General features: G+C 71.0%; 55 protein-coding genes (2 of these 55 running past the window's edge). 35 read left to right on the forward strand and 20 right to left on the reverse strand.

The genetic code is table 11. The features are described 5' to 3' along the window. Positions 1-1178: the 5' portion of a glycosyltransferase family 4 protein gene (locus tag AC0IY0_RS18690; protein WP_147939264.1), read on the reverse strand. The gene continues 91 nt to the left of window position 1, outside the view; only the first 1178 of its 1269 coding nucleotides appear in the window; its start codon is at positions 1176-1178; its stop codon lies beyond the left edge, outside the window. 112 nt (positions 1179-1290) lie between these two features. Between AC0IY0_RS18690 and AC0IY0_RS18695 the strand changes: the two genes are divergently transcribed. The 7 genes from AC0IY0_RS18695 to AC0IY0_RS18725 all read left to right on the forward strand — a co-directional run bounded on the left by AC0IY0_RS18695 (position 1291) and on the right by AC0IY0_RS18725 (position 8895). Beyond that, entirely contained in the window at positions 1291-2544 is a 1254-nt protein-coding gene (locus tag AC0IY0_RS18695) for a glycosyltransferase (protein ID WP_471764945.1), read from the forward strand. Positions 2545-2894: 350 nt separating this feature from the next. Next, positions 2895-3251: a phasin gene (locus tag AC0IY0_RS18700; RefSeq protein WP_147909070.1), complete on the forward strand. Its 357-nt coding sequence runs from the start codon at positions 2895-2897 to the stop codon at positions 3249-3251. A 219-nt stretch (positions 3252-3470) separates the two neighbouring features. Further along, on the forward strand, positions 3471-3959 hold the full coding sequence (locus AC0IY0_RS18705) for a hypothetical protein (RefSeq protein ID WP_471764947.1): 489 nt from the start codon (positions 3471-3473) through the stop codon (positions 3957-3959). A gap of 213 nt (positions 3960-4172) precedes the next feature. Next, the gene (locus tag AC0IY0_RS18710; RefSeq protein WP_471764979.1) at positions 4173-4367 is read left to right on the forward strand and encodes a hypothetical protein; all 195 of its coding nucleotides are present in this window, start codon (positions 4173-4175) and stop codon (positions 4365-4367) included. Between the two features lie 31 nt (positions 4368-4398). Next, positions 4399-4878, forward strand: coding sequence for a PIN domain-containing protein (locus AC0IY0_RS18715; RefSeq protein WP_471764981.1), 480 nt, complete (start codon positions 4399-4401; stop codon positions 4876-4878). Between the two features lie 149 nt (positions 4879-5027). Then, positions 5028-6308, forward strand: coding sequence for an N-acetylmuramoyl-L-alanine amidase (locus AC0IY0_RS18720; RefSeq protein ID WP_419828689.1), 1281 nt, complete (start codon positions 5028-5030; stop codon positions 6306-6308). 169 nt (positions 6309-6477) lie between these two features. Beyond that, positions 6478-8895 (forward strand): penicillin-binding protein 1A, encoded by a 2418-nt coding sequence (locus tag AC0IY0_RS18725; protein ID WP_147909487.1) that lies wholly within the window; start codon positions 6478-6480, stop codon positions 8893-8895. 338 nt (positions 8896-9233) lie between these two features. On the opposite strand, the gene purQ is transcribed toward AC0IY0_RS18725, so the two are convergent. The 5 genes from purQ to AC0IY0_RS18750 form a co-directional block, all read right to left on the reverse strand. Further along, positions 9234-9914, reverse strand: a complete 681-nt coding sequence (gene purQ, locus AC0IY0_RS18730; protein WP_419828688.1) for a phosphoribosylformylglycinamidine synthase subunit PurQ — start codon at positions 9912-9914, stop codon at positions 9234-9236. After that, a complete protein-coding gene (gene purS / locus AC0IY0_RS18735) occupies positions 9914-10153 on the reverse strand; it encodes a phosphoribosylformylglycinamidine synthase subunit PurS (protein WP_147939271.1) in 240 nt (79 codons plus the stop codon). Before purS ends, purQ begins: the two co-directional genes overlap by 1 nt. Before the next feature lie 135 nt (positions 10154-10288). Beyond that, positions 10289-10522, reverse strand: coding sequence for a hypothetical protein (locus AC0IY0_RS18740; protein ID WP_147854731.1), 234 nt, complete (start codon positions 10520-10522; stop codon positions 10289-10291). Positions 10523-10642: 120 nt separating this feature from the next. Next, positions 10643-11242 carry an ActR/PrrA/RegA family redox response regulator transcription factor gene (locus AC0IY0_RS18745; RefSeq protein WP_147854732.1) on the reverse strand — a complete coding sequence of 200 codons (600 nt, stop codon included), beginning with the start codon at positions 11240-11242 and terminating at the stop codon, positions 10643-10645. A 58-nt stretch (positions 11243-11300) separates the two neighbouring features. After that, on the reverse strand, positions 11301-12686 hold the full coding sequence (locus AC0IY0_RS18750; protein WP_147909484.1) for an ActS/PrrB/RegB family redox-sensitive histidine kinase: 1386 nt from the start codon (positions 12684-12686) through the stop codon (positions 11301-11303). Between the two features lie 215 nt (positions 12687-12901). Here AC0IY0_RS18750 and AC0IY0_RS18755 point away from each other — a divergent pair, with 215 nt between their 5' ends. The 12 genes from AC0IY0_RS18755 (at position 12902) to sorB (ending at position 26181) form a co-directional block, all read left to right on the forward strand. Beyond that, the gene (locus tag AC0IY0_RS18755) at positions 12902-14194 is read left to right on the forward strand and encodes a polyhydroxyalkanoate depolymerase (protein ID WP_471764949.1); all 1293 of its coding nucleotides are present in this window, start codon (positions 12902-12904) and stop codon (positions 14192-14194) included. Positions 14195-14675: 481 nt separating this feature from the next. Then, positions 14676-16262, forward strand: a complete 1587-nt coding sequence (locus AC0IY0_RS18760; RefSeq protein ID WP_147939273.1) for an ABC transporter substrate-binding protein — start codon at positions 14676-14678, stop codon at positions 16260-16262. Positions 16263-16278: 16 nt separating this feature from the next. Then, complete coding sequence (locus AC0IY0_RS18765; protein ID WP_147909481.1) at positions 16279-17220, forward strand: ABC transporter permease; 942 nt, start codon at positions 16279-16281, stop codon at positions 17218-17220. After that, positions 17217-18191 carry an ABC transporter permease gene (locus AC0IY0_RS18770; RefSeq protein WP_419828686.1) on the forward strand — a complete coding sequence of 325 codons (975 nt, stop codon included), beginning with the start codon at positions 17217-17219 and terminating at the stop codon, positions 18189-18191. Before AC0IY0_RS18765 ends, AC0IY0_RS18770 begins: the two co-directional genes overlap by 4 nt. Before the next feature lie 11 nt (positions 18192-18202). Further along, positions 18203-19201, forward strand: a complete 999-nt coding sequence (locus AC0IY0_RS18775; protein ID WP_147909480.1) for an ABC transporter ATP-binding protein — start codon at positions 18203-18205, stop codon at positions 19199-19201. Beyond that, positions 19198-20217, forward strand: coding sequence for an ABC transporter ATP-binding protein (locus AC0IY0_RS18780; protein WP_471764951.1), 1020 nt, complete (start codon positions 19198-19200; stop codon positions 20215-20217). Before AC0IY0_RS18775 ends, AC0IY0_RS18780 begins: the two co-directional genes overlap by 4 nt. A 19-nt stretch (positions 20218-20236) precedes the next feature. Next, positions 20237-21376 (forward strand): amidohydrolase/deacetylase family metallohydrolase, encoded by a 1140-nt coding sequence (locus tag AC0IY0_RS18785; protein WP_471764953.1) that lies wholly within the window; start codon positions 20237-20239, stop codon positions 21374-21376. A gap of 324 nt (positions 21377-21700) precedes the next feature. After that, complete coding sequence (locus tag AC0IY0_RS18790; RefSeq protein WP_471764955.1) at positions 21701-22471, forward strand: ABC transporter ATP-binding protein; 771 nt, start codon at positions 21701-21703, stop codon at positions 22469-22471. Beyond that, a complete protein-coding gene (locus AC0IY0_RS18795; protein WP_147909477.1) occupies positions 22464-23384 on the forward strand; it encodes an ABC transporter permease in 921 nt (306 codons plus the stop codon). Before AC0IY0_RS18790 ends, AC0IY0_RS18795 begins: the two co-directional genes overlap by 8 nt. A 97-nt stretch (positions 23385-23481) precedes the next feature. Next, positions 23482-24474 carry an Ldh family oxidoreductase gene (locus AC0IY0_RS18800; protein ID WP_147909476.1) on the forward strand — a complete coding sequence of 331 codons (993 nt, stop codon included), beginning with the start codon at positions 23482-23484 and terminating at the stop codon, positions 24472-24474. A 166-nt stretch (positions 24475-24640) separates the two neighbouring features. Beyond that, positions 24641-25843, forward strand: coding sequence for a SorA family sulfite dehydrogenase catalytic subunit (gene sorA, locus AC0IY0_RS18805; RefSeq protein ID WP_471764983.1), 1203 nt, complete (start codon positions 24641-24643; stop codon positions 25841-25843). 11 nt (positions 25844-25854) lie between these two features. Further along, positions 25855-26181 (forward strand): SorB family sulfite dehydrogenase c-type cytochrome subunit, encoded by a 327-nt coding sequence (sorB, locus tag AC0IY0_RS18810; RefSeq protein ID WP_147939277.1) that lies wholly within the window; start codon positions 25855-25857, stop codon positions 26179-26181. Between the two features lie 14 nt (positions 26182-26195). Here sorB and AC0IY0_RS18815 read toward each other — a convergent pair whose 3' ends face one another. Further along, positions 26196-26405, reverse strand: coding sequence for a hypothetical protein (locus AC0IY0_RS18815; RefSeq protein ID WP_246692094.1), 210 nt, complete (start codon positions 26403-26405; stop codon positions 26196-26198). A gap of 224 nt (positions 26406-26629) precedes the next feature. Here AC0IY0_RS18815 and AC0IY0_RS18820 point away from each other — a divergent pair, with 224 nt between their 5' ends. Both AC0IY0_RS18820 and AC0IY0_RS18825 read left to right on the forward strand, forming a co-directional pair. After that, the gene (locus tag AC0IY0_RS18820) at positions 26630-27679 is read left to right on the forward strand and encodes a YeiH family protein (protein ID WP_147939283.1); all 1050 of its coding nucleotides are present in this window, start codon (positions 26630-26632) and stop codon (positions 27677-27679) included. Positions 27680-27931: 252 nt separating this feature from the next. Then, positions 27932-28381: a Ros/MucR family transcriptional regulator gene (locus AC0IY0_RS18825; protein WP_147909473.1), complete on the forward strand. Its 450-nt coding sequence runs from the start codon at positions 27932-27934 to the stop codon at positions 28379-28381. Positions 28382-28979: 598 nt separating this feature from the next. On the opposite strand, the gene AC0IY0_RS18830 is transcribed toward AC0IY0_RS18825, so the two are convergent. The 5 genes from AC0IY0_RS18830 to AC0IY0_RS18850 all read right to left on the reverse strand — a co-directional run bounded on the left by AC0IY0_RS18830 (position 28980) and on the right by AC0IY0_RS18850 (position 35518). Then, positions 28980-30584, reverse strand: a complete 1605-nt coding sequence (locus AC0IY0_RS18830) for an ABC transporter ATP-binding protein (protein ID WP_147939278.1) — start codon at positions 30582-30584, stop codon at positions 28980-28982. Positions 30585-30587: 3 nt separating this feature from the next. Continuing rightward, positions 30588-32009 (reverse strand): M20 family metallopeptidase, encoded by a 1422-nt coding sequence (locus tag AC0IY0_RS18835; RefSeq protein ID WP_147909471.1) that lies wholly within the window; start codon positions 32007-32009, stop codon positions 30588-30590. Between the two features lie 94 nt (positions 32010-32103). Further along, positions 32104-33045: an ABC transporter permease gene (locus AC0IY0_RS18840; RefSeq protein WP_419828684.1), complete on the reverse strand. Its 942-nt coding sequence runs from the start codon at positions 33043-33045 to the stop codon at positions 32104-32106. A 13-nt stretch (positions 33046-33058) separates the two neighbouring features. After that, a complete protein-coding gene (locus AC0IY0_RS18845; RefSeq protein ID WP_147909217.1) occupies positions 33059-33976 on the reverse strand; it encodes an ABC transporter permease in 918 nt (305 codons plus the stop codon). A 9-nt stretch (positions 33977-33985) separates the two neighbouring features. Next, positions 33986-35518: an ABC transporter substrate-binding protein gene (locus AC0IY0_RS18850; protein ID WP_419829970.1), complete on the reverse strand. Its 1533-nt coding sequence runs from the start codon at positions 35516-35518 to the stop codon at positions 33986-33988. 176 nt (positions 35519-35694) lie between these two features. Here AC0IY0_RS18850 and AC0IY0_RS18855 point away from each other — a divergent pair, with 176 nt between their 5' ends. Then, positions 35695-36600, forward strand: coding sequence for a LysR family transcriptional regulator (locus AC0IY0_RS18855; protein ID WP_147909218.1), 906 nt, complete (start codon positions 35695-35697; stop codon positions 36598-36600). A gap of 111 nt (positions 36601-36711) precedes the next feature. On the opposite strand, the gene AC0IY0_RS18860 is transcribed toward AC0IY0_RS18855, so the two are convergent. Further along, complete coding sequence (locus AC0IY0_RS18860; RefSeq protein ID WP_147909219.1) at positions 36712-37467, reverse strand: CDP-diacylglycerol diphosphatase; 756 nt, start codon at positions 37465-37467, stop codon at positions 36712-36714. Positions 37468-37577: 110 nt separating this feature from the next. Here AC0IY0_RS18860 and AC0IY0_RS18865 point away from each other — a divergent pair, with 110 nt between their 5' ends. Then, the gene (locus AC0IY0_RS18865) at positions 37578-38609 is read left to right on the forward strand and encodes a DUF2891 domain-containing protein (RefSeq protein ID WP_471764958.1); all 1032 of its coding nucleotides are present in this window, start codon (positions 37578-37580) and stop codon (positions 38607-38609) included. 291 nt (positions 38610-38900) lie between these two features. Here AC0IY0_RS18865 and AC0IY0_RS18870 read toward each other — a convergent pair whose 3' ends face one another. Beyond that, complete coding sequence (locus AC0IY0_RS18870; RefSeq protein WP_147909240.1) at positions 38901-40952, reverse strand: hybrid sensor histidine kinase/response regulator; 2052 nt, start codon at positions 40950-40952, stop codon at positions 38901-38903. 380 nt (positions 40953-41332) lie between these two features. Between AC0IY0_RS18870 and AC0IY0_RS18875 the strand changes: the two genes are divergently transcribed. From AC0IY0_RS18875 to AC0IY0_RS18885, 3 genes are all read left to right on the forward strand, one after another. Next, positions 41333-42481: an acyl-CoA dehydrogenase family protein gene (locus AC0IY0_RS18875; RefSeq protein ID WP_471764959.1), complete on the forward strand. Its 1149-nt coding sequence runs from the start codon at positions 41333-41335 to the stop codon at positions 42479-42481. A gap of 130 nt (positions 42482-42611) precedes the next feature. Beyond that, positions 42612-45920 carry a DEAD/DEAH box helicase gene (locus AC0IY0_RS18880; RefSeq protein ID WP_471764961.1) on the forward strand — a complete coding sequence of 1103 codons (3309 nt, stop codon included), beginning with the start codon at positions 42612-42614 and terminating at the stop codon, positions 45918-45920. A gap of 409 nt (positions 45921-46329) precedes the next feature. Next, positions 46330-46764, forward strand: coding sequence for a GlcG/HbpS family heme-binding protein (locus AC0IY0_RS18885; RefSeq protein WP_147856263.1), 435 nt, complete (start codon positions 46330-46332; stop codon positions 46762-46764). Between the two features lie 7 nt (positions 46765-46771). Here AC0IY0_RS18885 and AC0IY0_RS18890 read toward each other — a convergent pair whose 3' ends face one another. Continuing rightward, a complete protein-coding gene (locus AC0IY0_RS18890) occupies positions 46772-47341 on the reverse strand; it encodes a PAS domain-containing protein (protein WP_147909221.1) in 570 nt (189 codons plus the stop codon). A gap of 361 nt (positions 47342-47702) precedes the next feature. Between AC0IY0_RS18890 and AC0IY0_RS18895 the strand changes: the two genes are divergently transcribed. The 3 genes from AC0IY0_RS18895 to AC0IY0_RS18905 all read left to right on the forward strand — a co-directional run bounded on the left by AC0IY0_RS18895 (position 47703) and on the right by AC0IY0_RS18905 (position 49605). Continuing rightward, positions 47703-47888, forward strand: a complete 186-nt coding sequence (locus AC0IY0_RS18895) for a hypothetical protein (protein ID WP_147856265.1) — start codon at positions 47703-47705, stop codon at positions 47886-47888. Positions 47889-48018: 130 nt separating this feature from the next. Further along, complete coding sequence (locus AC0IY0_RS18900) at positions 48019-49278, forward strand: allantoate amidohydrolase (protein WP_471764963.1); 1260 nt, start codon at positions 48019-48021, stop codon at positions 49276-49278. 15 nt (positions 49279-49293) lie between these two features. Next, entirely contained in the window at positions 49294-49605 is a 312-nt protein-coding gene (locus AC0IY0_RS18905; protein WP_147909223.1) for a hypothetical protein, read from the forward strand. A gap of 32 nt (positions 49606-49637) precedes the next feature. On the opposite strand, the gene AC0IY0_RS18910 is transcribed toward AC0IY0_RS18905, so the two are convergent. Then, positions 49638-49889, reverse strand: a complete 252-nt coding sequence (locus AC0IY0_RS18910; protein ID WP_147856268.1) for a hypothetical protein — start codon at positions 49887-49889, stop codon at positions 49638-49640. Between the two features lie 159 nt (positions 49890-50048). Here AC0IY0_RS18910 and AC0IY0_RS18915 point away from each other — a divergent pair, with 159 nt between their 5' ends. From AC0IY0_RS18915 to AC0IY0_RS18925, 3 genes are all read left to right on the forward strand, one after another. Next, positions 50049-50777 carry a spermidine synthase gene (locus tag AC0IY0_RS18915; protein ID WP_471764965.1) on the forward strand — a complete coding sequence of 243 codons (729 nt, stop codon included), beginning with the start codon at positions 50049-50051 and terminating at the stop codon, positions 50775-50777. Positions 50778-50833: 56 nt separating this feature from the next. Next, positions 50834-51049, forward strand: a complete 216-nt coding sequence (locus tag AC0IY0_RS18920; RefSeq protein WP_378995658.1) for a hypothetical protein — start codon at positions 50834-50836, stop codon at positions 51047-51049. A 329-nt stretch (positions 51050-51378) separates the two neighbouring features. Continuing rightward, on the forward strand, positions 51379-51897 hold the full coding sequence (locus tag AC0IY0_RS18925) for a hypothetical protein (RefSeq protein WP_471764966.1): 519 nt from the start codon (positions 51379-51381) through the stop codon (positions 51895-51897). A 12-nt stretch (positions 51898-51909) separates the two neighbouring features. Here AC0IY0_RS18925 and AC0IY0_RS18930 read toward each other — a convergent pair whose 3' ends face one another. Together AC0IY0_RS18930 and AC0IY0_RS18935 are read right to left on the reverse strand one after the other, a co-directional pair. After that, positions 51910-52272, reverse strand: a complete 363-nt coding sequence (locus AC0IY0_RS18930; protein WP_471764968.1) for a cupredoxin domain-containing protein — start codon at positions 52270-52272, stop codon at positions 51910-51912. Between the two features lie 176 nt (positions 52273-52448). After that, the gene (locus AC0IY0_RS18935) at positions 52449-53414 is read right to left on the reverse strand and encodes a LysR family transcriptional regulator (protein ID WP_147940410.1); all 966 of its coding nucleotides are present in this window, start codon (positions 53412-53414) and stop codon (positions 52449-52451) included. Between the two features lie 99 nt (positions 53415-53513). On the opposite strand from AC0IY0_RS18935, the gene AC0IY0_RS18940 reads away from it, so the two are divergent. Genes AC0IY0_RS18940 through AC0IY0_RS18950 form a run of 3 tightly spaced genes read left to right on the forward strand, consistent with a single transcriptional unit; the run spans position 53514 to position 55385 of the window. Next, positions 53514-54158 (forward strand): YceI family protein, encoded by a 645-nt coding sequence (locus AC0IY0_RS18940; protein ID WP_187193483.1) that lies wholly within the window; start codon positions 53514-53516, stop codon positions 54156-54158. A gap of 28 nt (positions 54159-54186) precedes the next feature. Further along, a complete protein-coding gene (locus AC0IY0_RS18945) occupies positions 54187-54795 on the forward strand; it encodes a cytochrome b (protein WP_147909228.1) in 609 nt (202 codons plus the stop codon). Beyond that, on the forward strand, positions 54792-55385 hold the full coding sequence (locus AC0IY0_RS18950) for a YceI family protein (RefSeq protein WP_471764969.1): 594 nt from the start codon (positions 54792-54794) through the stop codon (positions 55383-55385). The genes AC0IY0_RS18945 and AC0IY0_RS18950 overlap by 4 nt, the downstream gene beginning before the upstream one ends. A gap of 16 nt (positions 55386-55401) precedes the next feature. On the opposite strand, the gene AC0IY0_RS18955 is transcribed toward AC0IY0_RS18950, so the two are convergent. Further along, positions 55402-55986: a GNAT family N-acetyltransferase gene (locus AC0IY0_RS18955; RefSeq protein WP_147909230.1), complete on the reverse strand. Its 585-nt coding sequence runs from the start codon at positions 55984-55986 to the stop codon at positions 55402-55404. Continuing rightward, positions 55986-56406: the 3' end of an Orn/Lys/Arg family decarboxylase gene (locus AC0IY0_RS18960; RefSeq protein ID WP_471764970.1), read on the reverse strand. It continues 1925 nt past the right edge of the window; 421 of the gene's 2346 nt are visible here — the last part of the coding sequence; its start codon lies off the right edge, out of view; it ends in the stop codon at positions 55986-55988. The genes AC0IY0_RS18955 and AC0IY0_RS18960 overlap by 1 nt, the downstream gene beginning before the upstream one ends.

The raw sequence follows: 56406 nt of genomic DNA on the forward strand, positions 1-56406 counted from the left end.
AGCCGGTCCAGATGGACGTCCGGGGTCAGCGGCGCGGTCCAGTAGCGGCCATGCGCGGCCCGGCCCATCCGGGCGGCGAGGTCGTCGTCGGACAGGCGGCGCAGGTGGGCGGCCAGCGCGTCGGGATCGCCCGAGCGGAACCAGAAGCCGGTCTCCCCGTCGACCACCGCTTCCCGGCCCGCGCAGGCATCGCTGACGACCACCGGCGTGCCGCAGGCCAGGGCCTCGTAGACGGTGAGCGGCTGGCCCTCGTACCAGACGCTCGGGAAGACCAGCGCCCGCGCCTGCCGCATCAGCGCCTGCACGGCGGCGGGGTCGCGCCAGCCCAGCATCACCGCCTCGGGATAGCGGGCGGCGAGGTCGGCCCGCTCGGAGCCGTCGCCGACGAACACCGCCCGCACCCCGGCCCGCCGGGCGGCCTCCGCGAAGATCGGCGCGCCCTTCTCGGTGGAGATCCGGCCGACGAACAGGAAGTCCCCCGGCGGCCCCGCCTGGACCGGCGCCTGGTCCACGGCGATCGGGTTGTCGACCCGGTGGAACCGGGTGCCGGCGGGCAGCAGCGGCCGGACCACGCTCTCCTGCAGGTCGCTGATCGTGATCACGTGGGCGAACAGCTCGGGCAACCGGGCGACATGCGCGAGCCCGGCATGGCGGACCATCCGGGCGACCTTGCGCGGGTAGCTGCGGGCGTCGCAGTTCGCCAGGATGCAGGAGGCCGACATCGGCACCCGGTGGCAGATCTTCTGCTCCGGATAGGCGTAGAACCCCCCGGTCGGGCAGACCAGGAAGAACTCGTGCATCGTGTAGAGGCAGGGCAGCCCGGAGGCCCGCAGGGCCGGGCCGATGGCGGGCGACAGTGCCTTGGCGAAGGCGTGGACATGGACCAGCGTGTCGCGCGGATCGCAGGCGGCGAGCTCGGCCGCCAGCGCCCGGGCCGCCGCCCCGTTCCAGATCGCCTGGGCCGCGAAGGCCAATTTGCTCCGCGCCGTGGTGACGTCGTCCTGATCCAGGCAGACCACCCGGATTCCGGCGCGCTCCAGCCGCGGATCGACCGGCCCCACGGCCGCGAACAGGCTGACGCGGAAGCCCCGGGCGGCGAGACCGAGGGCGGATTCGATCGCGACCTTGGCTTGGCCGCCGTTGATCGCGGCGTGATCGGCGACGAGGACGACGTGCACGTCAGGAACTCTGCCGCTCTCTTTTCGGGGCGTAAGTCTGTAACGACCCGCGGTTGATCCTCCGTAAACCGGCCTGGACTTATCATCGCCGCAGGTCCTGCCGAGACAATTCATGCATGTCGTGATCCTCGCCGAGTTCGCGACCGCCAGCGGCGGGGCGGAGAAGGTCGCCCTGGAATCCGCCCGCGGGCTCGCCGAGGCCGGCTTGGCGGTGACCTACATCCAGGCGATCCGGGGACCGGTCGATCCCCTGCTGGACCATCCGGGCATTGACCGGATCGAGCTCGGCCTGCCCGACATCTGGACCCTGGGCGGCGTCCGGGCGGCGGCCACCGGGATCTGGCATGCGGCCGCGGCGCGCGCCCTGGAGGCGGCGTTCCGGCACCTGCCGGCGGCGCCGGATTGCCTCCACCTGCATCAGTGGACCCGCAGCCTGTCGCCGGCGATCTTCCCGGTCCTGTCCCGGCTCGGCGTGCCGGTGGTCGTCACCCTGCACGATTACGCCATGGCCTGCCCGAACGGGGTCTATTACCGGTTCGACCGGGCCGAGCCCTGCGGGCTGGCGCCGCTCTCGCCAGCGTGCCTCGCCGCGCCCTGCGACCCCCGCAGCCGGGTTCACAAGCTCGTGCGCGTCGCCCGCGCGGGGGCGCTCCGGCAGGCGCTGCACGGGCGTCCGCTCCACGTCGTCCACGTCTGCGACGCCAGCCGGCGGCGGCTCGGCGACCTGCTCGGCGGCTACGCGCTCACCCATCACCGCATCGACAACCCGGTCCGGGTCGCGGACGGGCCGCCGGCCGACCCCGCCCGGGGCGACGCCATCGCGTATGTCGGCCGCCTGACCCGGGAGAAGGGGGCCGACCTCGTGGCGGACGCCGCCCGGGCGGCGGGGCTGACCGCCCTGTTCGTCGGCGGCGGCCCCCTGGAGGCGGAACTGCGCGCCCGGCCCGGCGTCGAGGTGGTCGGATGGCAGGCGCCCGATGCCGTCTGGGCCCTGCTGCGCGGACGCGCCCGGGCCCTCGCCGCCCCGTCGCGCTGGTACGAGACCGGGCCGCTCACCGTCTACGAGGCCCTGGCGGCCGGCATCCCGGTGGTCGCCTCCGACCGGTCCGGGGCTGCCGAGAAGGTCCGGGACGGGCGGACCGGCTTCGTGGTCGCCCCCGAGATCGGTCCCCTGACGGCGGCGTTCTCGGCCCTGCGGGACGATACCCGCGCCCGGACCCTCGGGGACAACGCCCGGGCCCGGTTCCGGGCCGAGCCGATGACCCTCGCAACCCACGCCGCCGCGCTGCGCGCGCTCTATGCCGGCCTCGTGGGAAGCGGCGCGGGTGCGCTGCACCATGCCGGTGGAGCCGCACGGTCCGCCTAGCGGCCGGCCGTGCCGGATCGACGACCCCTCGATCAGTCTCTGCCCCGGGCGCTGCGGCTATAGACAGCGGACAGCTTTGATATAGAGAGGCATCGCGCCGAGACGATCATGACGAAACGCTCGGTAACGAACGGCGGAGCCGCCGAGCTTTGTCATTGACCGACGCGTTGCCGGCGCAGCGATCCGAACACTGCCGTTTGGCCGCCAGTCTGCACTTTATCGACGTTTCCGTCCCGGCCCGGAACCGCAGATCGGCAGTTGACTTCTTGTTGCAGTGCAACATATAGAAGCGCGTCACCGCGGACGCAGATCGGCGTCCCACCCCGAGACAGCGTGTGCTGGAGACTTCGATGCAGACCCCGAACTTCGAGATCCCGACTGAGATGCGCGACTTCGCCGAGAAAAGTGTCGACCAGGCGCGCAACGCCGTCGGGACCCTGATGTCGAACGCCATGAAGGCGGCCGAGCAGGCCCAGGTCTCGGGCCAGACCCTCCAGTCGACCATGACGGCGGCGGTCTCGAAGGGTTTCGAGCACGCGCAGAACAACGCCAACGCGACCTTCGACTTCGCCCAGAAGTTGGCCCGCACCAAGGACCTGCGCGAGGCGTTCGAGCTGCAGTCCGAGTTCGTCCGCAGCCAGTTCGCCGCCCTTCAGGCCCAGGCCAAGGATTTCGGCGCCCTCGCGCAGCAGAACGTCGCCCGCTAAAGCGCTTGCCGCCGGAGTGGATACCGGTTCGGCGTAAGCGAGCGCGTTGCTCTCAGACACGGCTCCGTCCGCTCCGGCGGACGGAGCGCGGCGGTGCCAGGTCCGACAGGGCGGGCACCGCTGGATCGTCCAGACCCGAGCCCATCAGACCCAGGCGGTCCTCCCCTCCCGGCCGGCGCTCCGTCAGGGGGCCCGACGCAAACGAGGAGACGATCCGCCATGGGCAAGCCGCGTCGACCCAGGAGGCCCCGCTTCACCTGGAACCCGCAGCTCGGCGTCGAGCCGGGTACGGCCGCACCTGCGACCGATACGGCCATCCCGGCGGATGCCGTGTCTAAGGCCACGGAGACCGGTGTCTCTCCGAGCCGGGAGGCCGCCGAGCCGAGCGCGCCGGCCGCGTTGCCGGCGGCCGCCTTCGTCCCGCCCGTCACGGTCGAGCCCGCTCCGACCGGCGCGGTCGCCGCGGAGCCTCCGGCCAAGGGCACGTCCTATCGTCCAGGGAGCGACGGCATCGGCACGACGATCGCTCAGTACATGCAGGGCGAGGGCGAGGCCGCACTGGCGCATATCCGCGCGCTGTCGCAAGCCGGCTCACCGACCGAGCTGATCCGCCTCCAGATGGGCGAGGTCCAGCGCGCCGCCGACGCCTCCCTGACCTGCTGGAGCGCCGTGTTCCGCCAGGCGAGCCGCCTCGTCGCGTTCCGCTGACGGCACGGGTGCGGGCTTGATGCGATCAGGCCGGCGACAGCGTCGATACGAGGCGCTCGCTCACACCGAACCGAGATCGCTTGGGCGGCGACCGCTCCGGCCCCGCCCACCTCGCCGAAGGACCTGAATGGACATGATGTCCAATCCGTCCCTTCCCGAGGTAAGGTCCTGCGAGCCTGGCAGGCAGCCGACGCCAAGCAGGACTTCGGTCGGCTGGTCGATGCGGCCAAGGACGGCCCCCAGTTGCTGCTCCGGCATGCCGAGCCCGTGGGGGTCGTGCCGTCGATGGAGCATCACGAGCGCCTGGGGACCCAAGCCGACGCCGCGTTCGCGGACTTCCTGCTCGCGTCGCCGCTCGAAGAGGCGGATTTCGACAAGGACGTCGGCCTGAGCCTGTCCGGTGACTGAGCCGCCGGCCGGCTGGATCGTGGACACGAACGTGATCTCGCGACCGTCCGCGACGAAGGACGATCCGGATCCGCCGGCCTCGCGCTGGATCCGGCGCAACGCCCATCCGATCCGGATCAGCGCCGTGACCATCGCGGAGATTCGCCGTGGGCTCGCGTTGGAGACCTTGCGGATCGAGCGCTTGAAAGACCCGCGGGCCCGACGACGCGACCAAGCCGTCCTCGACATCAAGGCGGACTGGTACGGACATTTGCGATCCCGCTTCGCCGACCGCAGCGTTTCGATCGACGCCGACGTGGCCGAACGCTGGGCCGACGTCTCGGTCCGGTTTCCCTCCATCCGTGATGGGGACAAGGCGATCCTGGCTTCGGCGCTCGTCCATCGCTACGGGATTGCGACGCGCAATCGTTCGGACTTCAAGGCCTCGTCGGTGCCGCTGGTGGATCCGTTCGACCCGGCTACGTGGTGGGACGACGATCCGGGGCCGACCGACCCCCATCCTGGCCATTGATCGATGTCACCCCGTGATCCGGCGCTGAACCCAGGACCGCCACATTCGGGTTGTCCATCGCGGCAACCCGCCAGGTCGCACCCGCAACCATCGATTAACCACGATCATCCTATGCCTGGGTGGAGGGCACGGGAGATGAATCCGGACCGATGCCGAGCTGTGCGCACCTGATCCGTTCCGCCTTGTACCGCCTCTGCCTCGCCGCGACGCTGGCGGCGACGCCGGTCGTGGCCCAGAACGGCGACAAGCCGACCAATCCGCCCACCGGGCCGGCGCCCGCGGTCGCCATCGGGGCGGATCTCGCCAGCCAGGCCGGCACCACGCGGCTCACCCTGACGCTGTCGCGGGCCGTGGAGGCGCGCGGCTTCGTGATGGAGCGGCCCGACCGGGCGGTGATCGATCTGCCCGAGGTCAACTTCCAGCTCGATTCCGGGGCCGGGCGCCGCCGCGAGGGCGTGGTCCAATCGTTCCGCTACGGGTTGTTCGCCCCCGGCCGCTCCCGGGTCGTGATCGATCTGGCCGCCCCGGCCGCGATCGGGCGGATCGAGACCGTGACCCGGGCCCGGGACGGTGCGGTGCTGCTGACGATCCCGCTCCAGCGGGTCGAGCGCGAGGCCTTCCGCAAGGCCGCCGCCGCCAGCGATCCGGCCCCCGCCCAGGCACGCAGCGCCCCGCCCGAGCCCGCCGACCAGCGCCCGCTGATCATGGTCGATGCCGGGCATGGTGGCACCGATCCCGGGGCGATCGCGGTGGGCGGGGTGTTCGAGAAGGACATCGTGTTCGGCTTCGCGCAGGCGCTGGTCGGGAAGCTCGAAGCCGGGGGCCGCTACCGGGTCCGGATGACCCGCGACCGGGACGTGTTCGTGCCGCTCGCCGAACGCGTGCGCATCGCCCGCGAGGCCAAGGCCGACCTGTTCGTGTCGATCCACGCGGATTCGATTTCGGCGGCCCCGCAGGTGCGGGGCGCCACGATCTACACCAACGCCGAGAAGGCCACCGACATCGAATCCGCCAAGCTCGCCGAGCGCGAGAACCGGGCCGACGCGGCGGCCGGCGCCGACGCCGCCGAGGCGCCCCCGGACATCGCCGACATCCTGCAGGAGCTGACCCTGCGCGAGACCCGCGGCTTCTCGTCGGGCTTCGCCCGCACGCTGATGGGCCAGCTCGCCCCGGTCATGGAGATGAGCGCCAAGCCCCACCGGGAGGCGCGCTTCATGGTGCTGCGCTCCCCGGACGTTCCGAGCGTGCTGGTGGAACTCGGCTATCTGTCGAGCAAGCGCGACCTGGAGATGCTGCAATCGCCCGAGTGGCGGGCGGGCGTCACCGGCTCCATGGCCAAGGCGATCGACCAGTTCTTCGGCAACCGCGCGACGCTCAGGCCCGCGCTGATCACGCGACGGTCGGCCGCCGTCGCCCCAGTTTTACCATAGAGTAAGTGTCGATACGGGACGTCCGAACGCCCCGTCGCACCGCCGTTGAACCGGTAATCCGAGGGGGCTTCACGGGAGCGTCCGGGAGCCGACCGCGTCGAGAATCGACGCCCGTGCCGGATGAGCCGAACCCGGCAGGCGGCCGGGCCAGCGACGAGCGGAACACCGGATGCGTCTGATCCTTCGTTTCTTCGGGATCCTGTTCAGCGCCGCCGCGGTGCTGTTCGTGGTCGGCGCCGCGGCCGGCGGGTACTTCTATTGGAAGTACAGCCAGGACCTGCCCGACCACGCCGCGCTCGCCAATTACGAGCCGCCGGTGATGACCCGCATTCACGCGTCGGACGGCTCGCTGCTCGCCGAGTATGCCCGCGAGCGCCGGCTGTACCTGCCGATCCAGGCGATGCCGAAGATCGTGGTCGCGGCCTTCCTGTCGGCCGAGGACAAGAACTTCTACAAGCACGGCGGCATCGATCCCGAGGGGATCGTGCGCGCGTTCCTGACCAACGCCAAGTCGGGCAAGCGCCAGGGCGCCTCGACCATCACCCAGCAGGTCGCCAAGAATTTCCTGCTGTCGTCCGAGCAGACCTACGACCGCAAGATCCGCGAGGCGCTGCTCGCCCTGCGGATCGAGGCGGCCTACTCCAAGGACAAGATCCTTGAGCTGTATCTGAACGAGATCTTTTTGGGCACCATCGTGCCCGGCCGCAACCTGCACGGCGTGGCGGCGGCCGCGCTGGATTACTTCGGCAAGTCGGTCCACGAATTGACCATCAACGAGGCCGCCTACCTCGCCGCGCTGCCGAAGGGCCCGAACAACTACCACCCCTACCGCAAGACCCAGGCGGCCCTGGACCGCCGCAACGAGATCATCCGCCTGATGGCGGAGAACAGCTACATCACCAAGGAAGAGGCGGATTCCGCCAAGAAGATGCCGCTCGGGGTCAACCCGCGGGTCGCCTTCCCGAACGCCGCCAACGCCAACTACTTCACCGAGGAGGTCCGGCGCGAGATCTCCGAGCGCTACGGCGAGAAGAAGCTCTACGAGGGCGGCCTCTCGGTGCGCGCCACCCTCGACCCGAAGATGCAGGCCTGGGCCCGCAAGGCCCTGGTCGACGGCCTGGTGCGCTACGACCAGGCCCATGGCTGGCGCGGCGCCGTCACCAAGGTCGACCTGACCGGACGCGACTGGGGCATGGCTGCCGCCGAGGTGCCGGCGCTCGGCGATGTGGCGCCGTGGCGGCTCGCCGTGGTGCTCGGCAACGGCGGCGGCGGCGTGCAGGTCGGCCTCCAGCCCCGGCGCGAGGCTTCGGGCCAGGTCGGCAAGGACCGCGAGACCGGCGTGATCACCCCGGACGGCATGCGCTGGGCCGGCCGCCCCAACCTCCAGCCCGGCGACATGGTCTATGTCGAGGCGATCGACGGCGGCCGCGGGCAGTACCGCCTGCGCCAGAAGCCCGAGGTGTCCGGCGCCATCGTGGCGATGGACCCGAATACCGGCCGCGTCCACGCAATGGTCGGCGGCTTCTCGTACGACGAATCCGAGTTCAACCGGGCCACCCAGGCGATGCGCCAGCCCGGCTCCTCGTTCAAGCCGATCGTCTACTCGGCGGCGCTCGACAACGGCTACACGCCCGCCTCGATCGTGCAGGACACGCCGATCACCATCGAGGGCGGCCCCGGCCAGGAAGCCTGGACGCCCTCGAACTACGACGGCAAGTCCGGCGGCCCGCACACCCTGCGGTACGGGATCGAGCATTCGAAGAACCTGATGACGGTCCGGCTCGCCAAGGATGTCGGCATGCCGCTCATCGCCGAGTACGCCCGCCGCTTCGGCGTCTACGACGACCTGCTGCCGGTTCTGCCGATGTCGCTCGGCGCCGGCGAGACCACGGTCATGCGCATGGTCACGGCCTACTCGATGCTCGCCAATGGCGGGCGCCGCATCCGGCCGACCCTGATCGACCGCATCCAGGACCGCATCGGCGAGACCATCTACCGGCACGACAACCGCAAGTGCATCGGCTGCGACGCCGAGAAATGGTCGGGCCAGGACGAGCCGAAGCTGGTGGACGATTCCGAGCAGGTGCTCGACCCGCTCACCGCCTACCAGATGGTCTCGATCATGGAGGGCGTCGTCCAGCGCGGCACCGCGACCCTGCTGAAGCAGATCGGCAAGCCGCTCGCCGGCAAGACCGGCACCACCAACGACGCCAAGGACGCGTGGTTCGTGGGCTTCTCGCCGGATCTCGCGGTCGGCATCTATATCGGCTTCGACAAGCCGCGCTCGCTCGGTGACCGTGCCACCGGCGGCGGCTTGGCGGCCCCGATCGCCCTCGAGTTCCTGAAGGTCGCCCTCAAGGACAAGCCGCCGACCCCGTTCCGCGTGCCCCCGGGGATCAAGCTGATCCGCGTGAACCTCGGCTCCGGCACCCGCGCCGGCTCGGGGGAGGGCGCCGGCACGATCCTGGAGGCCTTCAAGCCGGGCACCGCGCCGCCCGATTCCTACGTCGCCCCGGCCCAGAGCGCTGCCCCCGCTTCGGTCCCGGCGGATCCCGACCGGGCCGCCCAGGCCGGCGGGCTCTACTGAGAGCCGGAAGCGGGATCTGACCCACCGTGTCATTCCGGGGTGCCGCAGGCGAACCCGGAATCCATAACCGCCGACGGTGCGAGGTCTTGATCTGTCGGCGGTTATGGATCCCGGGTTCCGCCCTGTGGCCCCGGGATCCCAAACTCGGGTGCGGTGCCGGCTGCTGATCCCTCCAAGACAGAAAAAAGCCGCCCGGTTGGGGGCGGCTTGGGAGAGTCATCAGGGAGGCATCAAACAGAGCGGACGGAACCGTCCAACTCGATATCCAGAACTCTGGATGTCTCTTTATGCCCCGTGAACCTTAATCGCCGGTTAAAGATCGGTCTTGCGCCCGAAACTCAGGCGGCGAGACTGTCGAAGAGACCGCGTCCGTCGGTGCCGCCGATCAGGCCTTCGACGAAGTTCTCCGGGTGCGGCATCATCCCGAGGACGTTGCCGCCCTCCGAGTAGACGCCCGCGATGGCGTTGAGGGAGCCGTTGCGGTTGGCCTCGACCGTGATCGTGCCGGCGGCGTCGCAGTACCGGAAGGCCACGCGGCCCTCGCCCTCGATCCGCGCCAGTGTGTCGGGGTCGGCGAAGTAATTGCCCTCGCCATGCGCGACGCAGACGTCGATGACCTGCCCCTGTTTGTAGGCGCTGGTGAAGCGCGTGTCGGTGCGCTCGACCCGCAGCGTCTGGCGGTGGCAGATGAAGCGCCGGTTGACGTTGCGCATCAGGACCCCCGGCAGGAGGCCGGACTCGCACAGGATCTGGAAGCCGTTGCAGATGCCGAGCACGAGGCCGCCCCGGGCCGCATGCGCCCGCACCGCGTCCATGGCGGCCGCGCGTCCCGCGATCGCGCCGCAGCGCAGGTAGTCGCCGTACGAGAAGCCGCCCGGCAGGACGGCGAGGTCGGTCCCGGCCGGCAGATCCGGATCGGCGTGCCAGACCATGCTGACCCGTGCGCCCGACAGGCGCAGCGCCCGGGCGACGTCGCTCTCGCGATTCGAACCCGGAAAGACGACGACCGCAGCGTGCATCAGAGGATCTCGATCGCGTAGTTCTCGACGACGGTGTTGGCGAGCAGCTTCTCGCAGGCCGTCCGCAGGGTGGCCTCGGCGGCCGCGCCGTCGGCGGCGGAGACCTCGAGGTCGAACACCTTGCCCTGCCGGACGCTGTCGACGCCTTCGACGCCCAGCGACCGGAGCGCGGCCTCGATCGCCTTGCCCTGCGGGTCCAGCACACCGGTCTTCAGGGTGACGATGATACGGGCTTTCATGGATCTTCCGGTCTCACGCGCAGCCGAAAACGTGGGCGCGACCCGCGGCGTCGTTACACGGGCGGCCATCGCGCGTTCCCTAGCAGGAAGGCCGCCGGCCTGTCGAACGCCGTGTCGGACGGACGGACGGGGCGGCTAGCGGGGCGTGGCCCGGGTGCGGATCGGCTCGATGCTGGTCGCCCGGCGCCAGAGCTGGAGCATGATCCAGGCGGCGAACAGGCTGAACAGACCCATCAGCACGTGGCCGACCCGGTCGCCCAGGTCGAACAGGCCGGCGAGCGCCCAGCCGGCCGCGATGGCGACGGCGAACACCTCGGTGCCGACGAGGACCATCATGCTCACGATGGTGATGGCGTTGCGCCCGTTCACGAGACCCGTCTCCCGGTCGATTGCGAGGCCCCGAAACGAAATGATCCCGGGACCCACGCAGCTAGCCCAGAGGCGAGGGGCTATGCAACCGCGGGAGCCGGGATCGTCCGGTCCCTGACGTCAGCGCGGCGCGCGCTTGGCCAGGATCCGCTGCAGGGTCCGGCGGTGCATGTTCAGGCGCCGGGCGGTCTCGCTGACGTTGCGGCTGCACAGTTCGTAGACCCGCTGGATGTGCTCCCAGCGGACACGGTCCGCCGACATCGGGTTCTCGGGCGGGTCGGCCCGCTCGCCGGGCTGCGCCATCAGCGTGCCGTGGATCTCGTCGGCGTCGGCGGGCTTGGCGAGGTAGTCGAACGCGCCGAGCTTCACCGCCGTGACGGCGGTCGCGATGTTGCCGTAGCCGGTCAGGATCACGCCCCGCGCCTCGGGGCGGCGCTCCTTGAGGCGGGCGATCACGTCGAGGCCGTTGCCGTCGCCGAGCCGCATGTCGATCACCGCGAAGGCGGGGGGGCGAGCCTCGACCGCCGAGACGCCGTCGGCCACGCTATCGGCGACCTGGACGTGGTAGCCGCGGCTTTCCATGGCCCGGGCGAGCCGCGTCGAGAACGGCTTGTCGTCGTCCACGATCAGCAGGCTGCGATCGGTGAAGGCGGCGAGGGGATCGGCTTCGTTGATCACGGCAGGATCGATCGCTGTCGTGGTCCCGGGCTGCGTCAGCATCCGGTACTCCTTTCGGGTTTTCGTGAGGGCGTTATTCGGTCAGTTCTTGGTCTGATCCTCATATAGGGACGACATCGCCCGGGGGCAGGGGCGCGTGGATATTGAGTTCCGGCGAATGACGCGGGGCTGCCCCCCGCTCGAAGATGTGGCGGGCCCAGGAGACGCGCACGATCGCCCCATGGGCCTCAGGTGCCGAGACGTTCATCAGCGCGATCTGGGCGCCCGAGCGCTCGATCAGGGTCTTGGCGATGAACAAACCGAGGCCGAGGCCGGCCCCGACGGTCCCGCCGGTCTGCGCGCGGTCGGCGCTGCGGGTGGTTACGTAGGGCTCGCCCGCCCGCAGCAGGACCTCGCTGGAAAAACCCGGACCGTCATCGCGGATCTCGATCCAGACGCGCTCCTGGGTCCAGCGGCCTTCCACGGTGACGCGCGAATCGGCGAAGTCGACCGCATTGTCGAGGATGTTGGCCAAGCCGAACATCACCCCGGGGTTGCGGCGGCAGGCGGGCTCCGGGCCTTCGCCCAGGCTGGAGATGTCGAGCACGGCGCCAAGCGCGCGCTGGGGCGCCACCAGCTCCTCGACGAGATGGCTGAACGTCACCGTCTCCAGGAAGCCGACGCCGTCGCCGTCGAGGGACGTGAGCTTGCCCAGGATGCCTCGGCAGCGGTCGACCTGCTCGCGCAGCAGGTTCAAATCCTCGGCCACCGCCGGCGAGGCGGTCGGCCCGAGCTGGCGGATCAGCTCCTTGGTCACCAGCATGATCGTCCCGAGGGGCGTGCCCAATTCGTGGGCAGCCGCCGCCGCGAGACCGTCGAGCTGCGACAGGTGCTGCTCCCGGGCCAGCACAAGTTCGGTGGCCGCCAGGGCCTGGGCGAGGAGCCGCGTCTCCTCGGCGACCCGCCACGCGTAGACGCCCGTGAAGGCGGTCCCGAGCAGGATCGCGGTCCAGACCCCCGAGACGTACAGGAACGGCAACTCGATCCGCCCGTCCGAGAACCAGGGCAGGGGCCGGTGCACCAGGGCGAGCAGCGTCGCCAGCCCCACGGCGAGCAGGCCGAGCGCCAGGGTCCGCTCCGGCGGCAGCGCCGTCGCGGAGATCAGCACGGGGGCGAGGAACAGCAGCGAGAACGGGTTCTGCAGGCCGCCGGTGAGGAACAGCAGCGCTGCGAGCTGCACGATGTCGAAGGCCAGCAGCAGGGCCGCGGAATCGTCGCTCAGCCGGTAGCTCGCCGGGAAGCGGATGCGCAGGGCCAGGTTCAGCCAGGACGAGGTGGCGATCACCAGGAAGCACCAGCCGAACGGCAGCGCCAGGCCCAGGCCGAACTGCGCCCCGACCACGGCGGCGCTTTGGCCGGTGATGGCGAGCCAGCGCAGGCGGACGAAGGTGTCCAGCCGGAGGTGCCGGGCGTTGCGGACGAGGCCGTTGAGATTGCTGTCGGGCATGCGTGCATCGATGCAGCGCCGGGTGAATCCTCACCGACGCAGAGCTTGGGCAGACGTGCGGCCCCGTCGAGCCGACGGGGTCGTGACGGGCAAGTCGCCCCGGGGCGCGGATGTTCCGCGATCGTTCAGGGTGGAACCTTAGGCTGTCACCGCGGGTTGCGTCAGGCTTTTCGCCCGCCGGCGCTCCGCCGGCAGTCCCGGGACGCGAGGTGGCGATGCTTCTGGCTTACGCGATGTTCGAGGGCGCCCGCGCCATGATGGCGCCGGCCCGGCTCGCCGCCGACCTGACCCGCCACGCGCTCCAGATGCCCGGCAATCCCCTGGCCTACGGACCCTATGCCCGGGCGGTCAGCGCGGGCTGCGAGATGTTCGAGCGCGCCACCCGCCGCTACGGCAAGCCGGCCTTCGGGTTCACCGAGACGCTGATCGACGGCGCAGCGGTCCCGGTCAGCGAGCGGGTCGTCTGGGAGCGGCCGTTCTGCCGGCTGGTGGCGTTCGAGCGGGCCTTCCTGACCCCGCCCGCCGAGCCGGAGCCGAAGCTGCTCATCGTCGCGCCGATGTCGGGGCACTACGCCACGCTGCTGCGCGGCACCGTGGAGGCGATGCTGCCGAACCACCGGGTCTACATCACCGACTGGAACGATGCCCGGATGGTGCCGCTCGCGGCGGGGCGCTTCGATCTCGACACCTACATCGACTACCTGCAGGAGATGTTCGCGCTGCTCGGGCCGGACCTGCACATCATGGCGGTGTGCCAGCCGGCGGTGCCGGTCCTGGCCGCGGTGGCGCTGATGGAGAGCAAGGACGGCCAAGGGGAGGGCGACCCGGCGGTGCCGGCTTCCATGACCCTGATGGGCGGCCCGATCGACACCCGCCGCTCGCCCACGGCGGTGAACTGCCTCGCCCAGGAGCGCGGCCAGACCTGGTTCGAGCGCAACACGATCAGCCTGGTGCCGCCGATCTTCCCGGGGGCCTGGCGCCGGGTCTATCCCGGCTTCCTGCAGCTATCGGGCTTCATGGCGATGAACCTCGACCGCCACGTCACCGCCCATTCGGACATGTTCGACCATCTGGTGAAGGGCGACGGCGACTCGGCCGAGAAGCACCGGGACTTCTACGACGAGTACCTCGCGGTGATGGACCTGACCGCGGAATACTACCTGCAGACCGTTCAGACGGTCTTCGTCGACCATGACCTGCCGACGGGCCGGATGCGTCACCGCGGCACCCCGGTCGATCTCGGGGCGATCCGCCGCTGCGCCATCCTGGCGGTGGAGGGCGAGAACGACGACATCTCCGGGGTCGGCCAGACCAAGGCGGCCCTCGACCTGACGCCGAACCTGCCCGAATCCCGCAAGGCGTACCATCTCCAGGCTGGCGTCGGGCATTACGGGGTGTTCAACGGCTCCCGCTACCGCACCGTCATCGCACCGCGGATCGCCGCCTTCATCCGCGCCCAGCAGGCGGAAGCCCGGACGCGCGGATCGCATCTGCGCCAGGTGGGCTGACGAAAGGTCCGGTGTCGAAAGGTCCGAGACCGTTCGCGGGTCCAGGGCGGAGCCGGTTTCCCAGGGCCTCCGCCGGAAGGCGGCGAGCCCACTGAAATCCCGCTTCCGATCCCGCGATCCCGCCGTGCATGGCCGGCGCGCGCTGCATTTTGAATTCTCTTCCACCCACGGTGGCGCGAGGCTTGCGAGGTCGCCGGCGTGAGCACGATGACCGCCGATCCTCCACCGCCCCTCCGCGTCCCCGGCCGGACTCCATCCAGCCGGATGAGGCCGTGCGCGAACAGGATGCGGATAACTGGAATTCGATCCCCCAAAACCGTCTTGCGGTAGCAGGGAACTGGCGCATGTTGCTGATCGTGTGAAAATCCAGCCTCCCCCGGCCGCGATACACGGCCGGGTCCTTCCGTCGACCGATTCACAGACGCACCCGGAGTGCGGGCCGGTGGCCGGGATCGAGATCCCGCCGGCCAGGGAGATCACGATGGACCGCAGGACGTTCCTCAAGGGCTCGGCCGCACTCGGGCTGGCCGCCCCGCAGGTCGCGATGCCGGCCGTGGCGCAGGGCGCCAAGGTGCTGCGCTTCGTGCCCCAGGCGAACCTCGCCAATTTCGATCCGATCTGGGGCACGCAATACGTGGTGCGCAATGCCGGCACCCTCGTGTGGGACATGCTGTACGGCGTCGACGCCCAGCTGAAGCCGCAGCGCCAGATGGTCGAATCCGAGGAGGTCTCGGGCGACCAGCTGACCTGGACCTTCCGGCTGCGGCCCGGCCAGACCTTCCACGACGGCGAGCCGGTGCTGGCCAAGGACGTGGTGGCGAGCCTCGGACGCTGGATGGCCCGGGACCCGATCGGCCTGATGATCCGGGGTATCCAGGACGACCTCGCCGCGGTCGACGACCGGACGTTCCGCTGGCGACTCAAGAAGCCGTTCCCGAAGCTCCTCTACGCGCTCGGCAAGACCAACGCCCCGATGGCCCTGATCATGCCGGAGCGGATCGCCAAGACCGACCCGTTCACGCAGATCACCGAGTATGTCGGCTCCGGCCCGATGACCTTCGTGCGCAACGAATGGGTGCCGGGCGCGCGCGCCGTGTTCCAGAAATTCGGCGGCTACAAGCCCCGCGAGGAGCCGAATTCGTGGCTGGCGGGCGGCAAGCACATCCTGGTCGACCGGGTCGAGTGGGTGATCATGCCGGACGCGGCCACCGCGTCGGCGGCCCTGCAGAACGGCGAGGTCGACTGGTGGGAGAACCCCATCTCCGACCTCGTGCCGCTCCTGCGCAAGAACGCCAACCTCAACGTCGACATCGCCGACCCGCTGGGCAATGTCGGGTCGTTCCGGATGAACCACCTGCATCCGCCCTTCGACAACCCGAAGATCCGCCAGGCCGTCATGACCGCCATGAGCCAGGAGGATTACATGCGGGCGATCGTCGGCGACGACGACACCTTATGGAAGACGCTGCCGGGCTTCTTCACGCCGGGCACGCCGCTCTACACCGAGGCGGGCGGGGGCAGCGTCGGAAAGGGCGACATCAAGCTCGGCCAGAAGCTGCTGAAGGAAGCCGGCTACAAGGGCGAGCCCGTCGTCTGCGTGGTGGCGCAGGACCAGGGGATCACCAAGGCGCAGGGCGACATCACCGCCGACCTGCTGAAGCAGATGGGCTTCAACGTCGACTTCGTCGCCACCGACTGGGGCACCACCGGCACCCGCCGGGCGTCCAAGGCGCCGCCGTCCCAGGGCGGCTGGAACATGTTCCACACCTGGCACGCGGGCGCCGACTGCATCAATCCGGCGGGCTATCCCGCGGTCCGGGCCAGCGGCGACAAGGCCTGGTTCGGCTGGCCCAACGTCCCGCCCGTGGAGGCCGCCATCGCCGAGTGGTTCGACGCGGCCGACCCGGCCGCCGAAAAGGCCGCCATCGACAAGGTCAACGCCGCCGCCTGCGAGGGCGTGGTCTACGTGCCGACCGGGTTCTTCCTCGGCTACCAGGCCTGGCGCAAGAACGTCTCCGGCATCGTGAAGGGGCCGATCCCGTTCACCTGGGGCGTGTCGAAGGCCTGAGGCCAGGAGGCGTCCCATGCTCGGCTATATCGGCAGGCGCATCCTGGCCACCATCCCGGTGATGGCGGTGGTCGGCTTGTTCGTCTTCAGCCTCCTCTACTTCGCCCCCGGCGATCCGGCCGCGATCATCGCGGGCGATCAGGCGACACCGGACGACGTCGCGCGCATCCGCGCCTCGCTCGGCCTCGACCGGCCGTTCCTGGTCCGGTTCGGCGAATGGTCCTGGCAGATCCTGCACGGGGACCTCGGCACCTCGATCTTCACCAACCTGCCGGTCACCACGATGATTGGGCAGCGGGTGCAGCCGACCGTCTCGCTGATGCTCGTCACCCTGATCCTGGCCGTCGTGGTCGCGGTGCCGCTCGGCGTCGTGGCGGCCTGGAAGGCCGGCAGCCTGATCGACCGCCTGGTCATGGGGCTCGCCGTGATGGGCTTCTCGGTGCCGGTCTTCGTGGTCGGCTACGTGCTGGCCTACGTGTTCGCCCTCGAACTCGGCTGGCTGCCGGTGCAGGGCTACACGCCGATTGAGCAGGGCCTGTGGCCGTGGTTCGCGAACCTGATCCTGCCCGCGGTGACGCTGGGCCTCGTCTACATTGCGCTGATCGCCCGGGTGACGCGGGCGACCATGCTGGACGTGCTGCAGCAGGATTACGTGCGCACCGCCCGGGCCAAGGGGCTGGCGCAGGGGCCGGTGCTGTTCATCCACGCCCTCAAGAACGCCGCGGTGCCGATCGTCACCGTGATCGGCATCGGCATCGCGCTGCTGATCGGCGGCGCCGTCGTCACCGAGACGGTGTTCGCGATTCCCGGCCTCGGCCGCCTCACGGTCGATGCGATCCTGCGGCGCGATTACCCGGTCATCCAGGGCGTCGTCCTGCTGTTCAGCTTCGTCTACGTGCTGGTGAACCTCGCCATCGACCTGTTCTACACCTTGCTCGACCCGAGGATCCGCTATTGACCGCGACCGTCGCGCCTCTCTCCGGTCCGTCGCGCGCCGCGGACCCGTCGCTCAAGGGCCCGCCGCACAAGGGGCCGCCCCCCGCGGGGCTCGCCGTCGCCACGCCGCTGCCGGACGTGATCCCGGCCCGCAAGCGCCGGGGCCGGGTCTGGACCTATGTGCGCCGCAACCCGACCATCGTGGCCGGCGGGGGCCTGCTCCTCGTCGTGTTCCTGATGGCGGTGCTCGCGCCCTATCTCGGCACCGTCGATCCCACCGCCCTGGCGCCGGCCAAGCGCACCCGCGTGCCCTCGGCCCAATACTGGTTCGGCACCGACATGCTCGGTCGGGACATCTATTCGCGGGTGGTCTACGGAGCCCGGGTCTCGCTGCTGGTCGGCTTTTCCGTGGCGCTCCTCGCCTCGGTGGCGGGGCTCGCGGTCGGACTCGTCTCCGGGATGGTGCGCTGGCTCGACGGCATCGTCATGCGGATCGTGGACGGCATGATGTCGATCCCGCCGATACTGCTGGCCATCACCCTGATGGCGCTCACCCGCGGCTCGGTCCAGAACGTGATCGTGGCGATCACCATCGCGGAGATCCCCCGGGTCGCCCGGTTGGTCCGGGGCGTCGTGCTGTCCTTGCGCGAGCAGCCCTATGTCGAGGCCGCCGTAACCACGGGCACGCGCATGCCGGCGATCATCTGGCGCCACATCCTGCCCAACACCCTGGCGCCCATGACCGTGCAGGCGACGTACATCTGCGCCTCCGCGATGATCACCGAGGCGATCCTGTCGTTCATCGGCGCGGGCGTGCCGCCGTCGACGCCGTCCTGGGGCAACATCATGGCCGAGGGCCGGGCCCTCTGGCAGGTGAAGTTCTACATCATCCTGTTCCCGGCGATCTTCCTGTCCATGACGGTGCTCGCGGTGAACCTCGTCGGCGACGGCCTGCGCGACGCCCTCGACCCCCGCATGGCCAAAGACGCGTGAGGACCAGCAGCGTGAGCGGCACCCCCCTCCTGTCGATCGAGAGCCTGCAGGTCCACTTCCGCACCCCCGACGGGGTGAACCGGGCGGTGGACGGCGTGTCCTTCGCCATCCAGGCGGGTGAGACCCTGGCGATCGTCGGCGAATCCGGCTGCGGCAAGTCGGTGACCGCGATGTCGATCCTGCGCCTCCTGCCCGAGCCGCCGGCCAGCATCGCCGGCGCCATCCGGTTCGAGGGGACGAATCTCCTCGACCTGCCGACCCGCGCGATGCGCAAGATCCGCGGCAACGACATCAGCGTCATCTTCCAGGAGCCGATGACCAGCCTGAACCCGGTGCTGACGGTGGGCCGCCAGATCGGCGAGACCCTGCGGCTGCACCAGGGCCTGAGCCGGCGCGAGGCCGAGGCCCGGGCCGTGGAGATGCTGACGCTGGTCGGCATCCCCGAGCCCGGGCGCCGGGTGCGGGAATACCCGCACCAGCTCTCGGGCGGCATGCGCCAGCGGGTGATGATCGCCATCGCGCTCGCCTGCTCGCCCAAGCTCCTGATCGCCGACGAGCCGACCACGGCGCTCGACGTGACCATCCAGGCCCAGATCCTCGACCTGATGCGCGACCTGAAGCATCGCGTCGGCGCCGCGATCATGCTGATCACCCACGATCTCGGCGTGGTCGCCGAAGTCGCCGACCGGGTGGTGGTGATGTATGCCGGCCGGAAGGTCGAGGAGGCCTCGGTCCGTGACCTGTTCCGGGCGCCGCGCCATCCCTACACCCGCGGCCTGATGGGGGCCGTGCCCAAGCTCGGCGCTGTCGAGCACGGCGCCACCGAGCGGCTCGCCGAGATTCCCGGCATGGTCCCGAGCCTGAAGCAGCGGATCGAGGGCTGCGTCTTCGCCGGACGCTGCCCGGACGTGACCGACCTGTGCCGCGCCTACGCCCCGGCCCTGGAGCCGAAGGCCCCCGCGCATCTCGCCGCCTGTCACTACGCGCCCAAGGACGCCCTCGCGGCATGAGCGTCACCCCCGCGCCCACATCCCGCACCCTGCTGGAGGTCAATGACCTCAAGAAACACTTTTCCCTCGGCGGCGGCCTGTTCGGCCGGTCGACCCGGGTGCTCAAGGCGGTGGACGGCCTGTCCTTCACGGTGGACCGGGGCGAGACCCTGTCGCTGGTCGGCGAATCCGGCTGCGGCAAGTCCACGGTCGCCAAGGCGCTGATGCGCCTCTACACGCCGACCGCCGGGCAGGTGGTGCTGGCCGGCCGCCGCATCGACGACCTCTCGGCCGGCACCCTGCGGCCCGTGCGCCGGCGGATGCAGATGGTGTTCCAGGACCCGTTCTCGTCGCTCAACCCGCGGATGCGGGTGCGGGCGATCCTGGCCGAGCCGATCCGCAATTTCGGGCTGGCCAAGGGCTCGGCCGACATCGAGGCGAAGCTCGCGGCCCTGATGGAGCGGGTCGGCCTGCCGCGCGAGGCGTTGGGGCGCTGGCCCCACGAATTCTCCGGCGGCCAGCGCCAGCGCATCGGCATCGCCCGGGCGCTCGCCGCCGAGCCGGACCTGATCATCTGCGACGAGGCGGTCTCGGCGCTCGACGTCTCGGTGAAGGCCCAGATCGTCAACCTGCTGCGCGACCTGCAGCGCGAGCTCGACCTCGCGATGCTGTTCATCTCGCACGACCTCGCCATAGTGGAGCACATGACCCACCGGGTGGCGGTGATGTATCTCGGCAAGATCGTCGAGATCGGCCCGCGGCGGGCGCTGTTCCTGGCCCCGAAGCACCCCTACACCCAGGCCCTGCTCTCGGCGGTGCCGATCCCCGAGCCCGGGGCCGGGCGCACCCGCATCGTGCTCAAGGGCGACGTCCCAAGCCCGATCAATCCGCCCGCCGGCTGCCGCTTCCACACCCGCTGCCCGCAGGCCTTCGAACGCTGCCGGGTTGAGGAGCCCCGCCTCGATCCGGTGGGCGCCGGCCACCTGGCCGCCTGCCACCTCAACGACGACGCGTCCGCACCGGCGGTCGCGGCCTGACACGATCCCGGAGACAGCCGTGCCGCACGACCTCATCCTCAAGGGTGCGCGGATCATCGACCCGTCCCAGAACCACGACGGGATCGGCGACGTCGCCTTCGCGCAGGGCCGGGTCTCGGGCTTCGGCCGCGATCTGGTCGCGGGCCCGGGCACGCAGGTGCGCGCGATGGCGGGCGCGATCGTCACGCCCGGGCTGATCGACCTGCACACCCACGTCTACTGGGGCGGTACCTCGCTGGGCATCGACGCCGACGCGTTCTGCCGGACCTCCGGGGTGACGACCTCGGTCGATACCGGCAGTGCCGGGCCCGGCAACTTTTCCGGATTTCGCACCCACGTCATCGACCGCTCGGAGGCGCGGATCCTGGCCTACCTGCACGTCTCCTTCGCCGGCATCTTCGGCTTCTCGAAGACCATCATGGTCGGCGAGAGCGAGGATCCGCGGCTGATGGCGCCCCGCGAGGCCGTGGAGGTGGTCGAGGCCAACCGGGACGTCATCGTCGGCATCAAGGTCCGGGTCGGGCGCCACGCCTCCGGCGACCAGGGCACCGCGCCCCTCGACATCGCCCTGCAGGTCGCGGAGGAGACCGGCCTGCCGCTGATGGCCCATATCGACGAGCCGCCGCCGAGCTACGAGGCGGTGCTGGCCATGCTGCGCCCCGGCGACGTGCTGACCCACGCCTTCCGGCCGTTCCCGAATTCCCCGATCACCGCCCAGGGCGCCGTGAAGCCCGCCCTGCGGGAGGCCCGGGCGCGCGGCGTGCTGTTCGATATCGGCCACGGCAAAGGCTCGTTCGCGTTCAAGACCGCCCGGGCCATGCTGGCGGGGGGCTTCCTGCCGGACACGATCTCGTCCGACGTGCACCAGCTCTGCATCGACGGGCCGGCCTTCGATCAGGTCACCACCATGTCCAAGATGCTCTGCCTCGGCATGAGTCTGCGCGACGTCGTCGCCGCCTCCACGGTCAACGCCGCGGTGGCGCTCAAGCGCATGGAATACGGGACCCTGAAGGTCGGGGCGCTCGGCGATGCCACCGTGCTGTCGGTGCAGGACGGGGCGTTCGACTACGTGGACACGCGGGGCGAGCACATGACTGGCGCCCAGCGGATCGTGTCGGAGGGCGTGGTGCTGCGGGGTCGATGGTGGCACCCGGTTTGAGATGGGGACGATGCGGTTTTCCGCCGAAGGGCTCGCAGGCCGCCGTCCTTGGGAGCGGAGGACCATCGATCGAGCGCGCCTGGGAACCGTACGAAACAGAACCTCCAGCGCCGCGTCCGAACCGGCATAAGCGGCCGATTCCACACCCGCGCAGTCGCTCAAGACCGACGCAACGAGCGGGTTCAACCGGACAGCAATCCTAGTTTATTAAGAATACACCGCTTTACAGCCTCGCCGCATCGATCCTACACTTTCCCGTGAGGTCCGGACCATCGCCGGACGATCAGCGACACGCGGCTCAAGCCGCGGCGCCAGGGAGGATGGATGGATACGGGTCAGCCTCTGCTGGAGGTCGACGGCGTCACGCTCCGCTACAAGACGCCCGAGCACCTCGTCACGGCCACCTACCGGGTGAGCTTCCGGATCTGGCCCGGGGACCGGTTCGTTCTGCTCGGACCCTCCGGGTGCGGGAAGTCGACCCTGCTCAAGGCGGTGGGCGGCTACATGGCCCCCACCGAGGGAGAGATCCGGCTGAAAGGCCGCCCGGTGACCGAGCCCGGCCCCGACCGGATGATGGTGTTCCAGGAATTCGACCAGCTGCTGCCATGGAAGACGGTCCGGCAGAACGTGGTCTTCGCCCTCGAAGCCTCGGGCCGGCTGAAGGGACGGGAGGCGCTGGAGCGGGCGAACCTCTACATCGACAAGGTCAACCTGACGAAGTTCGCCGACAGCTACCCGCACACCCTGTCGGGCGGCATGAAGCAGCGCGTCGCCATCGCCCGCGGCATGGCGATGGAGCCCGACATCCTGCTGATGGACGAGCCGTTCGCGGCGCTCGACGCGCTCACCCGGCGGCGCATGCAGGACGAGCTGCTGATGCTCTGGGAGGAGACGCGCTTCACGGTGCTGTTCGTGACGCACTCGATCCCCGAGGCGATCAAGGTCGGCTCGCGCATCCTGCTGCTCTCGCCCCATCCGGGCGAGGTCAAGGCCGAGCTCAACAGCGCGGCAACCCCGGAGGCGGCGCTGCGGCTCGAGAACCGCATCCAGCAGATGCTCTTTTCGGAAGAGATCCCGGAGGCGGAGAATGTCTAGCGCGCGCGTGTTGACCGGCGCTCCCCTGACGGTGCCGCCGCGCCCCGCCGCCACGGATCCGGCCCGCCCCGAGATCGTGCGGGAGACCGGCCACGCCCACGGCGCCCCGGTTGTGGAGAAGCCGCTCTCGGCGTTCGAGCGCCTCTACAACCAAGCCTGGCTGCGCAAGATCCTGATCCTCGTCCTGCTGGCGGGGATCTGGGAGGCCTACGGGCGCTACCTCGACAACGACCTCCTGTTCCCGACCTTCTCGGCCACCATGGAGGCGTTCTTCCGGGCGGTCGCCGACGGGACGCTGCCGGCCCGGGCCTGGAGCTCGCTGAAGGTGCTGCTGATGGGCTACGCCGCCGGCGTCCTCCTGGCGACCCTGCTCACCGGCATCGCCATCGCGTCGCGGATCGGGACCGACCTCCTCGAGACCCTGACGTCGATGTTCAACCCGCTGCCGGCGATCGCGCTGCTGCCGCTGGCGCTGATCTGGTTCGGGCTCGGCAACGGCAGCCTGATCTTCGTCCTGGTCCACTCGGTGACCTGGGCGATCGCGCTCAACACCCATTCGGGCTTCCTGTCGGTGAGCCGGACGCTCACGATGGTCGGGCGCAATTACGGGCTGTCGGGCCCGCGGCTGATCGGCAAGATCCTGATCCCGGCCGCGTTCCCGTCGATCCTCACCGGCCTGAAGGTCGGCTGGGCCTTCGCGTGGCGCACGCTGATCGCGGCCGAGCTGGTGTTCGGCGTCAGCTCCGGGGCGGGCGGGCTCGGCTGGTTCATCTTCGAGAACAAGAACATGCTCGACATCCCGAACGTGTTCGCCGGGCTGCTCACCGTGATCCTGATCGGCCTCGTGGTGGAGAACCTGATCTTCCAGACGATCGAGCGGCGGACCATCCAGCGCTGGGGCATGCAGGCCTGATCCCCTGACGCCTGATCCCCTGACGCCTGATCCTCAAGCGGCGCGGCTTCGGGTATGCCCCGCGGATCCTTCGCGGTGACCCGGAGCCTCGACCACCATGCCGACCCTGTCCCTCGCGGAGGCCCACGCGCTCGCGGCCGGCGCCTTCCGCCGCTGTGGCGCCGCCCCTGCCGCCGCCGACAGCACCGCCCGCGCGCTGGTCGCCGCGGAGGCGGACGGCCTGAAGGGCCATGGCCTGTCGCGGGTGCCGGGCTACGCCGCGCAGCTGCGCACCGGCAAGGTCGTGGGCGATGCCCGCGTGGTGGTGAGCCGGCCCCGGCCGGGACTCCTGGCGATCGATGCCGGCAACGGCTTCGCCTACCCGGCGCTCGACGCGGCCCTGGCCGAGCTGCCGGATCTGGCACGCCGGCAGGGGATCGCGGCGGCCGGGATCCGCCGCTCGCATCATTGCGGGGCGGCCGGCCTGCCCGTCGAGGCGCTGGCCGAGGCCGGGTGCGTCGCGATCCTGTTCGCCAACACCCCCGCCGCCATGGCGCCCTGGGGCGGCAGCCGGGCGGTGTTCGGCACCAACCCGCTGGCCTTCGGCTGCCCGTTGCCCGGTCGGGCGCCCATCGTGATCGACCTCGCCCTGTCGAAGGTCGCCCGGGCCAGCATCGTCGGCGCGAAGCAGCGCGGCGAGGCGATCCCGGAGGGCTGGGCGCTCGATGCCGAGGGACGCCCGACCACCGATCCCGCCGCCGCCCTCGACGGCACGATGGCGCCGCTCGGCGACGCCAAGGGGACGGCGCTCGCCTTGATGGTGGAACTCCTGGCGGCCGGGCTCACCGGTGCCCGCTTCGCCGCCGAGGCCAGCTCGTTCCTCGACGCGGCGGGCGACCCGCCCGGCACCGGACAGCTGATCCTGGCGATCGACGCCACGGCCCTCGGCCCCGACGCCCCGGAGCGCTTCGCCGTCCTGGCGGCTTCGATCGAGGCGCAGGACGGCGCTCGCCTGCCGGGAAGCCGGCGCCTCGACCTGCGGGTCCGCGCCGCGCGGGACGGGCTGACGGTTCCGGACACCCTCGCGGCCGAGATCGAAGCGTTGGGGTGACGGCGATGCGGTGTTTCCCGTGAAACACGCACGCTGCGGGGCGAAGCGGTTCGGGCAAGGGAAAGTCTGATACACCGCCACGGCAGGGGCGCTCGAGACGGCCGGATCGCGGGGCGTCCGCGCAGGATCGCTCGGTATGCCGGGACGGCGGATGAAGGACGCGACGATGGCTCATCTCGACAGGCGCCGCGTTCTCCAGGGCGGCCTCGGCGCGCTGGCTGTTGCGGCGACGCCCTTGCGCGCCCGGGCTGAGGAGGTCGTGCTTCCCTTCGGCAACGGCACGCGCCCGCTGGTCGCCTATCCGGGCAAGCGCCCGCTTCTGCAGACCACGGCCCGGCCGCCCCAGCTGGAGACGCCGTTCGCGGTGTTCGACGAGGGGGCGATCACCCCCAACGACGCCTTCTTCGTCCGCTATCACCTGGCCGACATTCCCCTGGAGATCGACCCGGACACGTTCCGGCTCGGCGTCGCCGGCCACGTCGACCGGCCGCTCTCGCTGTCGCTCGCGGAGATCAAGGCGCTGCCGGGGCGGAGCGAGATCGTGGCGGTCAATCAATGCTCGGGGAACTCGCGCGGCTTCTTCGAGCCGCGCATGGCCGGCGGTCAACTCGCCAACGGCGCCATGGGCTGCGCGCGCTGGACCGGCGTGCCGCTGAAGAGCGTGCTCGACCGCGCCGGGGTGAAGGCGGGCGCCGTGCAGGTCGCGTTCGACGGGATGGACGGGCCGGTCCTGCCCGAGACCCCGGACTTCGTGAAGGCGCTCGGCCTCGACCAGGCCCGCGACGGCGAGGTGATGCTGGCCTGGGGCATGAACGGCGAGGACCTGCCCTGGCTCAACGGGTTTCCGCTGCGCCTCGTGGTGCCGGGCTTCTACGGCACCTACTGGGTCAAGCACCTGAACGCGATCACGGTGCGCGACACGCCGTTCGACGGCTTCTTCATGAAGAGCGCCTACCGCATCCCGGACAATGCCTGCGCCTGCACGGAGCCGGGCCAGGCCGCCAAAGCCACGGTGCCGATCGGCCGGCTCAACGTGCGGTCGTTCCTGACCAATCTCGCCGACGGGGCGGACATCAAGGCCGGTCCGGTGCACGTGCGCGGCATCGCGTTCGACGGCGGCTCCGGGATCAAGACGGTCGCGGTGTCCACCGACGAGGGCCGGACCTGGACGCAGGCCGCCCTGGGCCAGGATTTGGGTCCCTACGCGTTCCGGCCCTGGTCGCTCACCCTCGACCTGGCCGCGGGCGCGCACAGCGTCCGGGTCCGGGCCACCGCCAACGACGGCAGCACGCAGCCGATGGACTCGCTCTGGAACCCGTCCGGGTACATGCGCAACGGCGTCGAGATCACCCGGGTCCGGGCGGCGTGAGGGGGAACGGGATGCGCGCGCTTTTGATCGGATCGATGATCGCCGGCCTTCTCGCCGGCACAGCCCTCTCGGCCCCGCGCCGCTACACGGTGCCGGATCCCACGGCCGAGTTGCGGGCCCCGAAGGACGGTGCGTCGGGTGGCCAGGCGCAGGGCTTCGCCGCAGCGCAGGCCAATTGCCAGACCTGCCACTCCGTCGATTACATCGCCACCCAGCCCCCGGGGCGGGGGAAGGCGTTCTGGGAGTCGGAGGTGACCAAGATGATCAAGGTCTACCACGCCCCGATCGACGAGGCGGACGGCCACGCGATCGCGGCCTACCTGGCGGACACGTATTGAGCGACGGCCGCGCCTCAGCGCAGCGTCACGGCCTGCGCGGCGTAGGACGCGACGCTCTGCACCACCGGCAGGTCGTAGGCGTAGATGCGGCCGGCCAGGATCGTCAGGGCGAGGGCCCAGAACACGGCACCACCGACCCGGCGCGCGGTCCGGTCGCCCGAAGCGGTCGGGCACGCCTCGGCCACGCCCGCGGCGACGGGCTCGCCAAAGGGGTCGAACGCCATCGTCGTCGACCGAGTATCCGGGGTGGTGCGCATGACGGTGAATGTCGCGCTCGGGACCCCGCGCCGCAATGGACGGGACTTCCGAAGTTTTCTCGTGCCGGAGAGCGTCCTTCTCTCTTGTGCGCTCGCGACAAACGTTTTCTTCCCTTTGCTCGGATGTCGACCGTGGAGCGACCGGCGTGAGCCCCAGATCATCGGCCCGGACGGGTGAAACCGGGACCACCGTGCGGGACGGGGCGGCCACCTCCGTACTGCCGGGCATCGGCCTGTGCGCGGCGATCACCGCCCTGGCCATGGCCGCGCAGGCGCTCGAGGAGCGGGTTGCCGGCCATCCCTATGTCGAGGCCCTGGTGCTGGCGATCCTGATTGGGATCGCGATCCGCACCGCCTGGACGCCGGATGCCCGGTTTCGCACCGGCATCGCGTTCTCGGCGAAGCAACTCCTGGAGGTGGCCGTCGTACTGCTGGGCGCCTCGCTGAGCCTCGGGGCGATCCTGGCCTCCGGTCCGGCGCTGCTCGCCGGCATCGTCGGCACCGTTGTGATCGGGATCGGCGCCAGCGTGGGGATCTGCCGGGCGCTCGGCCTGCCGCCCAGGATGGCGATCCTGGTGGCGTGCGGCAACGCGATCTGCGGCAACTCGGCCATCGCCGCGGTGGCGCCGGTGATCGGGGCGCAGCCCAAGGACATCGCGGCCGCCATCGCGTTCACCGCGGTGCTCGGCGTGCTGATGGTGCTCGGCTTGCCGCTGTTCGTGCCGCTCGCGGGCCTGAGCGACAACCAGTACGGCGTGCTGGCCGGGCTCACCGTCTACGCGGTCCCGCAGGTGCTGGCCGCGACCGTCCCGGTGAGCCTGCTCTCCACCCAGGTCGGCACCCTGGTCAAGCTCGTGCGCGTGCTGATGCTGGGACCGGTGGTGGTGGCGTTCTCACTGATCGCCCCGCGCCTGCCGCGGGAGGCCGGGCAGGACGCCGAGGCGGAATCGACCCGCGCGAAGGGCCGGCCCGGCCTGACCAAGCTGGTGCCGTGGTTCATCCTCGGCTTCCTGGTCCTGGCGACGTCCCGCTCCATAGGGCTGATCCCGGATGCGGCCGTCAAACCGCTGACGCAGCTCGCGGGCGTGCTCACGGTGCTGTCCATGGCGGCCCTCGGCCTCGGCGTCGATGTGCGGGTGCTCGCCCGGGTCGGAGGCCGGGTCACCCTGGCCGTGACCGCGTCGCTGGCCGTCCTCGTCGCGGTCAGCCTCGGCCTGATCCGCGGCCTGGGGATCGGTTGAGGGCGTGGACAAGCTTAAAATTGTGTTCTGAGTCTTGTATTTCGAATTCCTGCCGAATCTAAGCTTGGGTCCCGCAACAAAGCCGCCGGGCGTCTGAGTGAAAACACTCTGTCCAGACAGCGTTGTCTAGAGTGTCGGCATTAAAATGCTGCCGTTTCGGGCAATCGGCTGAACAGACCATCTTGACACTGCGATGGTTTTTGCTTTGGAACCAATGCGTCATCCACGAAAGCTTAGATCGGAACTCGCGCCGTGCCCGAAACGCATCCTGAGAGCAGCACCGAACTCGCCGTGCTGGTCGGCGACGTCGTCGCGGCTTACGTCTCGAACAACCCCGTCCCACCCACGTCCCTGCCGGCGTTGATCGCCAGCGTGCACGGCGCGCTGATCAACCTCGACCGCAAGGTGCCCGTCGAGGTCGCACCCGTGATCGAGCCGCCGACCGCGGCGCAGATCCGCAAGTCGGTCCAGCAGGACGGGATCGTCAGCTTCATCGACGGGCGGTCGTACAAGACGCTCAAGCGGCATCTCACCGCCCACGGCCTGACGCCGGAGCGGTATCGCGAGCGCTATAGCCTGCCGACGGATTACCCGATGACGGCGCCGGGCTACGCCGCGCAGCGCTCCGCCCTCGCCAAGGCGATCGGCCTCGGTGTTCCGGGCGCCCGCGCCGAGCAGCGCCGGACCGGCACGAACGGCTGATCGCCGGCGTTGACCAGGGTGCGCGTCAGCGCCTGCGGAACGGCAGCACGCGTGCGGTCATTCCGGGCAGGCGGGCGCTGGGCGGGCGGCCAAAGGTCTGGGCCCAGCTCAGGTAGATGATGCGGGCGCCGACGGCCACGGCGGCCACCTCCGGCGCGGGGGGGACGTGGCGTTCGCCGGTTGCCGGCCCGCGCACGGCCCGTTGCGCCGATCCCTGGCGCCGGGACGGTTGCCCGTCCGGCAGGGACCGCCTGCGCGGGGACTGGGGCTTATCGGGCTTGGCTGAGAACGACACGTCAAAAAGTCCCCGTCCGCGTTCGAGGCGCGAGCGGGGACGGACGGTTCGGTCGGCCGTAGGTCCGCCGGGGCGCTCGACCCTCGACAACGTGGCCATTCTACCGGATGGCCCGAAGCACGACAGACCGACTTCGTCCAAAAAACTTGTCTCTGTGTCCCACGGCATCCCGCGGCATCCTTCGAAAGGCGACGGGACGGGCCTCGGGCGCCGCCCTGCGATGCGGGCCCGACGCGGCGCCTCGATGGGCCGCGGACAAGCGGAGGGCGGTGGACGCCCCCTCCCTCAACCCACGAAGCGCCGCTACGAAGCGCGGGCGCCCGGCACCGCGGCCAGGAGGCTGCGGGTGTAGGCGTGCTCCGGGGCCGCGAACAGGTCGGCGGTGGTGCGCATTTCCACGATGGCGCCGCGATGCATCACGGCGATCCGGTCGCAGATCGTGGCCGCCACCCGCAGGTCGTGGGTGATGAACAGCATCGCCAGCGACAGCCGCTGCTTCAGGTCCTCCAGGAGATCCAGCACCTGGCGCTGGACCGAGACGTCGAGCGCGGAGACCGCCTCGTCGGCCACCAGCACGTCCGGCTCCATGGCGAGCGCCCGGGCGATGCCGATGCGCTGGCGCTGGCCGCCCGAGAAGGCGTTCGGGTAGCGGGCGGCCGCCTTCGGGTCGAGGCCGACGAGGTCGAGGAGGCTCCGGGTGCGCTCCCGCGCCTCCGCGGCCGGAACGCCGTGGGCGACCGGGCCCGCCATGATGATCTGCTCCACGGTGCGGCGCGGATTCAGCGAGGCGAACGGGTCCTGGAAGATCATCTGGATGCGACTGCGCTGAGCCCGCAGGTCCGCACGCCGGAGCGCGGTGTAGTCGAGGCTGCCGAGCCGGACGGTGCCGCCGTCGGGCTCGATCAGCCGGATCGCGAGCCGCGCCGTGGTCGACTTGCCGGAGCCGGATTCGCCGACCAGCCCCAGGGTCTCGCCGCGCCGCACGTCGAAGGCGACCTCCTTGACCGCCGCGACCACCCGGGGGTTGCCGAACAGGCCGGCCTTGGTGGTGTAGGTCTTGGACAGCCCGATTACCGACAGGGCCACGGGGGAGGCCTGCACGCTGGCCCGCACCGGCGGGGTCAGGCTCGGCACCGCGGCGAGCAACGCCTTCGTGTAGGGGGCCTGGGGATCGCGCAGCACCGCCTCGGCGCTGCCCGATTCAACCAGCCGGCCGCGCTGGAGCACCGCCACGTGGTCGGCGATCTCCGCGACCACGCCGAAATCGTGGGTGATGAACAGGACGCTCATCCCGCGCTTGCGCTGCAACTCGCGGATCAGCTTCAGGATCTGGGCCTGGGTGGTGACGTCGAGCGCCGTGGTCGGCTCGTCGGCGACCAGGACCGACGGCTCCAGGGCGAGCGCCATGGCGATCATCGCGCGCTGCCGCTGGCCGCCGGAGAGCTGGTGCGGATAGGCCCGCACCGCCTCCTCGGGGTTGGACAGCCCGACCTCGGTCGCCAAGGCCACCGCCCGGGCCCGCCGCTCGGCCCGGGTGAGCAGGTTATGCGCCTCGAACATCTCGGCGATCTGGTCGCCGATGCGCATCACCGGGTTGAGCGCGGTCATCGGCTCCTGGAACACCATGGCGATCCGCCGGCCGCGCAGGGCGCGCCAGGCCGGCTCGTCCAGGCTCAGCAGGTCCCGTCCCTCGAACAGGATCGAGCCACCCTCGGGCTTGAGCGCCCGGGGCAGGAGGCCGGTGAGCGCGTAGGCGCTCATCGACTTGCCGGAGCCCGATTCCCCGACCACGCAGAGGATTTTGCCGGGCTCCAGGTCGAGGTTCAGGCCCTCGACGGCGTAGGGACGGTCGGCGCCCTTGGGGAGCGCGATCGTCAGGTCACGGATGCGGACGACCGGCTCGCTCATGGTTCAGCTCCTCGCGGCGCGGCGGCGCAGGATGTCCGGCCCGGCCTCGCCGAGATCCCAGAACAGCCCGGCCATGATCGCCAGGCCCTCGCGGGTGCTGGAGGCGAGCATGTGCTCGTCCGGCCCGTGCTGGCGGCAGGCCGGGTAGGAATGCGGCACCCACAGGGTCGGCAGCCCGAGGATCTCCGAGAAGGCGTCGTTCGGCAGCGAACCGCCGAGATTGGGCAGCAGGGCCGGTTTTTTTCCGGCGCTCGCCTCGATCGAGAGAAGCGCCCATTCCACCCAGGGGTCTTCCACCGGCAGCCGGGTCGCTTGAAAAACCTCCGAAGCCCGGGCCGGCCGGACCTCGATCATCGGAAAACCGTTGGCGTCGAGATGCGCGCGCACGTTCTGGATCAGGTTCTGCCAGTCGGTGCCGACCACGAAGCGCAGCTGCAGGGTCGCCTTGGCGTGGGGCGGCACCGCGTTGAGCGGTCCGTCCGGATCGCCGGTCTTGAAGGCGAGGACTTCCAGGGTGTTCCAGGCGAAGACCCGCTCGGCCGGGGTGAGCCCCGGCTCGCCCCAATCGGAATCGATCGTCGGGGCGGTCGGATCCTCGCCGACCCGGATGTCGCGGAGCGCCGCGCGCACGCCCTCGGGGATGGGCGGCGGCCGCAGGGCCTCGACCAGGATGCTGCCGCGGGCATCGACCATCGAGGCGATCGCCGAGGCCAGCACCGTGCCGGGGTTGCGCAGCAGGCCGCCCCAATTGCCGGAATGGTGCGGACCCTCGCGCAGGTTCAGGCTCAGTTCGAAATTGTAGGCGCCGCGGGAGCCCAGGAACAGGGTCGGGCGCTCGGCGCTGAGCCGCGGCCCGTCCGAGGCGATCAGCACGTCGGCGCGCAGGGCCTCCGCGTGCGCGCGGCAGAACGGACGCAGGCCCGGCGAGCCGGATTCCTCGCCCATCTCGATCAGCAGCTTCACGTTGAAGCCGAGGCGGCCGTCGCGCGCCGCGATCACCTGCTCCAGGGCCGCGAGGTTGAGGACGTGCTGGCCCTTGTTGTCGGCGGTGCCGCGCCCGTACCAGCGGTCGCCCTCGACCACGATCTCCCAGGGGCCCAGCCCCGTGCGCCACTGCTCGGGATAGCCCCGCACCGTGTCGCCGTGGCCGTAGATCAGCACGGTAGGGAGGTCCGGTCCCTCGTGCCGCTCGGCGATCAGGAACGGGCCGTGCACCCCGTCCGGATTGTCGTGTTTTTTGGGTGTCTCGAAGCCGAGGCGGGTGACGAGAGGCGTGATGAAGGTGTCGAGATAGGCGTGCAGGGCCGCCTCCTGGCCCGGCGCCTGGCTCTCGGTCGGGTAGGCGACCGCCTCCCGCAGGAGTGCGAGGAACGCCCCGGCGTCGAAGGTGTCGGTTGCGCGCGCGATGGCGTCGTCTCGCGTCATGGTGTGTTTCCCGTGAAACATTGCGGTTCTGGCCGGAATGGATCCCGCGCTGCCCGAGCCTGTCGGCCGGCCCGGGGCACTTCCGGACGTCTGGTCAGTGCCGGGCTTCGGGGGCGGTGATGTCGCGCAGGCCGTCGCCCAGGAGATTGATCGCCAGCACGAGGAAGAGGAGCGCCACGCCCGGGATGGTGATCACCCAGGGCTGGAAGAACATGTACTGCTTGCCCTCCGCGATCATCAGACCCCAGGACGGCAGCGGCGGCTGCACCCCGAGCCCCAGGAACGACAGGGCGGCCTCGAGCAGGATCGCGTGCGCCATCTCCAGGGTCGCCACGACGATCAGCGCGTTGAGGATGTTGGGCAGGATCTCCTGCAGGATGATGCGCAGGTCGGTGAGGCCCGAAGCGCGGGCGGCCGAGACGAAATCCTGGTTGCGGATCTGCTGGGTGGCGGCCCGGGTCACCACGGCGAAGCGGTCCCAGAGCAGGAAGCCCAGCACCAGCACCACGACCTTGAGCGAGCCGCCGACCAGCGACGCCATGGCCAGCGCCACCAGCACCACGGGCATCGCCAGACGCGTGGTCACGATGTAGCTCACCACCGAATCGACCCAGCCGCCGAAATAGCCGGCGCAGAGGCCCAGCACCGTGCCGATCAGCCCGGAGATCAGCGCCGCCGAGATCCCGATCAACAGGGAGATCTGGCCGCCGTAGAGTAGGCGGCTGAGGTAGTCGCGCCCGAGCTTGTCGGTGCCGAGCGCGTGGTCCCAGGTCCCCTTGGCCTGCCAGATCGGCGGGATCAGGCGGCGCGAGACGTCCTGCGCATAAGGGTCGTGCGGGGCGATCAGCGGTGCGGCCAGCGCGGCCAGCACGATCACCCCGAGGATGCCGGCCCCGATCAGGAAGCCGGCGTGATGCAGGCCGCGCCGGAGCACGAGGCCGGTCGGCGAGCGCACCGGCGCCAGGGCGGCCGGCACCCCGACGTCTTGGGGGAGGGCGGGGGCGGCGAGCGCCGCCGTGTCGGGGGGCAGGCTCATGGGGCGAGCGTCCTCACGATTGGCGCAGGCGCGGATCGAGGAAGGCGTTCAGCAGGTCGGCCGCGAGCGTCAGGGCGATGTAGATCATCGCCAGAACCAGCACGATCGCCTGGACCACCGGGAAGTCGTTGCGGGCGATCGATTCCCAGGCGAGCTGGCCGAGCCCCTGGAGCGAGAACACCGCCTCGATCACGATCGAACCGCCGAGCATGAAGCCGAACTGCACCGCCGCCAGGGCGATCACCGGGATCACGGCGTTGCGCAGCGCATGCCGGACCAGGATCTTGCGCGTCGGCAGCCCCTTGGCCCGGGCGGTCCGGACGTAATCCGAGGCCAGCACCTCCAGCATGCCATTGCGGGTCAGCCGCATCACCGCCGGCATGGCGTAGTAGCCGAGCGCCACCGCGGGCAGGACGAAGTTCTTCCAGCCGGTGTTGCCCGAGACCGGCAGCCAGCGGAGGTTGACCGAGAAGATCAGGATCAGGGTCAGCCCGAACCAGAAACTCGGCATCGCCTGGCCCAGCACCGAGACCGACAGGGCGAGCCGGTCGATCCAGGTATCGCGGCGGACGGCGGCGATCACCCCGAGCGGCACCGCCACGAACAGGGCCACCGCGAGCGCGATGATCCCGAGATAGAGCGTGATCGGCAGGCGGGCGGCGAGCAGGTCGATCACCCGCTCGCGGAAGTAGAAGGAATTGCCGAAATCGAGGTGCAGCGCCCGCCAACCCCAGGCGAGGAACTGGGTCAGCAGAGGCTGGTCCAGGCCGTAATCCTTGCGGATCTGCACGATCTGGGGCCCGGTGGCCTCCGGCCCGCCAATCGCCGTGGCGAGGTCGCCGGAGAGGTGGAGCAGCATGAAGCTCGCCACCGAGACCGTGAAGGCCACCGCCAGGGCGACCAGGATGCGCCGGAGCGTGAAGGCCAGCACGCGAGCGGCCTACTTCCAGGACGCCGCGTAGAAGCGCGGCACCTCATCCGGCTGGGCGGTGAAGTTCAGGTCCGACGTGAAGGCGTAGTTGGTGGCGTACGAGAACATCGGCAGGGCGTAGGCCTGGGCGGCGATCCGCTGGAGCGCCTTGGCGTAGGCGGCCTTGCGCTTGTCCGGGTCGGTGGAGCCGTCACCCTCCTGCAGGTCGGCGATCACCTGCGGATCCTTGGTCAGGTCCTCCTCGCCGCCGCGGAAGAAGACCCCGTCGAAGGCCGAGACGTCGTAGACCGAGAACGAGCCCCAGGTCTGATAGCCGATCGAGACCTTGCCGCTCCGCAGGGCATCCCGGAACGCGGCGTAGCGCAGGTAGTTGAGCCGGACCTTGATGCCGACCGCCCCGAGATAGCCGATCACCGCCTCGGCGTAGTCCCGCTCGCGATAGGCGCCGAGGTCGATCTCGAACCCGTTCGCGTAGCCCGCTTCCTTGAGCAGGGCCTTGGCCTTGGCCGGGTCGTAGGGGTAGCGCATCACCCCCTGGTCGTTGCAGCCGAACTGATCGACGAAGCACAGCGCGTTCATCACCCGCGAGGCGCCGCGCACGAGGTTGTCGACCATCGCCTTGCGGTCGATGGCGTAGGAGATCGCCTGCCGGACCCGCACGTCCTTGAGCGGCGAGTTCTCCTTGGCGCGGCCGAGCGTGTCGAACTGCAGGAAGCCGACCCGCATGGTCTCGGAGTTGAGCACGGTGACGTTGGGCGCGGCGCGCAGCTGCTCGGCCTGGTCGCTCGGCACCCGCCAGATCCAGTCGACACCCCCGGTCATCAGCTCGGCCATCCGGCTCTCGCCGTCCGGGATGACCCGGAACTGCAGCTTGCCGATCTTCGGCGTCCCGAGCGGGCTGCCCGACCAATACTTGGCGAAGCGCTCCATGGAGACGCCGCGCCCGCTATCGACCTTGGTGATCCTGTACGGGCCGCTGCCGATCGGCGCCTTGGCGAAGCCGTCGAGGCCGACCTTCTTGAAGTAGGAGGCCGGGAAGATCGGCATGGGCCCGGCGAGGTATTCCAGCGCCGCCGGGAACGGCGCCTTGAGGTGGATCCGGGCGCTGTGCGGGCCGGTGACCTCCACCGACTTCATCCAGTCGACGTTCTGGCGGGTGACCGTGCGGGCCTCGGGCGTCAGCATGAAGTTGAACGTGAAGGCGACGTCCTCGGGCCCGAGCGGGTCGCCGTTGTGGAAGGTCACGCCCTCGCGGATCGTCAGGTCCAGGGTGGTGTCGTCGGCCCAGGTCCAGGCGGTGGCGAGCATCGGCTTGTAGGTGCCGTCCGCGGGGTCGCGCCACAGCAGCGTGTCCCAGCAGTTGCGGGCCAGGATGACGCCCTCGCGAGCGCTGTTGTGATAGGGGCTGACGTTCTCGGGCTCGCTGTCGGAGGCGTAGACCAGGGTGTCGTCGGCCTTGCCGGCCAGGGCCGGGCTCGCCGCGACCAGTGCGATCAGGGAAGCCGCCAGCGACGCGGTGAGGGTGATCGTCCGTACCGGCATGTCGATTCCGTCTCCGACGACGACGGGCAGGATGTCGGGGAGGATCTCCGCGACTGCCGCCTTTTTCACCCTGCGATGATGTTGTGCATCTGGGATCGCAACAAGTAGAATTTGGCGAGCGGTGCGTTGCCATCTGGGCAACGGATATGCGCCATAAGTGATATCGAGGCAGGATAATGCAGACGACAGGGCTGCGCTACTTCCTGGCCGTGGCCCGCACCGGCTCGATCGCGGCGGCCTCGGCCCAGCTGAACGTCGCCGCCTCGGCGATCAGCCGGCAGATCGGCAACCTGGAGGCCGAACTCGACTGCGTGCTGTTCGAGCGGCGCCCGCGCGGCATGGTGCCGAGCCCGGCGGGCGAGCTCCTGGCCCAGCACGCGCACCAGATGCTGATCCGGTCCGAGCAGGTCGTCACCGAGATCCGGGAGCTGGAAGGCCTCGCCCGCGGCCTGATCCGGGTGGCGAGTTCCGAGGGGTTTTCGCTCGACATCGTGCCGAGCACCGTGGCGTCCTTCCACGCGGCGCATCCGGGCCTGCGCTTCGAGGTGACCGTGCTGCCCCCCGCCCAGGTGACCCAGATCGTGGCCGCCGGCGAGGCCGACCTCGGCATCACCTTCGCACTCGCGCCGTCCACCCAGGTCGAGGTGCTGTATGACGAACAGGTCGACATGCTGGTGCTCGCCGCCCCGGACCATCCCCTGGCGCGGGCGAAGGTGGTGCAGCTGTCCGAGTTGCCGAACTATCCCATCGCCCTGCCGACCCGGGACACGACCCTGCGGCAGGTGTTCGACGCCGCCTGCCTGCAGGAGGGCATCGTGATCGAGCCGGTCCTGACCGCCAACAACCTGGCCACCCAACTGCCGTTCGTGCGCAGATCCCGCGGTCTCGCGCTGATGTCGGCGCTCTCGATGCGCACGCCGCTGGACCTGAACGCCCTGGTCAGCCTGCCGATCCGCGCCCGGGCGAGCCTCTCAAGGAACATCCAGATCCAGGCGATGCGCGACCGGCGTCTACCTCGGGCGGTGCGGGGCTTTTTGCGCCAGCTCCTGGACGCGCTGCCGCCGCCGGCAGGTTCTGCGTAGAGCCGTGCCCGATCGCGTTGCAATCAAGCACGGCTCTAAGTTCTTGTTTTGCCGCGTTCTCTTGAGGCGAACCGGTCTCCACTTCGTCGGAGAACGCTCGAGGCCGCCGCGTCAGGCGCCGCCGCGGCCCGACGCGATGGCGCAGCTATGGTCCATCACGTCCTCCGCGCTGGCGCTCGGCGCCCGGTAGGCCAGGAGCAGAAAACCCGGCTCGGGATCGCCCGGCGGCGTGGCGAGTGCCGCGAAGCTCGTCCGGTGCAGGTCCGGCCGGGGACCCGGCAGGGTGCGCAGGGCCGCGAACGGGTTGAAGCGCTCGGCCTCGGCTTCCGGCACCCGCATCGCGTGGTAGCGGTCCCCGGCGAGCGGCACCGGGAAGCGGGTCCAGGTCCCGCGGATCTGGCGGCCATGCGCCTTCACGGCGGCCAGCACGCTGGGCTTCAGGCAGTCGAGGTGGATGTGGAGCTGGTCCTGGCTCCGCCCCCGGGCCGAATTGACCGCCAGCCCCACGGCCTCGGGCGGCAGCTTGCCCTTGAGGGCGTCCGACACGAACGGACGCGCGGCCAGCGCCGCCCGCCAATAGGCGGCACCCCGCTTCCCGCGCAGGACCGGAGCCTCCAGGCCGGCGGTGGTGTCGGTGGGCATCACCACGATGTGGGTCGGCTCGCCGGGCGCGCGTAGAACCGCCGTGCCGGGGCGGTCCTTGTCGCCGAGATCCACCGAGAGGCACGGGAAGGTCCGGTCGGCGAGCCGCTTGGCGAGCACGCAGGTCTTCAGCGCGGCCCACAGGACGTCCCGGCTGGGATCGGGCGCCGCCGCGGCCGGCATCGCGAGCACGACGAGGAGGGCGGTGATCGGCGCACGGCGCATGAAACATCCCAGTGACGGCGCACCTCCGGGGCTGCCCGGTTCGCCGCGCTTGCGATAACCGATCCGGGACTGCGCCGGCAAAGCGTCCGGCGCCCCAATGGGAGCCCGTGATGCCGACTGCGCTCACCCCGGAGATCGGCGCCCGCTTCGCCGCCGTCGCTCTCGGCCATCTCACCCGCGAATATCCCAACTCGCCCGGGCACGTCCTGGCGGGCCCGGAGGACGCGCGCACGCCCGCCGCGCTGCATCCGGTCTTCCACGGCAGCTACGATTGGCATTCCTGCGTCCACGGCACCTGGCTGCTGGCCCGGGTGCTGCGGCTGTTCCCGGACGGCGCGCAGGCCGGGGCGATCCGCGCGCATCTCGATGCCCAGCTGGTGCCCGAGAAGGTCGCCGGGGAATGCGCGTATTTCGCCGCGCCGGCCGCCCGGGGGTTCGAGCGGCCCTACGGTTGGGCCTGGCTCCTGAAGCTCGCCGACGCGCTGTCCCGCCTGCCCGAGCGCCGCTGGGCCGAGGCCCTGGCGCCGCTCACCGGCCTGATCGCGCAGCGCGTCCGGGACTTCCTGCCGATCGCCCCCTATCCGGTGCGGGTCGGCACGCATTTCAACACAGCCTTCGCGCTGCGGCTGGTGGCCGACTACGCCGACGGGGCGCAGGACGCGGCCCTGTCCGGTCTGCTGCGAGCCACCGCCGAGCGCTGGTACGGGGCCGACGTGGATTGCCCCGCCTGGGGCGAACCGGGGGGCGACGACTTCCTGTCCTCGGCGCTGATCGAGGCGGAATGCCTGCGCCGCCTCCTGTCGCCGGAGCGGTTCCGGCCCTGGTTCGACCGGTTCCTGCCGGACCTCGCCGCGGGGCGGCCCGCGACCCTGTTCCGGCCCGCCCGCGTGACCGACCGCAGCGACGGCAAGATCGCCCATCTCGACGGGCTGAACCTCAGCCGCGCCTGGTGCTTCCGGTCGCTCGCCGCCGCCCTGGGCGGGGACGATCCCCGCCGCCCGCGGCTCCAGGCCGCCGCGAAGGCGCATCTGGAGGCCGGCCTCCCGCACGTGACCGGCGACTACATGGGCGAGCACTGGCTCGCGTCCTTCGCGCTGCTGGCGCTGGACACCGAGACGCAATCCGGCCCGCTCGCGGCTTAGGGCACCTGCCGCCGCAGCGGATGGCACCTGCCGCCGCAGCGGATGCCGGTTCGGCGTCAGCGAGCGCGCTGAACCACGAACCGATAGCCGCTCCCCTCGGCGAGGCGATCGGAAACGGCTGCAAAGATGAGAGGTTTTTGAGAACCTTTTGCCGCAGGCGGCGTTGTTCCTCGCCGGCCGCACGCGCGACGCACAAAAAAGGACCGCCCCCGAAAGAGCGGTCCGAAGTCTTGGGAGGAAACGCCCACGAGGGGCAGCAGCGCGGCGACGCCATCGCCGTGCTGCATCGCGTCAACCGGAGAGCGGGGACCTTGTTCCCCGCCCGTCCCGGCGCTGGGTCGCCTCGTGGAGCACCTTGGCGAGCTGCTCGGCCGAATAAGGCTTCCGCACCAGCGTGAATCCGTGCGCGTCGTCGGTGGCCAGGACGTGGCTGTAGCCCGAGGTCAGGACCACCGGCAGCTCCGGGCGGGTGACCTGCAGGGCCCGGGCGAGGGCGACGCCGCCCATCCCGGGCATGACCACGTCCGAGAACACCGCATCGAAGCGATCCGGCGTCCGCTGCAGCTCGGCGAGGGCCTCCTCGGCGGATTTCGCCCAGATCGGCGCGTGGCCGAGATCCTCCAGGATCTGGGTGCAGAAGCGCCCGACCCCGAGATTGTCCTCCACGACGAGGATGCACAGGCTCCGCTGCGGCTCCGGCTCGCGGCGGTCGTCGCGGCCCGGATCGGCCACCTCCACGGGGGCGTCGACCTGCGGCAGGTACAGGGTGAAGCGCGTGCCGCTCCCGGGCAGGCTCGCCACGTCGATATCGCCGCCCGACTGCTTGGCGAATCCGATGACCTGGCTGAGCCCCAGCCCGGTCCCCTTGCCGATCTCCTTGGTGGTGAAGAACGGCTCGAAGATCCGGCCGAGATCCGGTGCCGGAATGCCGGTTCCGGTATCGACCACCATCACGGCCACGAACGGTCCCCGGGCGCCGGCATGGCCGCGGATCGGCGGCATCGGGCGGCCGCTCTCGAGGTGCAGGGTCAGGCTGCCTTCCCCGTCCATCGCGTCGCGGGCATTCACCGCCATGTTGATCAGCGCGGTCTCGAACTGGCTCTCGTCCGCCCGCACGAAGCAGGGCGTGCCCGGCAGCTCGGTCTCCACGCGGATGCGCGCGCCCGTGACCGAATCGAGCATGTCGGAGATGCTGCGCAGCCGGGCGCAGATGTCGAACACCTGGGGCTTGAGCGCCTGGCGCCGGGCGAAGGCCAGGAGCTGCCCGGTGAGCTTGGCCGCCCGGTCGACCGTGTCCGAGACCGCGTCGAGGTAGCGGCGCCTGCGCTCCTCGGCGAGTTCCGGCCGGCGCAGGAACTCGACCGACGAGCGGATGATGGTCAGCAGGTTGTTGAAGTCGTGGGCGACGCCGCCGGTAAGCTGGCCGATCGCCTCCAGCTTCTGCGATTGCCGCAAGGCTTCCTCGGCCTGGCGCTGCTCCGTGATGTCGCGCCCGAAGCCGTAGAACAGCCCGTCCTCCGGGACGACGGTCCAGAGCACCCGCCGCCGGTCGCCGTCGCGGGTCGTGCAGGCCAGTTCCACATCCTCCACCCGCTGGTCCTCGCAGAGGGGCTTCAGCGCCTCGCGCGCCGCCTCGCGGTCCGTGAGGGCGATGAAATCCAGGGCGGTCCGGCCCAGCGTCTCGTCCTCGGACCAGCCGAGCGCCCGGCTCCAGGACGGATTGACCGACTGGACCTGCCCGTCCTTGTCCGAGACGATCTTCAGGACCGGCGACAGGGTCCAGACCCGGTCGCGGTCCCGGGTCTGGGCGGCGACCTGCGCCTCCAGGCGCTCGGCGCGGGACTGCAGCAGCGCCTCGTCCCGGTGCCGGGCCATCGCGGCGGCCCGGGCCTCCAGCAGGTCCATGAGGGTCCGGGCGAGGGCCTCGAGGACGAAGACCTGCGGCCCGGTCAGGCTGCGCGGTTCGCGGTCGAGGACGCTGAGCGTGCCGATCGGCCAGCCGTCCGGGGTCACGAGCCGGACGCCGGCGTAGAAGCGCAGGCCCGGTTCGCCCGCGATCGGCCCGCAATCCGTCAGCACCAGCGCGCCGTCCCGGCTCAGGGTCTCGAGGCCGAGGCCGGTCTCGAGGGGCCGGTCCGGCGCGTCGTGGCCGAACGCGGCCTTGGTCCAGTGCCGGTCGGCATCCGCGAAGGTGATCCGCGCCATCGTGGTGCCGCAGGACGCAGCCGCGATCTGCGCGATCTCGTCGAAGGCGGGCTCGGGCGCGGTGTCGAGGATGGCATAGCCGCGCAGAGCCGCGAGGCGCTGGGGATGATGGCGTTCGAAGCCGGACGGGCAGGACATGGTCTCGTTCCGCGACACGGCTGCGTCATATCCCACGGCAACGACCCTCCCAAATCGGATCGATCAACCACAGCTTGACGGCTTGGTGAGCCGGCCCTTCCTACAACGCGTGGCTTCGGGTTTGAGGCAGGTCCGACCGATGCAGATCGCCGCGTCGCCGGGTGCTGGGCGCCGTGGCCGCGGACCGATGGTTTGCGATGCGCAGTATCGTCGCACGGCGTATCGATGGCGGAGGCAGCGAGTTGCTTCGTCAGATCATCGCACCGAAAGATGGTTCCCTCCCTTCTGAACACGATGTCGCGAAGCTTAAAAGACCTGGCGCGCCGCCCCGGCGATCGGGTGCGGGACGACGCGCTGGGCTCGTCATGACCGGAGCAGGTGTGGACCTCAGACTCAACGATATCGCCTGGGGCACGCGCGGCGATCCGGTTGCGGCGGCCCGCGCGGTCGCGGCCGGTGCGGCGCGTCGGGCGGGACGCCACGACCACGACGGCGGCTTTCCGGCCGAGGATGTCGCGGAACTCGCCCGGGTGGGGCTGCTGGCCGCGCCGGTGCCCCATCGCGCGGGCGGCGCCGGTCTCGGCGAGGAGCCGGACGGGGCGATTCTCCAGGCCGTGCTCACCCATGTCGGGTCCGGCAGCCTCGCGCTGGGGCGCGTGTACGAGGGCCATGTCAACGCGGTGCAGCTCGTCGCCCGCTATGCCGACGGCGAGGCGCGCAGCGCCTTGCTGGCCGATGCCGTCCAGGGCCATCTGTTCGGGGTCTGGAACACCGAGCCGCCGGGCGACGGCCTCAAGATCGACGCCACCGGAGGCGCCCCGACCTTACGGGGCGTGAAGACCTTCGCGTCGGGGGCGGGGTTCGTGACCCGCGCCCTCGTGACCGCGCAGCCCGACTCGCCCGGGTCGCAGATGATCGTCGTCGCCCTCGAGCCCGGCGAGCGGGCGGATCTGTCGGCTTGGCGCGCGCAGGGGATGCGGGCCTCGGCGACCGGAACCGTGGATTTCACCGGGCTCGGCGCCGACCGCTTCACGCCCGTGGGCGCGCCCGACGACTATCAGGTGCAGCCGCATTTCTCGGGGGGCGCCTGGCGCTTCCTCGCGGTGCAGCTCGGCGGCCTGGAGGCGCTGCTCGACGCGTGGCGCGGCCATCTCGTCGCCACCGGCCGCGGCGAGGACCCGCACCAGCTCGCCCGCCTCGGCGAGGGCGTGATCGCGGCCGAGACCGCCCGCCTCTGGGTGACGCGGGCCGCCGCGATCGTGGGCGAGGAGGGCGATCCGGACGGGATCATCGCCTACGTGAACCTCGCCCGCCTCGCGGTGGAACGCGCCGGGCTCGACCTGCTGGAACGGGCGCAGCGCTCGGTCGGGCTGCAGGGCTTCCTGCGCGACCACCCGCTGGAGCGCTTGACCCGGGATCTCGCGACCTACCTGCGCCAGCCCGGCCCCGACCGGGCGCTGACCGAGGGCGCCCGCCACGTGCTGCGCGACGCGCGGGCGAGTGGCGACCTCTGGTCGGGCGAGGCCTGAACCCGGAAGGCCCGGATTCGAGACGCAAGCGTTTTCGAATGCGGCATCGCGTCTGTGAATCCGGGGCCGGCAGCCGGGAGCCCTCACGGCCAGCCAGCGTTTGCAGCATCCGGGACAGGTTCGGATCAGCATGGCCAAGCGCAGGACGAAGACGGTCGCCCACCAGGAGACCGAGGACGCGCCGCTGATGCCCACGGGGGCGCTGGCGGTGGCACTGCTGGATCTGGCCGAGGACGCGGCCCCGCTGGTCCACGTGGCCCGGGATGCCCGGCGGCTGGAGGAGCTGGCCGCGACGCTCAAGGCCCTCGATCCCGACATCCGGGTCGCCGTCTACCCGGAATGGGATTGCCTTCCGCTCGACCACGCCTCGCCGTCGCGGGCCACGATGGGCGCCCGGGCTGCCGTGATGCGCTGGCTGACCGACCGCGACGCCCTGCCGGACTTCGTGCTGACCACGGCTCCGGCACTGATCCAGCGGGTGCCTCCGCCGGAGACCTGGGCCGACGCCCGGGTGACGTTCCGGGTCGGCGACCCGCTCGACGTCGCCGCCGTGATGGCCGGCCTCAAGCGCCTCGGCTACATCCTCGACGAGCGGGTCGACGAGCCCGGCGAGATCGCCGTCCGGGGTCGCACCGTCGAGGTGTTTCCGGCGGCCGCCCCGCGGCCCTGCCGGATCGAGCACGCGGACGGGCGCGTCACCGCGATCCGCTCCTACGATCCGATCTCGCAGCGCTCCGTCGCCGAAGTCGCGGATCTGGTGATCGACCCGGCCAGCGAGATCGTCCTAGCCCCGGATTCCGGCCAGAGCTTCGAGCCCTTCACCGGGCAGGAGCACCGCCTGGAGCGCTACTATCCGCGTCTCGTCACCCTGCTCGATTACGTGCCGGGGGCCCGCTTGGTCGTCGAGGACGGGACGCAGGCCCGGGTCGACGCCTTCTACGAGCAGATGGAGGAAGCCGGCGCCCGCCGGGCGCCCCGCGGCGGCCGCGCCGAGGGCGGCGACGGTCTCTACCTCGCGCCGAAGGCGTGGCGGGCCGTCGTGGCCGAGCTGACCCGGGCGGTGGCCACCGACGCGGCGGGTGAGCCGCTCGGGGTCCCGGTCTTCGCCCGGGAGCGGCGGCCCGAGGCGGCCTTCGCCAAGGCGATGCGCGAGCGGCTGAAGGCGGGCGACGTCGTCGTGCTGGCGGGCTCGCGCCAGCCGCTCCGGCGCCTCGTGCGCCAGGCCGGCAAGATCGCCGAGCGCCCGGTCCGGCTGATCGACGGCTGGTCCGACCTCGCCGACGCGGCGCCGGGCGACATCCTCGCCCTGGAGGCGCCGATCGGCGCCGGTTTCAAGGTCCAGGGGCGGGGCGCGACGGTGTTCGCCGCCGCCGACCTGTTCGGGCCGGACGCCGCGGTGTCCGGCACCGCCCGGGCGATCCTGCCGATGGGCGAGGTCGACCTGCGCCCCGGCGACGTCGCGGTCGATCGCGACCACGGCCTTTGCGTGTTCGAGGGGCTGGAGCCCGTGTCGAACCCGCTGGGCGTCGGCGCGGAGGACGAGCCCTCCGAGGCCTTGCGGCTGCGCTTTGCCGGCGACGCGATCCTGATGGTGCCGGTCACCCAGGCCGACCGGATCTGGCGTTACGGCCCGGAGCCCGACGCGGTCACCCTCGACAAGCTCGACGGCGGGACCTGGGCCCGCCGCCGCCTCCAGGCCGAGGCCACCATGGCCCGGACCGCCCGGGTTATGCTGGAGGCCGCCCGCGCCCGCCGGGATACCGAGGCCCCCGTCCTGGCGCCGCCGTCCCGCGACATGGAGCGGTTCGCCGCCGGCTTCGGCTTCGCCCCGACCCCCGATCAGGCCGCCGCGGTGGACGCGCTGATGGCCGACCTCGCCTCCGGGCGTCCGATGGATCGGCTGGTCTGCGGCGATGTCGGCTTCGGCAAGACCGAGGTCGCGCTGCGGGCCCTGGCGGCGACGGTTTTTGCCGGCAAACAGGCGGCGCTCATCGCCCCCACCACGGTCCTGGCCCGCCAGCACGTCGAGACCCTGCGCCGCCGGTTCGGACGGTTCGGCATCGAGGTCGCGCAGCTCTCGCGCCTGGTCTCCCCGGCCGAGGCCAAGCGGGTGAAGGCCGGTCTCGCGGACGGTTCGATCCGGCTCGTGGTCGGAACGCAGGCGCTGGCCGCCCGCGGCGTGGGCTTCGCCGATCTCGGCCTGACGGTGATCGACGAGGAGCAGCGTTTCGGCGCCAAGATGAAGGCGGACCTGCGCCGCCTCGCCGAGGGCGGGCACGTGCTGACGCTCACCGCCACCCCGATCCCGCGCACGCTCCAGGCGGCGCTCGTCGGCCTGCAGAGCCTCAGCGTGATCGCCACGCCCCCGGTGATGCGCCAGCCGGTCCGGACCGTGGTGGCGCCCTTCGATGCCGACGCGGTGCGCGAGGCCCTGATCCGCGAGCATCGCCGCGGCGGCCAGAGCTTCGTCGTCTGCCCGCGCATCGAGGATATCGGCCCCATGGCCGAGCGCCTGCGCGGCCTCGTGCCGGGCCTGAACGTGCTGGTGGCGCACGGGGACCTGAAGCCATCGGCGATGGACGAGGTCATGGTCCGCTTCGCCGACGGGGACGGTGACGTCCTGCTCGCCACCGCCATCGTGGAGAGCGGGCTCGACGTGCCCCGGGCCAACACCATGCTGGTCTGGGAGGCCGCCCGGTTCGGCTTGGCGCAGCTCCACCAGTTGCGCGGCCGGGTCGGCCGCGGCCAGCGGCGCGGGGTCGTCCACCTGCTCAGCGATCCGGCCGCGCCGCCGGCGCCCGCTGCCCTCCAGCGCCTGCGCGCCCTGGAGGCCCTGGACCGGCTGGGTGCCGGCTTCGCGGTCAGCGCCCGCGACCTCGACCTCCGCGGGGCCGGCGATCTCGTCGGCGAGGATCAGGCCGGCCACGCCAAGCTCGTCGGGCTCGGCCTCTATCAGCACCTGCTGCAGCTGGCGCTGACCGCCGCCAAGGGTGAGCCGGCCGAGGATTGGAGCCCGGAGATCGAGATCGGGCTGCCGAGCCGGATCCCGGCGGATTACGTGCCCGAGCCCGAGATCCGCCTGAGCCTCTACACCCGGCTGCTGCGCCTGCGCGACGGCGAGGCGATCGAGGCCCTGTCCGGCGAGGTCGAGGATCGCTTCGGCGCAGCCCCGGCGCCGGTCCTGGCCCTGTTCACCCTGGCGCGGCTGCGCGCCGCCTGTTGCGGGCTGGGCGTGGCCCGGCTCAGCGGCGGTCCCCAAGGTGTCGCAGCCGACATCCGGTCCGACCGGCCATTGCCGCCGATGCCGGCCGAGGACGGGATCATCCTGCGCCAGGGCCGCGTGGTCTGGCGGCACGCCTGTGCCGACGCGCAGGCGCGGGCCGCGTTGGCGGCCGACCTCCTCGACCGCATCCGGGCCGCCCGGGAGCGGGCCGCTTGAGCCTGGTCCACGCCCGGGCTGCGCTCACGCGTTTGTGAGGGCTGCCCGGACCGGACCGGTACAATCGTATCAGTGACAGCAGGGCTGCCGGTGCCCATCTGCGGCGGGCTACACTCCGACCGAGCGCCCCGTGCCACCCGGTGGTGCGCCGGCCCGGTCGGGTCCCGACGTTGTACCGGGGTCTCTTGCCCTTTCGTCTCCGGTACGGCCGCACGGCCGGGCGCCCATGACCCCGTGCAAGGCGGGTGCCCGGCCTGTCGTCCGCCGATGTCCGGCGGGGCAATTGGCGTGATCCGGAGTTGACCGGCGCCGTCCGGTCGGGCCTTCTCGCGCAGAACGGGAGGCGCCCCGAGTCCGCTGGAATTTCTCCGCGACTCTGCGCTGGCCCGGGCCGATCAAGGGAGGCACCATGCACGTCACGATTGAGCAGGCCGAGCGGGCAATCGCCGCGGCGCGGGCGAAGGCGAAGGAGCTGGACACCCAGATGTGCATCGCGGTGGTCGATTCCGGCGGCAACCTGAAGGCGTTCCATCGCATGGACGACGCCTGGGTCGGCTCGATCGACATCGCCCACAAGAAGGCCAAGACCTCGGTGTTCTTCGGCATGATGACCGGCCAGATCGGCCAGCTGTCCCAGCCGGGCGGCCCGCTCTACGGCATCGAGCATTCCAACGACGGGCTGATCACCTTCCCGGGTGGGATCCCGATCGTCGATGCTGACGGTGTCATGTCGGGCGCGATCGGCGTCAGCGGGTCGACGGTGGAGAACGATCACGCCGTGGCGGAGGCCGGCGCCAAGGCGATCGGCCGCACCGAGCTTCCCGCCCATCCCTGGCGCACCTGAACCCGCCCTACGGCTCCCGCTGCGCGAGCGCCCGGCCGATCCCGAGCAGCAGCATGCTCGAGATCAGCCGGAGCTGCGGGTTGCCGTAGCGCTCCAGCGCCGAGTGGACCCGGATGCAGTTGTCGGCGGCCGCCTCCAGGTGCTTGACCTCGATCGGAGGCTTGACCTGGATCGGGTTGCCGTCCCGCCCCGGCGGGGTGCCGCCGTACAGGTCCGTGACGTCGATGTAGGCGCCGCGCCCACGCAGCGCCCCCGTGGTGTCGGGGGCCAGCCGGCCGCGGGTGAGGATCCAGCGGACGTCGCCGGTCTGGCTCAGGACGCGAAACTCCAGCGAGACCGGGCCGCCGGTCCGGCGCACCTTGCGGATCTCGTCGAAGACCCAGCCGCGATCCTCGGGATGGACACGTCCCAGGGCGACGTCGAGCGGCAAAGGCTTGCCGGCAAAGCCCTCGTTCCCGGACAGCAATGCGGCCGCGCCCGCGTCGAGGACCGATCGGCCGGCGGAGACATCCGTATCCCAGGTACCGACGAAACCCGCATCCTGCAGGGCGGAGGCCGCCATGGACGCCAATGCCATTCCATCCCCCAAACCTGGTTGCGGCCCGCCCATCCCCGGGACAGCCGGCAGCCGCGTGCGACACTTGCAACCGACAAGCACTTAGGCAACGGATCGATCCAAATCGTCCATGCCCCGCGCCCTGACATGTCGTCACGGGTCTCCGGCCCCGGCTCGACAGCGGCGGGGATCAAGCCTGAGCGCCTGAAGCTGCATTCGCAGTGCACAAACCCGGCGTAAAGCTTTTCATGGCGCAGTCTGTCCGTCACCGAACGCGCGGGCATTGCTGCGATGAGCGTGCCGACGGCGCGGATACCGTGTCGGCCCAGGACTTTCGATGCGCAGATACATTTTCAGAGCGATACGCCGGGACCCGGACGGGATGCTTGGCCCGGACCTGTACCGGCAGACCTTCGAGGCCGCCGACGACGCGGGCGCGGTGGCGGCGGCCAAGCGGATCGATCTCGATCTGGCCGCGCTCGGCGCCAACGCGGTCTACGTCTCCGCCGCGGACGGACGGGCGATCTGGAGTCTCCACGCGCAGGATTTCCCGGATCCGAGCCTCTGAGGACCGGTCGGCGACGGAGACCGGAGCCGGGAGGATGTCCCCCAACCCTGCTGGTGCCGGGCGGGATCACGGCCTAACGTCGCGGACGCCGGTACAGGGTCGGCCGGGGCGCGCGCGGGACCGCATCGCTATGGATCGCACCAACCTCCCGCTCTCGCAGGACCGCCTCTGGGACAACCTGATGGCGCTCGCCCGGATCGGCGCGCTTCCCAACGGCGGCAACGACCGGCAGACCCTGACCGATCGGGACGCCGAGGGGCGCACCCTGTTCCGGCGCTGGGGCGAGGCGGTCGGGCTGACCCTGACGGTGGACCGGATCGGCAACATGGTCTTCCACCGGCCGGGGCGGGACCCGGGCCGGAAGCCCGTCGCCATCGGCAGCCATCTCGACACCCAGCCCACCGGCGGCAAGTTCGACGGTCCGCTGGGCGTGCTCGCCGGGCTGGAGATCATGCGCGCCCTGCACGAGGCCGGGATCGAGACCGAGGCGCCGCTCCTGCTGATCAACTGGTGCAACGAGGAGGGCTCGCGCTTCGCGCCGCCCATGAGCGGCAGCGGCGTCGCCATGGGGATCGTCTCCGAGGCCGACGTTATGGCGACCCGGGATCTCGCCGGCCACGTGTTCGGTGAAGAGCTGCGCCGGATCGGCTGGCAGGGGGACGCGGATCCGGCGGATCTTCGCGGGCTCGGCGCGTATTTCGAACTGCACATCGAGCAGGGCAAGCGCCTGGAGGATGCCGGCCTCACCATCGGCGTGGTCGACCGGGCGCTCGCCCAGATCTGGTACGAGCTGACCGTGCTGGGCGAGGAGGCCCATGCCGGCAGCCCCATGGCCGGCCGGCGGGACGCCATGATGGCCGCCGCCGCGCTGATCGGCTCGCTCGAGGCGATCGCCCGGGACGCGGTCGGCCCCGAGGGCGAGCGCGGCCGCGCCACCGTGGGGGTCCTGAAAGCCGAGCCCGCGAGCCGCAACATCACCCCGGGCCGGGTCTGGTTCAGCCTCGACACCCGCCACGGCGACCCCGGTCAGCTGGAGGCGATGCGGGAGCGGATCCTGGCCCGGGCCGACGCGCTCGCCGCCGAGCGGGGCGTCGCGATCCGGGTGGAGGAGTTCTGGCGCGCGCCGCTCACCCCGTTCGATCCGGTCCTGGTGGACCGCGTCCAGGCCGCGGCCGAGGCGCGGGGCCATGCCTGGACCCGGATGCCGACCGCGATCTATCACGACGCCGTCTATTGCGCCCGGACGGTGCCGGCGGCCCTGGTGTTCTGCCCGTGCCACGGCGGCATCAGCCACAACGAGGCCGAGAGCATCACGCCGGATTGGGCCCGGGCCGGCATGGAGGTGCTGGCCGACGCTGTGCTGGCCACGGCCGGCATCGCGCGTTCCTGAGGAGGCTGGTTCGGCATGCCCGACGACGACAACGTCATCCGCCCGACCTTCGGCGCGCCTCGCCCCGCACCGCCGGAGCGGACGGAGCCCGAGCCCGATCAGCCGCCGCTACGACTGTTCGGCGCGGCCGCGGGCCACCGGGTCGGCCTGATCCGCGATCCGGCCGCTCAGGAAGGCGACGTGTTCCGGATCGTGGTCGGCCCGGAGGACGAGCACGCCGTCGAGACGGTGGCGCTGCTGCCGGCCGCCGGCGATGCGGAGGGCGAGGCGGAGCGGATCGGCTTCGCGATCCTGCGGGCGCTGGAGGTGGTCGAGGGCGCGGTCTGAACCGGAAGCCCGCGCGGCGGGACGGTCAGACGTCAGACGACCGGCTTGGGCTTGATGATCGGCGAGCGCGTCAGGCTCTGGATCTCGCGGCCGGGCCGTCCGGCCTTGAGGGCAATCTCCTCTTCCTGCTCGGCGATGATCTGCCGGGCCGGCTCGTCGCCGTCCAGGCCGCCGAGGATCTCGGCCGGCACACGGCGGTTCGAAGCTCGGGAGCCGTCCTCGAAGACGACGTCGAACAGAATGAAGCCCCGTTCCTGGGGTCTCGACTTGATGCGCTTAGCCATAGGTGCTGATACGCCACCGCGATCCCGCGCGGCAGGGGGCACCGGCGCGCAGGGGGTTGCGCCGCGCGCAGCGCCGAACCTGCCCGCGGCCCCGCTCTCGCCGTGATCTTTCGTGCCGACGGTCCCCGACCGACCGCACCGCCAATCGAGGAAACGTCCGTGATACCCTGGGTTCATCTCGACACCGGAGCCGTCCCGGGGGGCGGTACCGACCTGCGCCTGATGCAGCGCGGCGACGAATTCTCGATCCTGGCCGACACCATCGAGCTGATGAACAACCGCCGCAGCGGCTCGGAGGCGGCGCTCGCCGCGATGACCTGCGAGCGGCTGAAGGACCGGCCCCGGGCCCGGATGCTGATCGGCGGCCTCGGCATGGGCTTCACCCTGCGGGCGGCCCTGGAGGGCCTCGGCCCGGATGCGCGGGTCGTGGTAGCCGAGCTGGTGCCGGCCGTGATCGCCTGGGCCCGCGGCCCGCTCGCCCACGTCTTCGCCGATTGCCTGGACGACCCCCGGGTCGACGTGCAGGAAGCCGACGTGAACCGCCTGATCCAGGCGGGGCCGGGCCAGTACGACGCCATCCTGCTCGATGTCGACAACGGCCCGGAAGGGCTGATGCGCCGCTCGAACGACCGGCTCTACGACAATTGGGGCCTCAAGCGGGCCCGCTGGGCCTTGCGGCCGGGCGGCATCCTGGCTGTCTGGTCCGGCGCTCCGGACCGGAAGTTCAAGGCCCGCCTGCTTCGCTCCGGCTTCGCGGTCGAGGAGGCCCGGGTCCATGCCAGCGGCCGCGGCAGCGGGCCCAAGCACGTGGTCTGGCTCGGCACCCGCACCGACGGCCCGGCCGAGCCGTCCCGGCCCGAGGCCGGTCGCGGGACGCCCGCCCGGTAAGGGTCCGGCTGCCGCCCACGGTCGCACCCCCTGGGCCGGCGCAGGGGAGTTCGCACATGCGAGGCATGGGTGCGAATGGCGGGCATCTCTACACGGTTGAGGTCAGGCCGAGCCGGCACGACCCGGGCCGTTTCACGTGGGCGATCCGGGACCGCGGCAAGCTGGTTCGGGGATCGTACCGCCCGCACGCCTCCGAGGGTGTGGCCCGCGCAGTCGCCCTGGCCGAGGTCGAGCGGCTGATCGGGCACGACGAGCCGCAGAACGACGGCTGATCAGCGTCTCGTCATGATCTGAGTGCATGCCTGTGGATCGGTCGGGTGTCGCTCATGCATAAGCAAACGGCTCCCGGTCGGTTGCATGCCGCAATGCGGTAGCCTATCTGTGCAGTGCGGGATGGCGATGGCGTCGCGATCCCGCTGCCCTTCTTGGGCGTTTCCTCCCTAGACTTCGGGCCGCTCCTTCGGGAGTGGCCTTTTTTTCTGTCCTGTATCCTCTTTTTCAGTCCCGTCCCCGTGGCGGCGGACAGCGATCCGGACTTTGAAGCTCCGGCCGGAGGTTTCGGCCAAGCGGAACCATGACCTTGGCTGTCCGTTTTGCCGTCATGGAACACTATAGATCCACCCTTGCGACGACTGCGATCGCCGTATTCGGCTTGGTCGTGGCGGCCCATACTCTTCATCCGGGCAATTACGAGGCGCAGCAGCGCCCGGTCCGGACTGTCGCAGCGCAGGCTGCTCCATCGGGTTGGGCGGATCCGCCGGCCCGGCTGGCCAGCCCCGGCAAGTCCGACCTCCCCGCAGCGGAGAACGGGCGTGCGCCCGCCCCCGACCTGCTGGCGCCGCGATCGGCCGCCGCACTGCCGCCGGGTGCCATCGCGGCTCCGGCGCTGCCGAGCGAGATGGCCGCCCCCGCCGAAAAGGCTCGGAAGACGGTGGTGGCACACCGGTCGAAGGTGGCGGATCGCAGCCCCCGCCGGACGGCCCGCCTGCGCAACGCCGGCCTGGCCCGCACGGCAGCCGTCGAGCCGATGACCGCACCATCGGCGCCCGCGCCGGCGCCCAGGAAAATCGATCCGATCGGCGATCTGATCCGCGGGCTCGGCCTCGGCCGCGAGGGCTGACCGCCCCGCGCCCTACTGGACGTGGATGGTCAGCTTCATCTTCGGGTGGATGCCGCACTGGATGACGAAATCCCCCGCTTCCGCCAGGACCAGCCGGGTCTCGGTGCCGGGTTCCTGATCGCCCGCATCGAACGAGAACCGGTCCGCCTCGATGAAGGCGTGGTGTGTCTGGCTGGAATCCTCGTTGCGCAGGGTGATCGTATCGCCGCGCCGCAGGAACAGGTCGGTCGGCACGTAGTGGCGTCCCTTCTGCAGCACGACGCGGGTCGTGCTCGACAGCATCGCCCAGGCCGCGTGCGGCGCGGCGCACAGACCCGCCAGAACCAGCGTTCCGACGAGGAGCAAGGGCCGGAGGCGCCGGTTGCGAAGGGGCATGTTGGGTGTCCGCTGGGTACTGGATACGCCCGGGCAGGGGATTGAGGCGGGATCGACCGCCGAGCGGCCCGGGCTGCCGCGAAGCGCCATGGTGCGCCGAGGTCCTGAACACCCCGCTAAGCCAGACCGTAAGATTGTCCCGATCGTTCAGTCAATAAGGCGCCGATATTTAGTCTCTACAAGTCTTGATTGTATTGATCGCTAGAGTGCGTCTCCCCAGCATCTGGACCGCAGGCCGTCAGCGCCTCGCGTACATGGTCCCGGAAGACCTGGACCCGTGCCGGCAGGTCGCGCCCGGCCAGCGTCACGGCGCGCAGGACCCCGCCGCGGCTGGCCCAGGGGGCCAGCACGCGCACGAGCTGGCCCGCCGCGACAGCCCGGGCGGCCACGAGGCTCGGGATATGGCCGATCCCGGCCCCTGCCAGGGTCAGGCGGTGGACGGTCGCGAAGTCGCTGACCCGGATGGCCGGGCTCATGACGACCTGCTCGGACTGGCCGCGCCCATCGGTGAGGGGCAGGGCCCCCGAGCCCAGCCGCTCCCGGGACAGGATCAGGTCGTGGCCGTGCAGCCCGGCCAGGTCGGCCGGCGCGGGGCGGCGCAGCAGGTAGGCGGGCGCGGCGTAGAGGCCGACCGCCAGGGTCGCCAGGACGACCGCCCGGTAGCCGGTCTCCTCCGCGCCGCCCAGCCGCAGGGCGAGGTCGATCCGGTTGGCCGCCAGGTCGAGGCGGGCATCGGTGTTCAGCATCTCGACCGTGATCTGCGGATAGGCCGCCCGGAAGCTCGCGACGATCTCGGGCATCACCTCGATCCCGAAATCGATGGAGGTGGTCATCCGCAGGTGCCCGGCCGGCACCGTCCGGGCGTCGCGGGCGGTCTCGGCGGCCTCGTCGAGCAGGGCCAGGCTCTCGTGGGCCTTGGCGTAGAACGCCAAGCCCTCTGCGGTGGGCGAGACCGCCCGGGAGGTTCGGGCCATCAGCCGGGTGCCGAGCGCCCGTTCCAGCCGGGAGAGGCGACGGCTGACGCTGCCCTTGGTTTCCCGCAGGCTCGCGGCCGCGGCCGTGACGGTGCCGAGATCGACGACCGTGCAGAAGGCGCGCACGTCGTCGAGTCCGCCCTGGAAGGTTTCCGTTCTCGCAACCATGGGGTTCCGGATAGCAGGCTCAACCGCGGCCGTGAACGGGTCTACAGCGCTGCTGCGGCGCACCGAATCGCGCATGATCGTCGCCTGTAGGAGACACCCTTGAAGTCGATTCTCGCCTCCGGCCTTCTAGCCGTCCTGGTCGCCACCCCGGTCCTGGTCGCCACTCCGGTCCTGGTCGCCACCCCGGTCCTGGCCCAGACCCCGCCGACCCGTGACCCGGCCCAGATCCAGGCCGGCACCTACGCGGTCGATCCCAACCACACCCAGGTCGGCTGGCGGGTCTCCCATATGGGCTTCTCGAACTATGCCGGCGGCTTCTCGGACGTGTCCGGGACCCTCGATCTGCAGCCCAAGAACCCGGCGGCCGCGAAGCTGTCGATCAAGATCCCGGTCGCCTCGGTGACCACGACCAGCGCCAAGCTCACGGACGAGCTGAAGGGCGACCAGTGGCTCGACGCGGGCAAGTTCCCCGAGATGACCTTCGTGTCCACCAAGGTCACGCCCGAGGGCAAGGACAAGGCGAAGGTGGCCGGCAACCTCACGCTGCACGGCGTGACCAAGCCGGTGACGCTGGACGTCACCCTGGTCGGGGCCGGCGTGAACCCGCTGAGCAAGAAGGTCACGGTCGGGTTCGACGCCACCGGCACGGTCAAGCGCTCCGAGTTCGGGGTGAAGACCTACCTGCCGCTCATCGGCGACGACCTGCACCTGACCATCGCGGGCGCCTTCGAGCGTCAGGACTGACCCGGACCGACGGGACGGGAGGATGGCGATGGCATGGGTCGCATCGGCGCGGCGCTACTCCGCGGTGGCCATCCTGCTGCACTGGGCGAGCGCGCTGGGCGTGCTCGCCCTGATCGGCATGGGCCTGACCATGACGCATGCCGGGCTGGCGCCGATGCGCCTGTTCCCGCTCTACCAGTGGCACAAGTCGGTCGGGATCACCGTGCTGGTCCTGACCGGCCTGCGCCTCGCCTGGCGGCTGTTCCACCGGCCGCCCCCGCACCCGGCGGGCATGCCGGCCCGCGAGCGCCGGGCGGCGGGAGCGGCCCATGCCATCCTGTACGGGCTCCTGATCGGGCTGCCGCTCACCGGCTGGGCGGTGGTCTCGCTCTCGCCGTTCAACATCCCGACGGTGCTGTACGGGCTCGTACCCTGGCCGCACCTGCCGCTGGCCCCGCTGCTGACCGACCCGGCGGGGGCGGAGGGGGCCGTCAAGCTGCTGCACGCCTACGGGGCGTGGTTCCTGACGGCGTTGCTCGTGCTGCACGTGGCGGCCGCGCTGCGCCACCATCTCATCCTGCGGGACGGCGTGCTGGCGCGGATGCTGCCGGGCCGCGCCGCCGCGCTGCCTCCCGAAACCCTGGACTCGACCCGATGACGCTGCGTCTCGCGTGCCTCGCCCTGTGCCTGTCGGCCGCCCTCCCGGGGGCCGTGCGGCCGGCCGCCTCCGCCGAGTGGGCGGTGGATCCGGCCAAGAGCGCGATCCGGTTCTCGGGGGTGCAGGTCGGGACTCCGTTCTCGGGACGCTTCGAGCGCTTCGACGCCCGGGTGGCGTTCGACCCTGCCAAGCCCGAGGCCGGCCGCGCCACGGTGCTGGTCGATCTCGGCAGCGCCCGGACCGGCGATGCCCAGCGCGACGCGGCTCTGCCGCAGAAGGACTGGTTCGACGTGACCAGCGCCAGCCACGCACGCTTCGAGGCCAACCGCTTCGTCGACAAGGGCCGGGGCGACTACGAGGCGGTCGGCGACCTGACGATCCGGGGCGCGAAACGCCCGCTGACGCTGCCCTTCCACCTGGCGCTCGAAGGCCCCCAAGCGCATGCCACCGGGCATGTCGGCCTCGTCCGCACCGATTTCGGCGTCGGCCAGGGCGCCTGGGCCTCCGGACAATGGGTCGCCCTTGAGGTCGGGGTCGATATCGAGCTGGTCGCCACGGCAAAGCCCGCCGCTGGGGCCGACGGGCACTGACCGGTCCCGTCGCTGCCTACGTCCCCGGCTGGTCCTCGGAACCGGTGCCCAGCGCCCGCTGCACCATCACGCTGTCCGACCAGCGGCCGTATTTGAAGCCCACCGCCTTCAGGTAGCCGACCTGGACGAAGCCGCAGGTCTCGTGAAGGCGGAGGGACGCGGCGTTCTGCGCGTCGATGTAGCCGATCATCTGGCGGTAGCCGCCGGCCGCGCAGGCCTCGATCAGGGCCGGCAGGAGGCGGCGCCCGATCCCGGCATGGAGGTGGTCGGGATGCACGTAGATCGAGTGCTTGAGCGTGTAGCGGTAAGCCGGACGCTTCCGGAACGGCACCGCGTAGGCGTAGCCCGCCACCTGGCCGCCGCGCTCGGCGACGAGGTGGGGCAGCCGCTTCTTGCGCATGGTCTTGCGCCGGCGCTTCAGGTCGTCGGGCAGCAGGCGCGCTTCGTCGTCGAATTCGGCGACGTTGCCGACGCCCTTGCCGATATGGTGCTCGTAGATCGCCACCATCGCCTCGACATCCGCGTCCGAGGAGGCGCGGATGATGATGTCCGGGCTCGGCCGCGCCGGGATCGGGGCGCCCTCTTCGGGCTCGATCTCCATCAGGCGCCGTCCCGCACGACGTAGGTGTGGAAGCGGATCCGCCCGTCCGGCTCGACCTCGCGGTAGACCCCCTGGATCTCGGCCTCGAAGCCGGGGAACAGGTTGGCCGAGGCCTCGAACATCTTGAAATATTCGAGCATCGGCTTGGCCCTGTCGTCCAGGCGCTCGCCCGGCAGGACGGTGCCGATGCCCGGCGGGTAGACCAGCATCAGGGTCGAGGCGATGCGCCCCTCGGCCTCGGCGATCGGCACGTAATCGACCTTGTTGCGGGTCAGCATCTGGGCGGCGCGCTTGGGCGGCATCACCATCTCGGGCAGGTGCTCGGGGGCGAATTGCCGACGCTGGAGCATGGAGGTGTTGGCCTCCCGGTGGAAGGCGTGGAACTCGGCGCAGAGGTCGCGCAGGCGCACGCCCCGGTAG

The sequence above is a fragment of the Methylobacterium sp. AC315 genome (genome assembly GCF_979253755.1).

Coding starts and splice junctions, on each gene's coding strand:
- AC0IY0_RS18780 (WP_471764951.1), top strand. CDS start 19,198: ATGAGCGTCACCCCCGCGCCCACATCCCGCACCCTGCTGGAGGTCAAT.
- AC0IY0_RS18920 (WP_378995658.1), top strand. CDS start 50,834: ATGCGAGGCATGGGTGCGAATGGCGGGCATCTCTACACGGTTGAGGTC.
- AC0IY0_RS18840 (WP_419828684.1), bottom strand. CDS start 33,045: ATGAGCCTGCCCCCCGACACGGCGGCGCTCGCCGCCCCCGCCCTCCCC.
- AC0IY0_RS18910 (WP_147856268.1), bottom strand. CDS start 49,889: ATGGCTAAGCGCATCAAGTCGAGACCCCAGGAACGGGGCTTCATTCTG.
- AC0IY0_RS18745 (WP_147854732.1), bottom strand. CDS start 11,242: ATGCTGACGCAGCCCGGGACCACGACAGCGATCGATCCTGCCGTGATC.
- AC0IY0_RS18835 (WP_147909471.1), bottom strand. CDS start 32,009: ATGACGCGAGACGACGCCATCGCGCGCGCAACCGACACCTTCGACGCC.
- AC0IY0_RS18935 (WP_147940410.1), bottom strand. CDS start 53,414: ATGGTTGCGAGAACGGAAACCTTCCAGGGCGGACTCGACGACGTGCGC.
- AC0IY0_RS18860 (WP_147909219.1), bottom strand. CDS start 37,467: ATGCGCCGTGCGCCGATCACCGCCCTCCTCGTCGTGCTCGCGATGCCG.
- AC0IY0_RS18855 (WP_147909218.1), top strand. CDS start 35,695: ATGCAGACGACAGGGCTGCGCTACTTCCTGGCCGTGGCCCGCACCGGC.
- AC0IY0_RS18700 (WP_147909070.1), top strand. CDS start 2,895: ATGCAGACCCCGAACTTCGAGATCCCGACTGAGATGCGCGACTTCGCC.
- AC0IY0_RS18720 (WP_419828689.1), top strand. CDS start 5,028: ATGCCGAGCTGTGCGCACCTGATCCGTTCCGCCTTGTACCGCCTCTGC.
- AC0IY0_RS18925 (WP_471764966.1), top strand. CDS start 51,379: ATGGAACACTATAGATCCACCCTTGCGACGACTGCGATCGCCGTATTC.
- AC0IY0_RS18955 (WP_147909230.1), bottom strand. CDS start 55,986: ATGGAGATCGAGCCCGAAGAGGGCGCCCCGATCCCGGCGCGGCCGAGC.
- sorB (WP_147939277.1), top strand. CDS start 25,855: ATGCGCGCGCTTTTGATCGGATCGATGATCGCCGGCCTTCTCGCCGGC.
- AC0IY0_RS18890 (WP_147909221.1), bottom strand. CDS start 47,341: ATGGCATTGGCGTCCATGGCGGCCTCCGCCCTGCAGGATGCGGGTTTC.
- AC0IY0_RS18870 (WP_147909240.1), bottom strand. CDS start 40,952: ATGTCCTGCCCGTCCGGCTTCGAACGCCATCATCCCCAGCGCCTCGCG.
- sorA (WP_471764983.1), top strand. CDS start 24,641: ATGGCTCATCTCGACAGGCGCCGCGTTCTCCAGGGCGGCCTCGGCGCG.
- AC0IY0_RS18800 (WP_147909476.1), top strand. CDS start 23,482: ATGCCGACCCTGTCCCTCGCGGAGGCCCACGCGCTCGCGGCCGGCGCC.
- AC0IY0_RS18900 (WP_471764963.1), top strand. CDS start 48,019: ATGGATCGCACCAACCTCCCGCTCTCGCAGGACCGCCTCTGGGACAAC.
- AC0IY0_RS18880 (WP_471764961.1), top strand. CDS start 42,612: ATGGCCAAGCGCAGGACGAAGACGGTCGCCCACCAGGAGACCGAGGAC.
- AC0IY0_RS18725 (WP_147909487.1), top strand. CDS start 6,478: ATGCGTCTGATCCTTCGTTTCTTCGGGATCCTGTTCAGCGCCGCCGCG.
- AC0IY0_RS18790 (WP_471764955.1), top strand. CDS start 21,701: ATGGATACGGGTCAGCCTCTGCTGGAGGTCGACGGCGTCACGCTCCGC.
- AC0IY0_RS18885 (WP_147856263.1), top strand. CDS start 46,330: ATGCACGTCACGATTGAGCAGGCCGAGCGGGCAATCGCCGCGGCGCGG.
- AC0IY0_RS18765 (WP_147909481.1), top strand. CDS start 16,279: ATGCTCGGCTATATCGGCAGGCGCATCCTGGCCACCATCCCGGTGATG.
- AC0IY0_RS18830 (WP_147939278.1), bottom strand. CDS start 30,584: ATGAGCGAGCCGGTCGTCCGCATCCGTGACCTGACGATCGCGCTCCCC.
- AC0IY0_RS18945 (WP_147909228.1), top strand. CDS start 54,187: ATGGCATGGGTCGCATCGGCGCGGCGCTACTCCGCGGTGGCCATCCTG.
- AC0IY0_RS18905 (WP_147909223.1), top strand. CDS start 49,294: ATGCCCGACGACGACAACGTCATCCGCCCGACCTTCGGCGCGCCTCGC.
- AC0IY0_RS18930 (WP_471764968.1), bottom strand. CDS start 52,272: ATGCCCCTTCGCAACCGGCGCCTCCGGCCCTTGCTCCTCGTCGGAACG.
- AC0IY0_RS18850 (WP_419829970.1), bottom strand. CDS start 35,518: ATGCCGGTACGGACGATCACCCTCACCGCGTCGCTGGCGGCTTCCCTG.
- purQ (WP_419828688.1), bottom strand. CDS start 9,914: ATGCACGCTGCGGTCGTCGTCTTTCCGGGTTCGAATCGCGAGAGCGAC.
- AC0IY0_RS18895 (WP_147856265.1), top strand. CDS start 47,703: ATGCTTGGCCCGGACCTGTACCGGCAGACCTTCGAGGCCGCCGACGAC.
- AC0IY0_RS18950 (WP_471764969.1), top strand. CDS start 54,792: ATGACGCTGCGTCTCGCGTGCCTCGCCCTGTGCCTGTCGGCCGCCCTC.
- AC0IY0_RS18795 (WP_147909477.1), top strand. CDS start 22,464: ATGTCTAGCGCGCGCGTGTTGACCGGCGCTCCCCTGACGGTGCCGCCG.
- AC0IY0_RS18695 (WP_471764945.1), top strand. CDS start 1,291: ATGCATGTCGTGATCCTCGCCGAGTTCGCGACCGCCAGCGGCGGGGCG.
- AC0IY0_RS18705 (WP_471764947.1), top strand. CDS start 3,471: ATGGGCAAGCCGCGTCGACCCAGGAGGCCCCGCTTCACCTGGAACCCG.
- purS (WP_147939271.1), bottom strand. CDS start 10,153: ATGAAAGCCCGTATCATCGTCACCCTGAAGACCGGTGTGCTGGACCCG.
- AC0IY0_RS18750 (WP_147909484.1), bottom strand. CDS start 12,686: ATGCCCGACAGCAATCTCAACGGCCTCGTCCGCAACGCCCGGCACCTC.
- AC0IY0_RS18755 (WP_471764949.1), top strand. CDS start 12,902: ATGCTTCTGGCTTACGCGATGTTCGAGGGCGCCCGCGCCATGATGGCG.
- AC0IY0_RS18865 (WP_471764958.1), top strand. CDS start 37,578: ATGCCGACTGCGCTCACCCCGGAGATCGGCGCCCGCTTCGCCGCCGTC.
- AC0IY0_RS18760 (WP_147939273.1), top strand. CDS start 14,676: ATGGACCGCAGGACGTTCCTCAAGGGCTCGGCCGCACTCGGGCTGGCC.
- AC0IY0_RS18815 (WP_246692094.1), bottom strand. CDS start 26,405: ATGGCGTTCGACCCCTTTGGCGAGCCCGTCGCCGCGGGCGTGGCCGAG.